Source organism: Umezawaea tangerina (assembly GCF_003002815.1).
Lineage (GTDB): Bacteria > Actinomycetota > Actinomycetes > Mycobacteriales > Pseudonocardiaceae > Umezawaea > Umezawaea tangerina.
The window spans coordinates 115,344-170,917 of the sequence record NZ_PVTF01000009.1 but is presented as its reverse complement, the minus strand read 5'-3'; the positions used below and the strand labels follow the sequence as shown (position 1 = coordinate 170,917).

Annotated in this window: 57 protein-coding genes (2 of these 57 cut by a window edge); 33 read left to right on the top strand and 24 right to left on the bottom strand. The window is 71.5% G+C overall.

The features are described from left to right. On the bottom strand, positions 1-45 hold the 5' portion of the coding sequence (locus tag CLV43_RS28930; protein ID WP_106190890.1) for an alpha/beta hydrolase. The gene continues 900 nt to the left of window position 1, outside the view; the window shows 45 of its 945 coding nt (coding positions 1-45); it begins with the start codon at positions 43-45; the stop codon falls past the left edge of the window. A 136-nt stretch (positions 46-181) separates the two neighbouring features. On the opposite strand from CLV43_RS28930, the gene CLV43_RS28925 reads away from it, so the two are divergent. From CLV43_RS28925 to CLV43_RS28910, 4 genes are all read left to right on the top strand, one after another. Next, complete coding sequence (locus CLV43_RS28925; RefSeq protein WP_106190888.1) at positions 182-1,477, top strand: NAD(P)/FAD-dependent oxidoreductase; 1,296 nt, start codon at positions 182-184, stop codon at positions 1,475-1,477. A gap of 63 nt (positions 1,478-1,540) precedes the next feature. Next, positions 1,541-1,867, top strand: coding sequence for a nuclear transport factor 2 family protein (locus CLV43_RS28920; protein ID WP_146174952.1), 327 nt, complete (start codon positions 1,541-1,543; stop codon positions 1,865-1,867). A 2-nt stretch (positions 1,868-1,869) separates the two neighbouring features. Then, positions 1,870-2,643, top strand: a complete 774-nt coding sequence (locus tag CLV43_RS28915; protein WP_106190885.1) for a MerR family transcriptional regulator — start codon at positions 1,870-1,872, stop codon at positions 2,641-2,643. A 43-nt stretch (positions 2,644-2,686) separates the two neighbouring features. Then, on the top strand, positions 2,687-3,460 hold the full coding sequence (locus CLV43_RS28910; protein ID WP_106190883.1) for a maleylpyruvate isomerase family mycothiol-dependent enzyme: 774 nt from the start codon (positions 2,687-2,689) through the stop codon (positions 3,458-3,460). Here the strand turns inward: CLV43_RS28910 and CLV43_RS28905 are convergent. From CLV43_RS28905 to CLV43_RS28880, 6 genes are all read right to left on the bottom strand, one after another. Next, on the bottom strand, positions 3,447-4,355 hold the full coding sequence (locus CLV43_RS28905; RefSeq protein ID WP_106190882.1) for an ornithine cyclodeaminase family protein: 909 nt from the start codon (positions 4,353-4,355) through the stop codon (positions 3,447-3,449). The genes CLV43_RS28910 and CLV43_RS28905 overlap by 14 nt on opposite strands. 4 nt (positions 4,356-4,359) lie before the next feature. Continuing rightward, positions 4,360-5,436 (bottom strand): DSD1 family PLP-dependent enzyme, encoded by a 1,077-nt coding sequence (locus tag CLV43_RS28900; RefSeq protein WP_106190880.1) that lies wholly within the window; start codon positions 5,434-5,436, stop codon positions 4,360-4,362. 5 nt (positions 5,437-5,441) lie between these two features. Beyond that, positions 5,442-6,062: a helix-turn-helix transcriptional regulator gene (locus CLV43_RS28895; protein ID WP_106190878.1), complete on the bottom strand. Its 621-nt coding sequence runs from the start codon at positions 6,060-6,062 to the stop codon at positions 5,442-5,444. Beyond that, positions 6,059-7,162, bottom strand: a complete 1,104-nt coding sequence (locus CLV43_RS28890) for a threonine synthase (RefSeq protein ID WP_106190877.1) — start codon at positions 7,160-7,162, stop codon at positions 6,059-6,061. Before CLV43_RS28890 ends, CLV43_RS28895 begins: the two co-directional genes overlap by 4 nt. 55 nt (positions 7,163-7,217) lie before the next feature. Then, the gene (locus tag CLV43_RS28885) at positions 7,218-7,970 is read right to left on the bottom strand and encodes an SDR family NAD(P)-dependent oxidoreductase (RefSeq protein ID WP_106190875.1); all 753 of its coding nucleotides are present in this window, start codon (positions 7,968-7,970) and stop codon (positions 7,218-7,220) included. A gap of 103 nt (positions 7,971-8,073) precedes the next feature. Continuing rightward, complete coding sequence (locus CLV43_RS28880) at positions 8,074-9,099, bottom strand: LacI family DNA-binding transcriptional regulator (protein ID WP_106190874.1); 1,026 nt, start codon at positions 9,097-9,099, stop codon at positions 8,074-8,076. Between the two features lie 375 nt (positions 9,100-9,474). On the opposite strand from CLV43_RS28880, the gene CLV43_RS28875 reads away from it, so the two are divergent. The 17 genes from CLV43_RS28875 (at position 9,475) to CLV43_RS28795 (ending at position 32,939) form a co-directional block, all read left to right on the top strand. Further along, positions 9,475-10,806 carry an ABC transporter substrate-binding protein gene (locus CLV43_RS28875; RefSeq protein WP_146174951.1) on the top strand — a complete coding sequence of 444 codons (1,332 nt, stop codon included), beginning with the start codon at positions 9,475-9,477 and terminating at the stop codon, positions 10,804-10,806. 31 nt (positions 10,807-10,837) lie between these two features. Next, complete coding sequence (locus CLV43_RS28870; RefSeq protein WP_245887067.1) at positions 10,838-11,800, top strand: carbohydrate ABC transporter permease; 963 nt, start codon at positions 10,838-10,840, stop codon at positions 11,798-11,800. Beyond that, positions 11,797-12,675: a carbohydrate ABC transporter permease gene (locus tag CLV43_RS28865; RefSeq protein WP_245887066.1), complete on the top strand. Its 879-nt coding sequence runs from the start codon at positions 11,797-11,799 to the stop codon at positions 12,673-12,675. Before CLV43_RS28870 ends, CLV43_RS28865 begins: the two co-directional genes overlap by 4 nt. Before the next feature lie 37 nt (positions 12,676-12,712). Beyond that, on the top strand, positions 12,713-14,215 hold the full coding sequence (arfA, locus tag CLV43_RS28860) for an arabinosylfuranosidase ArfA (RefSeq protein WP_106190870.1): 1,503 nt from the start codon (positions 12,713-12,715) through the stop codon (positions 14,213-14,215). Positions 14,216-14,270: 55 nt separating this feature from the next. Continuing rightward, entirely contained in the window at positions 14,271-14,855 is a 585-nt protein-coding gene (locus CLV43_RS28855) for a helix-turn-helix domain-containing protein (protein ID WP_106190869.1), read from the top strand. Between the two features lie 61 nt (positions 14,856-14,916). Continuing rightward, on the top strand, positions 14,917-16,062 hold the full coding sequence (locus CLV43_RS28850) for an NAD(P)/FAD-dependent oxidoreductase (protein WP_106190867.1): 1,146 nt from the start codon (positions 14,917-14,919) through the stop codon (positions 16,060-16,062). Beyond that, the gene (locus CLV43_RS28845) at positions 16,059-16,316 is read left to right on the top strand and encodes a (2Fe-2S)-binding protein (RefSeq protein WP_106190866.1); all 258 of its coding nucleotides are present in this window, start codon (positions 16,059-16,061) and stop codon (positions 16,314-16,316) included. The genes CLV43_RS28850 and CLV43_RS28845 overlap by 4 nt, the downstream gene beginning before the upstream one ends. Beyond that, entirely contained in the window at positions 16,313-17,617 is a 1,305-nt protein-coding gene (locus tag CLV43_RS28840; protein WP_106190864.1) for an NAD(P)/FAD-dependent oxidoreductase, read from the top strand. The genes CLV43_RS28845 and CLV43_RS28840 overlap by 4 nt, the downstream gene beginning before the upstream one ends. Beyond that, positions 17,614-18,522, top strand: a complete 909-nt coding sequence (locus CLV43_RS28835) for a dihydrodipicolinate synthase family protein (RefSeq protein WP_106190863.1) — start codon at positions 17,614-17,616, stop codon at positions 18,520-18,522. Before CLV43_RS28840 ends, CLV43_RS28835 begins: the two co-directional genes overlap by 4 nt. Position 18,523: 1 nt before the next feature. Continuing rightward, on the top strand, positions 18,524-19,525 hold the full coding sequence (locus CLV43_RS28830; protein ID WP_106190861.1) for a proline racemase family protein: 1,002 nt from the start codon (positions 18,524-18,526) through the stop codon (positions 19,523-19,525). A gap of 279 nt (positions 19,526-19,804) precedes the next feature. Then, complete coding sequence (locus tag CLV43_RS28825) at positions 19,805-21,088, top strand: ABC transporter substrate-binding protein (RefSeq protein WP_106190860.1); 1,284 nt, start codon at positions 19,805-19,807, stop codon at positions 21,086-21,088. Further along, complete coding sequence (locus CLV43_RS28820; RefSeq protein WP_106190858.1) at positions 21,085-22,038, top strand: carbohydrate ABC transporter permease; 954 nt, start codon at positions 21,085-21,087, stop codon at positions 22,036-22,038. Before CLV43_RS28825 ends, CLV43_RS28820 begins: the two co-directional genes overlap by 4 nt. Next, the gene (locus CLV43_RS28815) at positions 22,038-22,877 is read left to right on the top strand and encodes a carbohydrate ABC transporter permease (protein ID WP_106190857.1); all 840 of its coding nucleotides are present in this window, start codon (positions 22,038-22,040) and stop codon (positions 22,875-22,877) included. Before CLV43_RS28820 ends, CLV43_RS28815 begins: the two co-directional genes overlap by 1 nt. Then, positions 22,874-25,201 carry an alpha-xylosidase gene (gene yicI / locus CLV43_RS28810; RefSeq protein WP_106190855.1) on the top strand — a complete coding sequence of 776 codons (2,328 nt, stop codon included), beginning with the start codon at positions 22,874-22,876 and terminating at the stop codon, positions 25,199-25,201. Before CLV43_RS28815 ends, yicI begins: the two co-directional genes overlap by 4 nt. Continuing rightward, positions 25,198-28,164 carry a glycoside hydrolase family 3 protein gene (locus CLV43_RS28805; RefSeq protein ID WP_106190854.1) on the top strand — a complete coding sequence of 989 codons (2,967 nt, stop codon included), beginning with the start codon at positions 25,198-25,200 and terminating at the stop codon, positions 28,162-28,164. The genes yicI and CLV43_RS28805 overlap by 4 nt, the downstream gene beginning before the upstream one ends. Positions 28,165-28,183: 19 nt before the next feature. Beyond that, positions 28,184-31,042, top strand: coding sequence for a beta-galactosidase (locus CLV43_RS28800; protein ID WP_106190852.1), 2,859 nt, complete (start codon positions 28,184-28,186; stop codon positions 31,040-31,042). Between the two features lie 25 nt (positions 31,043-31,067). After that, positions 31,068-32,939: a glycoside hydrolase gene (locus CLV43_RS28795; RefSeq protein WP_146174950.1), complete on the top strand. Its 1,872-nt coding sequence runs from the start codon at positions 31,068-31,070 to the stop codon at positions 32,937-32,939. 36 nt (positions 32,940-32,975) lie between these two features. Here the strand turns inward: CLV43_RS28795 and CLV43_RS28790 are convergent, their stop codons facing one another. The 12 genes from CLV43_RS28790 to CLV43_RS28740 form a co-directional block, all read right to left on the bottom strand. After that, positions 32,976-33,185 (bottom strand): LuxR C-terminal-related transcriptional regulator, encoded by a 210-nt coding sequence (locus tag CLV43_RS28790; protein WP_106190850.1) that lies wholly within the window; start codon positions 33,183-33,185, stop codon positions 32,976-32,978. A 179-nt stretch (positions 33,186-33,364) separates the two neighbouring features. Then, positions 33,365-34,291 carry a ketopantoate reductase family protein gene (locus CLV43_RS28785; protein WP_106190849.1) on the bottom strand — a complete coding sequence of 309 codons (927 nt, stop codon included), beginning with the start codon at positions 34,289-34,291 and terminating at the stop codon, positions 33,365-33,367. Between the two features lie 467 nt (positions 34,292-34,758). Continuing rightward, complete coding sequence (locus CLV43_RS28780; protein WP_245887098.1) at positions 34,759-35,622, bottom strand: transposase; 864 nt, start codon at positions 35,620-35,622, stop codon at positions 34,759-34,761. A 345-nt stretch (positions 35,623-35,967) separates the two neighbouring features. Continuing rightward, positions 35,968-36,507, bottom strand: coding sequence for an alkaline shock response membrane anchor protein AmaP (locus tag CLV43_RS28775; RefSeq protein ID WP_106190847.1), 540 nt, complete (start codon positions 36,505-36,507; stop codon positions 35,968-35,970). Further along, positions 36,504-37,004, bottom strand: coding sequence for a DUF6286 domain-containing protein (locus CLV43_RS28770; RefSeq protein WP_106190845.1), 501 nt, complete (start codon positions 37,002-37,004; stop codon positions 36,504-36,506). Before CLV43_RS28770 ends, CLV43_RS28775 begins: the two co-directional genes overlap by 4 nt. Next, positions 37,001-37,357: an Asp23/Gls24 family envelope stress response protein gene (locus CLV43_RS28765; RefSeq protein WP_106190844.1), complete on the bottom strand. Its 357-nt coding sequence runs from the start codon at positions 37,355-37,357 to the stop codon at positions 37,001-37,003. Before CLV43_RS28765 ends, CLV43_RS28770 begins: the two co-directional genes overlap by 4 nt. Then, complete coding sequence (locus tag CLV43_RS47970) at positions 37,354-37,530, bottom strand: hypothetical protein (protein ID WP_170156057.1); 177 nt, start codon at positions 37,528-37,530, stop codon at positions 37,354-37,356. Before CLV43_RS47970 ends, CLV43_RS28765 begins: the two co-directional genes overlap by 4 nt. Before the next feature lie 30 nt (positions 37,531-37,560). Beyond that, positions 37,561-38,028, bottom strand: coding sequence for an Asp23/Gls24 family envelope stress response protein (locus CLV43_RS28760; protein ID WP_106190842.1), 468 nt, complete (start codon positions 38,026-38,028; stop codon positions 37,561-37,563). Between the two features lie 58 nt (positions 38,029-38,086). Continuing rightward, on the bottom strand, positions 38,087-38,416 hold the full coding sequence (locus CLV43_RS28755) for a hypothetical protein (RefSeq protein ID WP_106190841.1): 330 nt from the start codon (positions 38,414-38,416) through the stop codon (positions 38,087-38,089). Next, positions 38,413-38,766: an Asp23/Gls24 family envelope stress response protein gene (locus CLV43_RS28750; RefSeq protein ID WP_106190839.1), complete on the bottom strand. Its 354-nt coding sequence runs from the start codon at positions 38,764-38,766 to the stop codon at positions 38,413-38,415. Before CLV43_RS28750 ends, CLV43_RS28755 begins: the two co-directional genes overlap by 4 nt. Positions 38,767-38,779: 13 nt before the next feature. Continuing rightward, positions 38,780-39,313: an Asp23/Gls24 family envelope stress response protein gene (locus CLV43_RS28745; protein WP_342749819.1), complete on the bottom strand. Its 534-nt coding sequence runs from the start codon at positions 39,311-39,313 to the stop codon at positions 38,780-38,782. Next, positions 39,310-39,870 (bottom strand): RNA polymerase sigma factor, encoded by a 561-nt coding sequence (locus CLV43_RS28740; RefSeq protein WP_106190836.1) that lies wholly within the window; start codon positions 39,868-39,870, stop codon positions 39,310-39,312. Before CLV43_RS28740 ends, CLV43_RS28745 begins: the two co-directional genes overlap by 4 nt. A 222-nt stretch (positions 39,871-40,092) precedes the next feature. Here CLV43_RS28740 and CLV43_RS28735 point away from each other — a divergent pair, with 222 nt between their 5' ends. Continuing rightward, the gene (locus tag CLV43_RS28735; protein WP_106190834.1) at positions 40,093-40,299 is read left to right on the top strand and encodes a CsbD family protein; all 207 of its coding nucleotides are present in this window, start codon (positions 40,093-40,095) and stop codon (positions 40,297-40,299) included. A 640-nt stretch (positions 40,300-40,939) separates the two neighbouring features. On the opposite strand, the gene CLV43_RS28730 is transcribed toward CLV43_RS28735, so the two are convergent. Further along, on the bottom strand, positions 40,940-41,329 hold the full coding sequence (locus CLV43_RS28730; RefSeq protein WP_106190833.1) for a nuclear transport factor 2 family protein: 390 nt from the start codon (positions 41,327-41,329) through the stop codon (positions 40,940-40,942). A gap of 135 nt (positions 41,330-41,464) precedes the next feature. Further along, positions 41,465-41,962, bottom strand: a complete 498-nt coding sequence (locus tag CLV43_RS28725) for a CGNR zinc finger domain-containing protein (protein ID WP_342749818.1) — start codon at positions 41,960-41,962, stop codon at positions 41,465-41,467. Between the two features lie 99 nt (positions 41,963-42,061). Between CLV43_RS28725 and CLV43_RS28720 the strand changes: the two genes are divergently transcribed. After that, complete coding sequence (locus CLV43_RS28720) at positions 42,062-42,916, top strand: alpha/beta fold hydrolase (protein ID WP_106190831.1); 855 nt, start codon at positions 42,062-42,064, stop codon at positions 42,914-42,916. A gap of 77 nt (positions 42,917-42,993) precedes the next feature. On the opposite strand, the gene CLV43_RS28715 is transcribed toward CLV43_RS28720, so the two are convergent. Beyond that, positions 42,994-43,635, bottom strand: a complete 642-nt coding sequence (locus CLV43_RS28715; protein WP_106190830.1) for a TetR/AcrR family transcriptional regulator — start codon at positions 43,633-43,635, stop codon at positions 42,994-42,996. 93 nt (positions 43,636-43,728) lie between these two features. Between CLV43_RS28715 and CLV43_RS28710 the strand changes: the two genes are divergently transcribed. The 6 genes from CLV43_RS28710 to CLV43_RS28685 all read left to right on the top strand — a co-directional run bounded on the left by CLV43_RS28710 (position 43,729) and on the right by CLV43_RS28685 (position 49,476). Next, on the top strand, positions 43,729-44,475 hold the full coding sequence (locus CLV43_RS28710; protein ID WP_106190829.1) for an enoyl-CoA hydratase/isomerase family protein: 747 nt from the start codon (positions 43,729-43,731) through the stop codon (positions 44,473-44,475). Beyond that, positions 44,468-45,874, top strand: a complete 1,407-nt coding sequence (locus CLV43_RS28705; RefSeq protein ID WP_106190828.1) for an AMP-binding protein — start codon at positions 44,468-44,470, stop codon at positions 45,872-45,874. The genes CLV43_RS28710 and CLV43_RS28705 overlap by 8 nt, the downstream gene beginning before the upstream one ends. Beyond that, positions 45,871-46,275 (top strand): acyl-CoA thioesterase, encoded by a 405-nt coding sequence (locus CLV43_RS28700; RefSeq protein ID WP_170156056.1) that lies wholly within the window; start codon positions 45,871-45,873, stop codon positions 46,273-46,275. The genes CLV43_RS28705 and CLV43_RS28700 overlap by 4 nt, the downstream gene beginning before the upstream one ends. Beyond that, a complete protein-coding gene (locus CLV43_RS28695) occupies positions 46,272-47,849 on the top strand; it encodes an amidohydrolase (protein WP_342749817.1) in 1,578 nt (525 codons plus the stop codon). Before CLV43_RS28700 ends, CLV43_RS28695 begins: the two co-directional genes overlap by 4 nt. Further along, complete coding sequence (locus CLV43_RS28690; protein ID WP_106190826.1) at positions 47,846-48,448, top strand: GNAT family N-acetyltransferase; 603 nt, start codon at positions 47,846-47,848, stop codon at positions 48,446-48,448. Before CLV43_RS28695 ends, CLV43_RS28690 begins: the two co-directional genes overlap by 4 nt. A gap of 242 nt (positions 48,449-48,690) precedes the next feature. Further along, on the top strand, positions 48,691-49,476 hold the full coding sequence (locus tag CLV43_RS28685) for a DsbA family protein (RefSeq protein WP_106190825.1): 786 nt from the start codon (positions 48,691-48,693) through the stop codon (positions 49,474-49,476). A gap of 7 nt (positions 49,477-49,483) precedes the next feature. Here CLV43_RS28685 and CLV43_RS28680 read toward each other — a convergent pair whose 3' ends face one another. Then, positions 49,484-49,951, bottom strand: coding sequence for a hypothetical protein (locus tag CLV43_RS28680; RefSeq protein ID WP_106190823.1), 468 nt, complete (start codon positions 49,949-49,951; stop codon positions 49,484-49,486). Between the two features lie 91 nt (positions 49,952-50,042). Between CLV43_RS28680 and CLV43_RS28675 the strand changes: the two genes are divergently transcribed. The 4 genes from CLV43_RS28675 (at position 50,043) to CLV43_RS28660 (ending at position 55,149) form a co-directional block, all read left to right on the top strand. Beyond that, the gene (locus CLV43_RS28675; protein WP_106190821.1) at positions 50,043-50,726 is read left to right on the top strand and encodes a response regulator transcription factor; all 684 of its coding nucleotides are present in this window, start codon (positions 50,043-50,045) and stop codon (positions 50,724-50,726) included. 4 nt (positions 50,727-50,730) lie between these two features. After that, positions 50,731-51,990, top strand: a complete 1,260-nt coding sequence (locus CLV43_RS28670) for a sensor histidine kinase (protein WP_106190820.1) — start codon at positions 50,731-50,733, stop codon at positions 51,988-51,990. An 89-nt stretch (positions 51,991-52,079) separates the two neighbouring features. Then, positions 52,080-52,553 carry a PepSY domain-containing protein gene (locus CLV43_RS28665; protein WP_106190818.1) on the top strand — a complete coding sequence of 158 codons (474 nt, stop codon included), beginning with the start codon at positions 52,080-52,082 and terminating at the stop codon, positions 52,551-52,553. 475 nt (positions 52,554-53,028) lie between these two features. After that, positions 53,029-55,149 carry a putative bifunctional diguanylate cyclase/phosphodiesterase gene (locus CLV43_RS28660; RefSeq protein WP_146174949.1) on the top strand — a complete coding sequence of 707 codons (2,121 nt, stop codon included), beginning with the start codon at positions 53,029-53,031 and terminating at the stop codon, positions 55,147-55,149. A gap of 326 nt (positions 55,150-55,475) precedes the next feature. On the opposite strand, the gene CLV43_RS28655 is transcribed toward CLV43_RS28660, so the two are convergent. Continuing rightward, on the bottom strand, positions 55,476-55,574 hold the final stretch of the coding sequence (locus CLV43_RS28655) for a response regulator (protein ID WP_245887065.1). Its footprint extends 342 nt past the window's final position; 99 of the gene's 441 nt are visible here — the last part of the coding sequence; the start codon falls outside the window, past its right edge — the gene reads right to left on this strand; the stop codon is at positions 55,476-55,478.

Sequence of the window (55,574 nt, the reverse complement as noted above, 5' to 3'; positions counted from 1 at the left end):
GGCGTCGGCGAAGTCCCGTGCTGCCTGTTCCAGAACGACGGTCATCTCTGGCTCCTCAACGCTGTGCTGACCTGACACCCACGACGCTAGCGACGAGTTACCTCGTGCACAACTTAAATGTGCACAATGTGTCGGGGCTCTCGCTCTGCGGCGGCCACCGTTGTGCGACAGGGTGGAGGACATGGCCGCAGCGACTCGCGTAGTGATCGTCGGGGGTGGGTTCGCCGGGTTCCAGGCAGCCCGCTCCCTGTCCCGCACCCTGCCGCGCGACGCGCCGGTGGAGATCGTCCTGGTGAACCGCACGGACTACTTCCTCTACCTGCCCCTGCTCCCCGAGGTCGCCGCGGCCGTCGTGGACCCGCGCCGGGTGACCGTGTCGCTGTCCGCCGCGCTGCCGCGGGTCCGGCTGGCGCAGGGCGATGTCGACGGCATCTCGCTCGACGACCGCAAGGTGTCCTACACCGACCCCGAGGGCGGCTCCCACGAGCTGGCCTACGACCGGCTGGTCCTCGCGTCGGGCAGCGTGAACAAGCTGCTGCCCATCCCCGGCGTCGCCGAGCACGCGCACGGCTTCCGCGGCGTGGCCGAGGCGCTGTACCTGCGCGACCACGTCATCCGGCAGGTCGAGCTGGCCGCCGCCACCGACGATCCGGAGGAACGCGACGCGCGGTGCACGTTCGTGGTCGTCGGCGCCGGTTACACCGGTACCGAGGTCGCCGCCCAAGGGCCGTTGTTCACCAAGGCCATCGCCAAGCGGCACCGGGAGCTCCGCGGTCAGCGCATGCGCTGGATCCTGCTCGACGTGGCGCCGAAGGTCCTTCCCGAGCTCGACCCGCGGCTGTCGCGCGCCGCGGACAAGGTGCTGCGCAACCGCGGCGTCGAGGTGCGGATGGGCGACTCGGTGGGCGAGGCGACCAAGGAGGGCGTGCACCTGAAGTCCGGCGGCTTCGTCGCGACCAGGACGCTGGCCTGGTGCGTCGGCGTCCGCCCGGACCCCCTTACCGAGGGCACCGGTCTGGAGACCAAGAAGGGCAGGCTCGTCGTCGAGCCCGACCTGACCGTCGCCGGTCACCCCGAGGTGTTCTGCTGCGGCGACGCGGCCGCCGTCCCCGACCTCACCCGCCCCGGCGAGGTCACCGCCATGACCGCCCAGCACGCCGCCCGCCAGGGCACCCTCGCGGGCAAGAACGTCGCCGCCTCCCTCGGCTACGGCGACCGCCTGCGCGACTACAAGCACCACGACCTCGGCTTCGTCGTCGACCTCGGTGGCACCCAGGCCGCCGCGAACCCCTTGCACATCCCCCTTTCCGGCATCGTCGCCAAGGTCGTCACCCGCGGCTACCACCTCCTCGCCATGCCCGGCAACAGGATCCGCACCGCCACCGACTGGGTCCTCGACGCCCTCCTGCCCCGCCAGTCCGTCCAGCTCGGCCTCGTCCGCTCGAACGCCGTACCGCTGGAGACGACGAGGCCTTGACCTTCCCGCTGCGGGAAGGTCGAGCATCGCTCGGGTAGGTGGAACCGAGTGGAGGAGATAGTCATGAGCGCACCAGCCGTTGTGACCCGTTACCTCAAGGCCGCCGACGCCGGTGACGCGCGCGCCGTCGCGGAGTGCTTCAGCGAGGACGGGACGGTGGTGGACGAAGGGGTGACCTACCGGGGGCGGGCGGAGATCGCGGCGTGGCAGGAGCGGACCTCGGCGCAGTGGACGTTCACGTCCACGGTGACGGGGGAGAGGTCGTTGGGGGAGGATCGCCACCTGGTGACGACGCACGTGGAAGGGGACTTCCCCGGTGGGCAGGTCGACCTGGGGTTCGACTTCACCGTCCACGACGGACTGGTCAGCGCGCTGGTGATCGGGGAGTAGGGGTGGCCGTGGCGGTTCTGCTGTCCATCGGGGAGTTCTCCACGATGACGAGGTTGAGCAGGAAGGCGTTGCGCCACTACCACGATCTCGGCCTGCTGGAGCCCGCGCGGATCGACCCGGTGTCGGGGTACCGCTACTACGACACCGGGCAGGTCGGGGCGGCCCAGCTGATCCGCCGCTTCCGCGAGCTGGACATGCCGGTGCCCGAGGTGAAGGCGGTGCTCGAGGCGCCGGACGAGTCGGCGCGCGATGAGGTCGTGGCGGCGCACCTGCGCAGGCTGGAGTCGCAGCTGGATCGGACCCGCGACGCGATCTCGGCGTTGCGCGGACTGCTCACCTCCGGTCCTCCGGCGATCCGGGTGGAGTTCCGGGAGGTGCCCGCGGTGCGGGCGGCGGCGATCTCGGAGGTGGTCGGCATCGCAGGTGTGGACCAGTGGTACCGGGACGCGGTGGCCGAGCTCGAGGCCGTGGCCGGCGCGGGGCCGCTGCACGGGATGTACGCGACCGAGCTGTTCAGCGACGGCGTGGGCGCGGCCACGCTGTTCGTGCCGGTGGACGCGGACGTCGCGGTGTCCGGGCGGGTGCGGGTGGTGGAGGTCCCGGCGGCGCGGATGGCGGTGACCGTGCACGAGGGGACGCACGACCGGGCCGACCGGACGTACGGGGCGCTGGGCACGTACGTGGCCGAGCGGGGGATCGGTGCGGACGGGCCGGTGCGCGAGGTCTACCTCGGCGACCGGATGGAGATCGGCTGGCCGGTGACCTCGGCTTTCTAGCCGCCGCCCGGTTTTCGTCGGTGTCCGCCCCTATCTTGTGCGCATGGACTTCGACCGGCACCGCGCGGAGATCGTCGCGCAGACCGAGCTGCTGACGGCCTCGATCGTGGACGCGGACCTCACCACACCGGTTCCCTCCTGTCCAGGGTGGAACGCGGGCCAGCTGCTGCGCCACCTCGGCGGTGGGCAGCGGTGGGCCGCCGACGTGGTGCGGACGCGGGCCACCGAGCCTCCGTCGGACGAGTTCTTCCGCGACCTGTCTCCGTACGCGGAGGAGGACCCGGTGGTGGTCGGCCCGTGGCTCACCGTGGGAGCGCTCGCGCTCTCCGAGGCACTGGCCGAGGCGGGCCCCGACGCCGGGATGTGGACACCGGTGCCGGGTGGGTCGCCGCTGTTCTGGGCACGTCGGTTCGCGCACGAGACGGCGGTGCACCGGGCGGACGCGGTGCTGGCGCTGGGGCAGGAGTTCGAGCTCGACCCCGAGGTCGCGGTGGACACCGTGGACGAGTGGATGGAACTGGGTTCGCTGCCGGTGATGCTCGACCTCAAGCCCACCCAGCGCGAGCTGCTCGGACCCGGCCGGACGATCCACCTGCACGCCACCGATGTCGACGACGCCGAGTGGGTCGTCGACCTGACCGGGGAGGTCATCCGGTGGCGGCGGGCGCACGAGAAGTCCGCGGTGGCCGTTCGCGGGCCGTTGGTGGAGTTGCTGCTGGTGCTCTACGGGCGGCGGTCGGTGGACAGGGGAACGGTCGAGGTGCTGGGGGACGGAGGGCTGCTGGACTTCTTCCTGGAGCGGGTCACGTTCGGCTGAGGGCGAGCAGGGCGGTGGCGACGTAGAGGTCCTGCAACGCGATGCCCGAGCTGTCGAACACGGTGACGGTGTCGTCGTCGTGCCTGCCGGGGGCACGGCCGGCGAGGACGTCGCCCAGTGCGGTGACCGGTCGGGCGAGGGCGTGCTGGAACTCGCCGATCGTCGTGGACTGCGCGGGCAGGTCGCAGAACAGGGCGGCCGTGGCGAGGAGGGCCGGTGGGAGCTCCTGCTTGCCACGCGCGTCCGACCCCATCGACGCGAGGTGGGTGCCGGGCCGGACCCAGGCCGCGTCGAACAGCGGTGACCGGGCGGTCGTGGCGGTGACGACGATGTCCGCCGCCCGGACGGCCTCTTCCGCCGGGGTGACGGTGGCCTTGAGACCCTTGGCGGCCAGGTGCTCCACCATGTCCGCGCCGTGGGCGGGGGTGCGGGCCACGACGTGGACGGTGTCGATCGGGCGGATCCGGGCCACGGCCGTGCACTCGTAGCGCGCCTGGTGACCGGTGCCGAAGACGGTCAACGTGGTGGCGTCCTGGCGCGCCAGGGTGTCCGCGGCCACGGCGTCGGCCGCCGCGGTGCGGTAGGCGTTGACGGTCCCGGCCTCCACGACGGCGGCGATCCGGCCGGTCTCCTGGTCGATCAGCAGGATCGTGGAGTTGTGTCGGGGGATGTCGGTGTTGTCGGGCCAGTAGCTGCCGATCTTCACGCCCGCCACGTCGTGGGCCGAGGCCGACTTCATGGTGAACCTGTTGTGCGGCAGCGAACCGTGGGCGGGCAGCGCCGGGAAGGTCGTGCTGGCCGGGTCCACGGCGGCGACCAGCGCGGCGCGGACGGCGTCGTAGGCCAGCTCCTCGGTGACGAGGGCGGCGGACTCGGTCTCGGACAGGAAGCGCATCAGGTCACCAGCCGTTCACCCGCGGCCAGGCGGTGCTGGAGTCCACGAGGTCGTAGTGGTCGTGTTGGGCCGCGGTGGCGCACGCGTGGTTGGGCAGGACGCGGAGCCGGGTGCCCACCGGGAGGTCGGGGAAGGGGGCCGTGCTGCCGTCGCGCAGCGACAGGACGCCGTGCTCCTGGCTGGCACCGGTCATCAGCAGGTCCGGGATGAGCGTGCCGTCCTCGGTCATGACGAGGCCGTAGCCCTGGTCGGTCGGCTGGGCGGCGGTGCCGCGGTCGCGGGAGGTGGCCATCCACCCCGCGTCGGTGAGGATCCAGCCCTTGTCCGGCCGGTGGCCGATGACGGTCGTGACCACGGACAGGGCGAGGTCGTCCACGGTGCACACGCCGATGCCCGCCATCACCAGGTCGAAGAACACGAAGTTGCCCGCCCGCACCTCCGTGACCCCGGTCAGGTCGCGGGCGAAGTGCGCGGTCGGGGTGGAGCCGACGCTGACGACCGGTGCCGGGAAACCGGCCGCCCGCAGGTCTTCCGCCACGCCGACGGCGGTGGTGCGCTCGTGCTCGGCCGCCGCGACCAGTTCCGGCTCGGTGTAGCAGAAGTACGACTCGCCCGCGTGGGTCAGGACACCGCGCAGGTGCTCGCCCAGGACGGCGGCGATCTCCAGGACCTCGGGCGCGCCCGGTGTGACGCCACCGCGGTGGCCGTCGCAGTCGACCTCGACCAACGCGGGCACACCCGCCTCGGCGACGGCGCGCGCCTGGGCGACGCTGTCGAGCAGCACGACCAGGTCCACCCCGGCCCGGCGGAGGGCGAGCACCCGGTCCAGCTTGTGCGGGTCGATGCCGACGGCGTAGAGGACGTCGGTGAAACCGTTGGCCGCAAACGCTTCCGCCTCGCGGAGCGTGGACACGGTGATCGGCCCGGTGCCGCCGTCGAACAGCAGCCTGGTCACGTCCACGGACTTCGAGGTCTTCACGTGCGGCCGCAGGGTCGAACCGAGGCTCGCCACGTGGGTGCGGAGGCGGTCGGCGTTGCGCTCGACCTTGGCCCGGTCCAGCAGGAGGTGCGGAGTGGTCATGGTCGTCACCTCACGTAGTTGTAGACGGTGGCGCGGGAGACGCCGAGGATGTCGGTGAGCACCGGGACCGAGTGCTTCACGTCGAGGAACCCGCCTTCCTTGAGGGAGCGCAGGAGCTCCTTCCTGGCCGCCGGGCTCAGGCTGCGCGGGGTCTGGCCGCGGGCGGCGGCGAACTCCTCGACCAGGGACCGGAGCTCGTCGACGGTCCGGGCCCTGAGGTTCTCGACGAGCGGCTGCTCCTGCTCGTCGGTGCGCACCAGGTTGTGCAGGCTGCGGGCGACGGTGGCGAACAGCGACACGTCCAGGTTCAGGCACAGCGCGGCGACGTAGGTGCCCTCGCTGTTCTTGATGCCGATGGACGTGCTCTTCGCGGGCCGCCCGTCGGGGAAGGTGTTGGGGTAGTTCTGGATGACGTTCGGGTAGTCCGAGTCCTGGATCCGGGCGACGCCGAGCTCCGTCGCGGGATCGCCGATCGAACGGCCGGACAGGTTGTTCTCGATGACCCGGATGGTGTGCTCGGGGTCGCGCAGGTCGTGCAGGACGACCTCGCACAGGCCGGGGAACATCCGGCCGAGCGCGGTGGCGATCGTCCCGGCCTCGCGCAGCAGCAGTTCGTCCTCGGTCATCCGAACAGCCCGCCCATCGCCGTCGCGGCCTTGAGCCCGGACCCGGTCAGCACGACGACGGTCGTGTCGCCGGGGCGGATCGCGCCGCGCGCGGTGAACACGTCGACCGCCGCCGCGGCGGTGGCGCTGGTGGGCTCGGCGTACAGGCCCATGCCCGCCAGACCGCGCACGGCGGCGACGATGTCGGCCTCCGGGATCGCGGCGACGTCACCGCCGGAGCGGCGGATCGCGGCGAGCACCTCGGGCAGCCGGACGGGTTCGCGGATCGCGGTGCCCTCGGCGATCGTCGGGGCGAACGCGACGTCGGCGCGGCCGTGGAAGCCCGCGTCGATCGGCGCGCAGTTCGACGGCTGGGCGACCAGCAGCCGGGGGAGCCGGTCGATCCGGCCCGCCGCCAGCAGCTCGCCGAACCCGAGGTCGCAGCCCAGCACGATGCTGCCCGCGCCCGCCACCGTGACGACGTTGTCCGGCGCGGTGAACCCGAGGTCCTCCCACAGCTCGTAGGCGAGGGTCTTGGTGCCCTGCAGGAAGAACGGGTGCCAGTTGTGGCTCGCGTAGCAGGTGTCGGCCGACTCGCGCAGCGCCCGCGCGGACGTCGCCGAGCGGTCGCCCGGCACGAGCACGACCTCGGCGCCGTAGGCCTTGCTCTGCAACACCTTCGCGGGCGAGGTGCCCTCCGGCGCCAGGATCCGGGCCTTGATGCCCGCGGCGGCTGCGTAGGCCGCGACGGACGAGCCGCCGTTGCCGGAGCTGTCCTCGACCACGGCGTCGACCCCGGCCTGGGCCAGCAGCGACATCATCACGGTGGTGCCGCGGTCCTTGAAGCTGCCGGTGGGGCTGAACCACTCCAGCTTGAACCGCACGACCGTCTCGCCCCACCTCCCCTCGACCAGCGGGGTGCAGCCCTCGCCGAGCGAGACGGGCCGCCCGATCCCGCCGGGCAGCGCGGCCCGGTAGCGCCACAGCGACCGGACGCCGGTGTCGACGTCGTCCGGTCCGATGCCGGGCGACGGGGTCACCGTCAACGGCGCCCCGTCGTCCCCGCGCCACCGCCCGGCGTCGATCGGATAGGTCCTGCCGGACCTGGTGTCGAGGTACATGACCACCCTTCGCCTGGACGTTCGGTCCAACTATAGACCAAACGTCCACCGAAGGTCAGAGCAGCATGCCGCCCGAGGCCTCGATCCGCTGGCCGGTGATCCACGCGTTGTCGTCGGACAGCAGGGACGCGACCACGCCGCCGATGTCGTCGGGCACGCCGACCCGGCCGAGTGCGATCTGCGCCGCCAGGGCGGCGTTCACGTCGGCGTTGTCGCGCACGACGCCGCCCCCGAAGTCCGTCTCGACCGGTCCGGGCGCGATCACGTTCACCGTGATGCCGCGCGGCCCCAACTCCTTGGCCAGGTAGCGGGTCAGCACCTCCACGGCGCCCTTCATCGACCCGTAGGCCGCGTAGCCGGGGCCCGCGAACCGGGCCAGCCCGGAGGACACGTTGAGGATCCGGCCGCCGTCGGCGATGACCGGCAGCAGCGCCTGCGTGAGGAAGAAGACGCCCTTGAAGTGGACGGCCATCTGCTCGTCGAACACCTCCTCGGTGGTGTCGGCGAAGCTGCTGTGGATCCCGATGCCCGCGTTGTTGACCAGGAAGTCGAACGTGTCGCGGTCCCAGGTCCCCTTCAGCACGCGCCGGACGTCGTCGGTGAACCCGGCGAACCCGGCCGTCGCACCGACGTCGAGCGGCAGCGCGACGGCCGTGCGGCCGAGCGCGGCCACCTCCTGGACGACCGCGTCCGCCTCGGCGGCGTTCGAGCGGTAGGTGATGACCAGGTCGACGCCCCGGCGCGCCAGGGCGAGCGCGGCGTTGCGGCCGAGCCCGCGGTTGGCGCCGGTGACGATCGCGATCTTCATGGTGGATCCCTTTCCCGTGAACTGCTTGCCACACCAGCGTGGGCGCGGAACGGGACGGTGACCACGGCTCGTCCATCCCCGGATCGGCGATCAGGGGCTGGGCTCAGCCGCGCAGGCGGCCGACGGTGCTCTGCCGGGCGACGAGCCGGTGGGTGGCGCGCACCTCGATGCCCGGCAGCGGCTCGGTGCTGCCGATGCGCTGGAGCAGCCGGTCGACCGCGGTGGCCGCGATGGCGGTCTTGTCCGGCGAGATCGTGCTGATCGTCGGGTTGGAGTAGCGGCCCTCCTCGATGTCGTCGTACCCGATCAGCGCGATGTCCTCCGGCACGCGGAGCCCGCGTTCCAGCGCGGCGTGCAGGGCGCCGAGCGCCACCAGGTCGCTGTAGCAGAACGCCGCGTCCGGCGGGTCGTCCCGGTCCAGCAGCAGGGTCATGGCACCCGCGCCGTCGGCCCGGTTGAACCGGGGCGTGCCGATGACCAGCGACTCGTCGACGGCCAGCCCCGCGTCCTCGTGCGCCAGCCGGTAGCCGCGGGTGCGCAGCTGCGCCGCCTCGCCGGTCGGGTACGGCTGGTCGCCGATCGCCGCGATCCGCCGCCTGCCCAGGTCGAGCAGGTGCCGGGTGGCCTCCCGCGACGCCTGGACGTCGTCGATGCCGACGTGGTCGAACGTGCTCGCGGAGGTGCGTTCGCCGAGGATGACCAGCGGCAGCGACGCGTCGTGGTCGGAGAGGTCGGCCTGCGCGAGGCCGAGCGGGCTCAGGATCATGCCGTCGAACGCGAACCCGCGCGCGCCCCGGCGGATCAGCTCGCGCTCGTGCACGGGGTCGCCGTCGGTCTGGTCGATCAGCACGTTGTAGCCGCGCTCCCGCGCCCGCGGGATGATGCCCTGGAGCAGCTCGGCGAAGTACGGCGTGTCCAGGTACGGCACGACGACGGCGATCTGCCCCGACCGGCCGTTCGCGAGGTTGCGGGCCAGCACGTTGGGCCGGTAGTCGAGCTCGACGATCGCCCGCTCCACCTTCACCCTCGTGCGCTCGGTGACGCGCGCGTAGCCGTTGACCACGTTGGAGACCGTCCGGGCCGACACGCCCGCGAGCTGGGCTACGTCGCGCAGGGTGGCGTCGCGCATGGCACTCCTCGGTCCGGACCTGCACGGGCGGCGGTTCCCGTTGCAGCGCTGCAAGGGAGTGTGCCCCGCTGTCCGGCGCCGGGACAACACGACCCGCCGCCCTGAACCAATCCAGCACGGGATCTCGCTGGAATTAAGTTCAGGTGAGGTCTTGCAGCGCGGCAAAAGTCAGGCCATAGTCCTTTGCAGCGCAGCAATTCCGGTGCCGCCACGGCCAGGCCAGTCGGTCTGACCGGTCGCGGCGCGAACACCCCTTCGGGGCGTCCGGACGCCCCGAGGCGTCGCCGCACGACTTCCGCGCCCTCACCCGCCCACCGCCGCCCCGGCGGTCCCTCGGCGTGCCCTCATGACCGTCGCGACAGGAAGGTGCTGCTCATGCCCGGTGCTACCAGGGTGCGGAGGATCTTGTCGGTGCTCACCGCCGGGTGCCTGCTGGCGGTCGCGGCGTGCAGCGGCGGTGATGGCGCGAGCGAGGGAACGGGCACGGACGGCAAGCCCGCGCACGTCTCGGTGTGGGCGTGGTACCCGGAGTTCAAGGGTGTCGTGGACGCCTTCAACGCCTCGCACACCGACGTCCAGATCGACTGGACCAATGTGGGGACGGGACCCGACCAGTACGCCAAGCTGAAGACCGCGTTCACGGCCGGGACGGGCGCCCCGGACGTGGCCATGGTCGAGTTCCAGGAGATCCCCACGTTCGTCATCCTCGAAGCACTCGTCGACATGGGCCAGTACGGCGCCAACGACGACAAGGACCTCTACGCGGAGTGGGCCTGGAGCCAGGCCACCGACGGCGAGAAGGTGTACGCGATCCCGGTCGACGGCGGGCCCATGGCGCTGATGTACCGCAAGGACCTGTTCGACCGGTTCCAGATCCCGGTGCCCAGGACGTGGGCCGAGTACGCCGACGCCGCGGTGAGGATCAAGGCCGCGGATCCCGGCGCCTACATCGCGAGCTTCGGCAGCGACGGCGGCTGGATCAACGGGCTGATGTGGCAGGCCGGGTGCAGGCCCTACGGCTACTCCCGGGCCGCGGCGAAGGAGAAGGTGAAGATCAACCTGACCAGCCCGGAGTGCAAGAAGGTCTTCGACCTCCACGGCGGTCTGGTCGAGAAGGGCCTGATGGCCAAGGACCCGTTCTTCACCGCCGACGCCACCGCGGCGCTCGACTCCGGCAAGTACTGGACGTGGGCCGCGGCGGGCTGGACCCCCGGTTACGTCGCCGGGTCGCTGAAGAACACCGCGGGCAAGTGGGCCGTCGCGCCGATGCCGCAGTGGACCGCGGGCGCCGACGACCAGGGCGACTGGGGCGGCTCGACGTTCACGGTCACCAAGCAGGCCAAGAACCCCAAGGCGGCGACCGAGGTGGCCAGGGAGCTGTTCGGCTCGTCGAAGGCGGCCTGGGACGTCGGCCTCAACAAGGCCTTCCTCTACCCGCTGGTCAAGAACGTGGCCGCGGACCCGGCGTTCACCGGCAAGGCCTACGACTTCTTCGCCGGGCAGAAGGTGAACGAGATCTTCGTGCCGGTGTCGGAGAAGCTCGGAGAGTTCCAGTACACGCCCTTCCAGGACTTCGTGTTCGGCGACCTCAACGACCGCAGCGCCGAGGCGATGGCGGGCAGCAGGTCGTGGGGCTCGGTGCTGGAGGAGACGCAGAAGAACGTCGTCGCCTACGCCCAGCAGCAGGGTTTCACCGTCACCCAGTAGCCCGCACGCGGCCGACGACAGGAGGTTCCCCGTGACACGGGCACTGCCGGGAACGGCGCCGAAGGCCGGTGGCGCGCCCGGCCGCCGGACGGTCGAGCGGGTGCCGCGACGCAGGTCGCGCGGCGTCACCGCGCACTCCCTCGCCGGGATGCTGTTCGTGCTGCCGTTCTTCCTCGTCGTCGTGGCGTTCCTGGTGGTACCGCTCGGGTTCGCGCTCTACCTCAGCTTCTTCACCAAGAGCCTCGTGCTGGGGTCGCGGTTCAGCGGCCTCGACGGCTACCTGCGCGCGTTCACGGACCCGTTGCTGCTGGACGGTTTCCTGCGCGTCCTGCTGTTCGGCGTCGTGCAGATCCCGGTCATGCTGGGCATCGCGCTCGCGGGCGCCCTCGCGCTGGACGCGATCACCACCAGGTTCGCGATGCTCTACCGGCTGTTCGCGTTCATGCCCTACGCCGTCCCGGCCGTCATCGGCGCGCTCATGTGGGGTTTCCTGTACAGCAGGACGTTCGGCCCGTTCAGCGGCGTGACGAGCCTGTTCGGCGGGGACCCGGTCGACTTCTTCAGCGGTCCGCTGCTGCTGGTGTCGCTGGGCAACGTCGTCACCTGGGCGTGGACCGGCTACAACACGATCGTCATGCACTCGGCGTTGCAGGGCGTGCCGCGCGAGATGTACGAGGCGGCGGTGATCGACGGTGCCTCACCGGTGCAGATCGCCCTGCGGGTCAAGGTCCCCGCGATCCGGCAGGCCATCTCGCTGGCCGCGATCTTCACCGTCATCGGGACCATGCAGTTCTTCACCGAGCCGCAGATCATGGCCAGGTTCGCGCCGCAGATCTCGGCCGGGTACACGCCGAACCTGTACGCCTACAACCAGGCGTTCGCGTACTCGAACTTCAACTACTCCGCCACGATCTCGTTCACGCTCGGCTTCGTCGTGTTCGTCGTGGCCTACGCCTTCGTGTTCGTCAGCCGCCGCCGGGGAGCGCGCTCGTGACCGCGGCGGTCCGGGTGCGGTCGCGCCGGTTCGGCGAGCCGAACCCGCGGGTGCCGCACGTCGTGATGGCGGCGGGGATGCTCTACTTCCTCGTCCCGCTGCTGTGGGTGCTGATCGCGGCCACCAAGAGCCAGCCGGACCTGCTGTCCAGCCCCGCCCTGTGGTTCGGCCGCGGGTTCGCGCTCTTCGACAACATCGGGCAGCTGTTCCGCGAGGACGACGGAATCTACGGGCGCTGGCTGGTCAACACCGCGCTGTACTCGGGGGCGAGCGCGGTCGGGGCCACGGTGCTCGCCGCGTTCGCGGGCTACGGGCTGGCCCGCTTCTCGTTCTGGGGCAAGCGGTTCTTCGAGACCGCGCTGCTGGGCATGATCATGGTCCCGGCCACCGCGCTGGTGCTGCCGACCTACCTGATCCTGTCCCGGCTGGGGATCGTGAACACGGTGTGGGCGGTCATCCTGCCCTCGCTGCTCAGCCCGTTCGGCGCCTACCTCGTCCGGGTCTACGTCACCGAGAGCGTGCCGGTCGAGCTGATCGACGCCGCCCGCGTCGACCGGGCGTCCGAGCTGAGGATCTTCTGGCAGATCGTGGTGCCGATGATCCGACCCGCGATCGTCACGGTCTTCCTGTTCACGCTCGTGGCGACGTGGAACAACTACTTCCTGCCGCTGGTGATGCTCAGCGACGCCGACCTCTACCCGTTGACGGTCGGGCTCACCACGTGGTTCAACACCGCGCAGCAGGAGGCGGGCACGAGGGTGCTGTTCAACCTCGTGGTCACCGGGGCGCTGCTGGCGATCGTCCCGCTGGTCATCGCGTTCGTGCTGCTCCAGCGCTTCTGGCGTGGCGGCGTTGGTGCCGGTGCGCTGAAGTAGACCCTGTCCGAGAGTTCCGCGACCCCGCAGGAGAACCGTGCTCACCGCCTCCCTCGCCCTCAGCCCCGACTTCGTGATCGCGCCGGTGCGGCGCAGGCTCTTCGGGTCGTTCGTCGAGCACATGGGCCGCTGCGTCTACACGGGCATCTACGAGCCGGGCCACCCGACCGCCGACGAGGACGGGTTCCGCGGCGACGTGCTCGCGCTGACCCGCGAGCTCGGTGTCGCACTGGTCCGCTACCCCGGCGGCAACTTCGTGTCCGCCTACCGGTGGGAGGACGGCATCGGCCCGGTCGCCGACCGCCCGGCGCGCCGCGACCTCGCGTGGCGCAGCGTCGAGACCAACGAGGTGGGGATCGACGAGTTCGCCCGGTGGGCGCGCAAGGCCGACGTCGAGGTCATGTACGCGGTCAACCTCGGCACGCGGGGCGTCCAGGAGGCGCTGGACGTCCACGAGTACGTCAACCACGAGGGCGGCACGGCGCTGTCGGACCTGCGCCGCGCCAACGGGTCCGAGGCGCCGCACGGGGTGGCGCTGTGGTGCCTGGGCAACGAGCTGGACGGGCCGTGGCAGACCGGGCACAAGACCGCGCACGAGTACGGCAGGCTCGCCGCCGAGACCGCGCGGGCGCTGCGCCAGGCCGAACCGGGGCTGGAGCTCGTCGCCTGCGGGAGCTCGAGCTCGGCCATGCCGACGTTCGGCCACTGGGAGTCCACGGTCCTGGAGCTGACCTACGACCAGGTCGACCACATCTCCTGCCACGCCTACTACGAGGTGCACGACGGGGACGTCGACAGCTTCCTCGCCTCGGCGGTGGACATGGACCGCTTCATCGACAGCGTGGTCGCCACCGCGGACGCCGTCGGCGCGCGGCTCAAGAGCGCCAAGCGGATCGGGGTGTCGTTCGACGAGTGGAACGTCTGGTACCAGAAGCGCTTCCACGCCGACCCGCCCGTCCAGTGGCGGACCGCGCCCCGGCTGATCGAGGACACCTACGACGTCACCGACGCCGTCGTGGTGGGCAGCCTGCTGATCTCGTTGCTGCGGCACAGCGACCGCGTGGTCGCCGCGTGCCAGGCGCAGCTGGTCAACGTGATCGCGCCGATCCGCAGCGAGCCGGGTGGTCCGGCGTGGCGGCAGACGATCTTCCACCCGTTCGCGCTCACGTCCCGGCTGGCGCGCGGCGACGTGCTGCGGACGCAGGTCACCGCGCCGAGCCAGGAGACCGCGCGCTTCGGGGACGTCCCGGTGGTCGACGCGGTCGCCACGCACGACCGGGCGTCCGGGGACGCGGTGGTGTTCGTGGTGAACCGGCACCGGACCGAGCCGGTGGAGCTGCGGGTCCCGCTCGCGGCGTTCGGGGACGTGGAGGTCGCGGAGGTGTGGACGGTGTCCGACGAGGACACCACCGCGACCAACACCGAGCAGGACCCGGACCGGGTCGTGCCGAGGCAGGGCACCGCGGACGTCGACGACGACGGCCTGGTCGTCGTGCTCCCCCCGGTCTCCTGGACCGTCGTGCGGCTCGCCCGGAGGTAGTCACGGGTACCGTGCTCGCCGGACGGGCGGGGATGGCCGAGTGGGAGGACTCCGGGTGGTCAGGGAGCAGGCCGGGCAGGTGCTGGCGACGAACCTGCGCGCGCTGCGCGAGCACGGCGGTCTGTCGCTGTCCGAGCTGGCCCGGCGGTCGGGCATCGCGAAGGGCACGCTGTCCCAGCTGGAGTCGGGGACGGGCAACCCGACCATCGACACGGTGTTCAGTTTGTCGAACGCTCTCGGCGTGCCGGTGTCCGATCTGCTCACCGCGCCGGTCGACTCGGAGGTCGTGCTGGTGCGCGCCGCCGACCTGGACGTGCTCTCCAGCAACGCCGTCGACCTGCGCATGGTCCGCAGGCTGACCATCGGCGAGACCGTCGTCGAGGTCTACGACCAGCGCGTCCGACCGGGGCAGACCCAGTACTCGGCGGGCCACCCCGGCCGCGAGCACGTGCTGGTCACCTCCGGTGTGCTCCGGGTCGGCCCGCCGGCCGCGCCGTACGAGCTGGGACCGGGCGACTACGTCTGCTTCCCGGCCCAGACCCCGCACACCTACGAGACCGTCGGCGGCCCGGTGGAGTCGGTCCTGCTGCTGGAACATCCGGACGGTGCGCACCCCGGACGGGCCGCGCACGGGGATTGACCCCGCGCCGGACCCGCGCCTACGCTCGAAGCGTTCACTTCAATGAACGATTGGAGTGCGAGTGCGGTACCCGGACGTGGTCGTGGTCGGCTCCGGCGTCATCGGCGCGGCCTGCGCCGAGGCGTTGAGCGCCGCGGGCGCCGGGGTGACCGTGCTCGACCGGGGGCCGCTCGGCGCGGGCACGAGCGCCGCCGGTGAGGGCAACGTCCTGGTGTCCGACAAGGGACCCGGCCCCGAGCTCGACCTCGCACTGGCGTCGCTGCGCCGCTGGCCCGCGCTGCTCGACGAGCTGGGCGTGGACGTGGAGTGGGACGCCAAGGGCGGCCTGGTCGTGGCGACCGGTGACGAGGCGGCGAAGGCGTTGCTCGGGTTCGCCGCGGACCAACGACCCGAGGGCGTGGACGCGCGCGTGGTCACCCCGGACGAGGCGCACGAGCGCGAACCCCACCTGACCCCTGCGGTCGTGGCGGCCGTGCACTACCCGCAGGACGCCCAGCTGCAACCCGTGCTGGTGACGAAGGCGCTGCTCGCGGCGGTGCGCCGACGCGGCGGCACCCTGCGTCCCGGAGTGCGGGCCACCGGCCTGCGCCGCCGCGACGACCGGGTGGTCGCCGTCCGCACCGCCGGGGGAGACGTGCCCTGCGGCATCGTGGTCAACGCCTGCGGCCCGTGGTCGGGCGAGGTGTCCGCCGCGTTCGGCGCGCCGATCACCGTGCTGCCGCGCCGGGGCGTGATCCTGGTGACCGCCGCGCTGCCGCCGACCGTGCGGCACAAGGTGTACGACGCGGACTACGTGGGCGCGGTCGCCAGCGGTGACGCGGACCTGCAGATCTCCACGGTGGTCGAGTCGACGGCGGGGGGCACGGTGCTCATCGGGTCGAGCAGGCAGCGGGTCGGGTTCGACGACTCGATCCGCGTCGAGGTGCTGCGTGCCTTGGCCCGGCGGGCCGTGGGGCTGTTCCCGGTACTGGCCGACGTGCCGGTCGTGCGCGCCTACGGCGGGTTCCGCCCGTACGCGCCCGACCACCTGCCGGTCGTCGGCGCCGACCCGCGGTGCGCGGGGCTGTGGCACGCGACCGGGCACGAGGGCGCGGGCATCGGCCTGGCGGCCGCGACCGGTAGGCTGCTGACCGAGCTGGTCACCGGCGCCGAGCCGCACCTGGACCCGACACCGTTCCGAGTGGACCGACCGGGGGTGCTCGGATGAGGATCACCGTCGACGGCGAACCGCACGACGTGCCACCCGGCCGGACGATCGCCGGCGTCCTGATCGCGGCGGGCCGTTCCTCGTGGCGCACCACCAGGAACGGGGACCGCCCGCGCGGGGTGTTCTGCGGCATCGGGGTCTGCTTCGACTGCCTCGTCGTGGTCAACGGCGTGCCCGACGTCCGCGCGTGCCTGCGCTATCCCGCGGACGGCGACGTCGTCCGCACCCAGCACGGGGCGGAGCTGCCGACGTGAGGGTAGTCGTGGTCGGCGGCGGACCCGCCGGGCTGGCCGCCGCCGACGCCGCGGTCCGGGCGGGTGCGGAGGTCGTGCTCGTCGACTCCGAGCCGTGGCCGGGCGGCCAGTACCACCGGGGCACCCCGCAGCGGGTGGACTCCCGCGTGCGGCACCTGGCGAGCAGCACCGTGTGGGCGGTGGAAGGCTTGCGGTTGCACGTCCGCCGCGGTCCCGCGGACAGTCCACACCGGACTCCGCACGTGCTCGACGCCGACGCCGTCGTGCTGGCGACCGGCGCGCACGACCGCGTCGTCCCGTTCCCCGGCTGGGACCTCCCCGGCGTCTACACCGCCGGCGCCGCGCAGGCGTTGGCGAAGGGCCAGGGTGTCGCGGTCGGCACGCGGGTCGTCGTCTCCGGCACCGGCCCGTTCCTGCTGCCGGTCGCCGAGTCGCTGGTCCGGGTCGGTACGCAGGTCCTGGAAGTGCTGGAGGCCAACGCCTTCAGCACTTGGGCGCGGTATCCGCACACCCTGGCGAACGTCGGCAAGCTGGGCGAGCTGGCGCGGTACGCGGGCGTGCTCGGACGCCACCGGATCCCGGTCCGCACCCGTGCCGCGGTCGTCGCGGCGCACGGCGACGACCGGGTCACCGCGGTCACGGTCGCCAGGCTGCGGCCGGACTGGTCGGTCGTCGACGGCACCCGCCGCCGGGTCGCGGTCGACGCCGTGTGCGTCGGCCACGGCTTCACCCCGCGCCTGGAGCTGGCCGTGGGACTCGGCTGCCGCCTGGTGGACGGGTTCGTCGCGGTCGACGCCACCGGCGCGACCTCGGTCCCCGGCGTGTACGCGGCGGGGGAGGTCACCGGCATCGGCGGCGCCGACCTCGCGGCTGCCGAAGGCGCTGTCGCGGGCTCGGCGGCGGCCCGCGCACCCGAGCCGCCGATCGCGGCGATGCGCGCGGTACGTCGGGGCAGGCGGTTCGCGATGGCGTTGGTGGCCGCGCACCCGGTGGGCGGGGGACGGCACGGCTGGCTGCTGGCGGACACGGTGGTGTGCCGGTGCGAGGAGGTCACCGCGCACGACCTGGACGTGGCGCTCGACCGGGGCGCGGCCGACGTGCGCACCCTGAAGCTGGCCAGTCGGGCCGGGCTCGGGCTGTGCCAGGGCCGCGTGTGCGGCCGCGAGGTCGCCGACCTGGCCGCCGCCCGGCTCGGCCACCCGCTGCCCGACGCGGACGCCTTCCACCGCCGACCGCTCGCCACTCCGCTGCGGCTCGGCGAGCTCGCCGACACACCCCTGCTGCCCGAGGAGGACCTGTGACCGAACGTCTCGACGGCGTCATCGTGGCGACCGCCCTGCCCTACATCGAGGACCCGAGCGCGCCCGCGGGGCTGCGGCCGGACCTGGACCGCTACGCCGAGCACTGCCGGTGGGTGGTCGACAACGGCTGTCGCGGCGTCGGCCCGAACGGCTCGCTCGGCGAGTACTCCTCGCTCACCGACGCCGAACGCCGGGAGGTCGCCCGGACCGCGATCGCCGCGGTCGGCGGTGACGCGACCGTCGTGGTCGGGGTGCACGCGGCGGGCTCGCACCAGGCGCGGCGCTGGGCCGAGCTGGCCGCCGAGGACGGGGCGGACGGCGTGCTGTGCCTGCCGCCCACGCTGTACCGGGCCAACGCCCGCGAGGTCGTCGCGCACTTCACCGAGGTCGCGTCCGTCGGCCTGCCGGTGATGGTCTACAACAACCCGTTCGACACCAAGGTCGACCTCACCCCGGAGCTGCTGACCGAGATCGCCGCGATCGACAACGTGGTCGCGGTCAAGGAGTTCTCCGGTGACGTGCGGCGGGTGCTGGAGATCCGCGAACGGGCACCGGGGCTGACCGTGGTGGCGGGCGCGGACGACGTGGTGGTGGAGTCGCTGCTGATGGGCGCGACCGGCTGGTTCGCCGGGTTCCCGAACGTCTTCCCGGCCGAGTCCGCGCGGCTCTACGAGCTGGCGACCACCGGCCAGGTCGAGGAGGCGCGTGAGCTGTACGAGCCGCTGGTGGCCGCGTTCCGCTGGGACTCGCGCACCGAGTTCGTGCAGGCGATCAAGCGCGGCATGGACCAGGCCGGGCGCTTCGGCGGACCGTGCAGGCCTCCCCGCGGGCCGCTGTCCGCCGCTCAGCTCGACGTGCTCGACGCCGACCTGCGGCGCGCCTTCGACCACCTGAAGGGGGTCTGACATGCGTTCGGTCCGGACGTTGACCGCCGTCGACTCGCACACCGAGGGCATGCCGACGCGGGTGATCACCGGCGGGGTCGGCGTGGTCCCCGGCGACACCATGGCGCGGCGGCGCCTGCACTTCATCGAGAACATGGACCACCTCCGCCGGTTCCTGGTCAACGAGCCGCGCGGGCACGCCGCGATGAGCGGGGCGATCCTGCAGCCGCCGACCAGGCCGGACGCGGACTGGGGCGTGCTCTACATCGAGGTGTCCGGGTGCCTGCCGATGTGCGGGCACGGCACGATCGGCGTGGTGACCGTGCTGGTGGAGACCGGCATGGTCACCGTCACCGAACCGGAGACGGTCGTGCGCTTGGACACCCCGGCCGGGCTCGTCGAGGCGCGGGTGGTCGTGCGGGACGGGCGTGCGGAGTCCGTGACCATCGAGAACGTGCCGTCGTTCGCCATCAGGCAGGACGCCGTGGTGGACGTGCCGGGCCTCGGGCCGGTGCGCTACGACATGGCCTTCGGCGGCAACTTCTACACGATCCTGCCGATCGCGGACCTCGGCATCCCGTTCGACCGCGCCGAGAAGGACCGGATGCTGGCCGTCGGGCTGGACATCATGGCGGCCATCAACGCGACCGACCGGCCCGTGCACCCCGTCGACCCGGCGATCTCCGGCTGCAAGCACGTCCAGCTCACCGCGCCGGGCGAGGCGGGCAGCGACTCGCGCAACGCCATGGTCGTGCACCCCGGCTGGTTCGACCGCTCGCCCTGCGGCACCGGTACGTCGGCCCGGCTCGCCCAGCTGCACGCGCGCGGCGAGCTGGAGCTCGGCGTCGACCACGTGAACGAGTCGTTGCTGGGCACCAGGTTCACCGGCCGGCTGGTCCGAGCCGAGCGCGTCGGCGACGTGGACGCGGTCGTGCCCACGATCACCGGGCGGGCCTGGATCACCGGCATGGCCCAGTACCTGCTCGACCCGACCGACCCGTTCCCGGAGGGGTTCGTCCTCTAGTCCTCACCGGACCTACACCGGAACCAGGGGTCCGCCAAGAGCCGTGGCCGGTTGTGGTCACGGGCGGCCTTTTTCCGCGCCGACAACGCCACCGACCAGGTGTTATCGCTAACATCGTGGCGCGGCACCAAAGCGATTCACGCGAACGGAACGGCGGTCGACCCGACCGCCCGTTCCCCTTTTGTGGGCAACGGTTTCCGGCCACGAGAACAATTCCCGTCGACCACGGGATCGGAATCCGCCGCGCGGAACACTGCGGTCCTTCGGGAGGAATGCCTGATGTCCACACGACTGTTCGCGGCGCTGGTCGTCGCCCTGTTGGCGGTGTCGGGGTGCGGCGGCTCCTCCGGCGACTCCGACCCCAAGACGTTGAAGCTCTGGCACTACGAGGACCCGGACAGCGCGATGGGCAAGGCGTGGGCCGCGGCCATCGCGAAGTTCGAGGAGAAGCACCCCGGAGTGAAGGTCGCGTTCGAGGAGAAGGGCTTCGAGCAGATCCAGAAGACCGCCCCGATGGTGCTCAACTCCAACGAGGCGCCGGACATCCTGGAGTACAACAAGGGCAACGCGACCACCGGTCTGCTGTCCAGGCAGGGGCTGCTCGCGGACCTGAGCGAACAGGTCTCCGGCCGCGGCTGGGACAAGCTCATGGCGCCCAACCTGAAGACGACCTCGCAGTACGACGAGCGGGGTGTGATGGGGTCGGGCAAGTGGTTCGGGATCCCCAACTACGCCGAGTACGTCACGGTCTACTACAACAAGGACATGTTCGCGGCGCGCGGCGTCGCGGTGCCGAAGACGTTCGCCGAGTTCACCGCCGCGATGGACGCGTTCGTGGCGGCGGGTGTGACCCCGTTGGCCGTCGGCGGCGGCGAGTACCCGGCCCAGCAGGTCCTCTACCAGCTCGCGCTGAGCAAGGCCGACCGCGCGTGGGTGGACCGCTACCAGCGCTACACCGGTGACGTCGACTTCCACGACGCCGCCTGGACCTACGGCGCGACCACGTTCGCCGACTGGGTGGCGAAGAAGTACATCAGCCCGGAGGCCAGCGGCGTCAAGGCCGAGGACATGGGGCTGTCGTTCATCCAGGGCAAGTTCCCGATCATGGTGTCCGGCAGCTGGTGGCAGGGCCGCGTGGCCGCGGGCGCCACGGGCTTCCAGTGGGGCTCGTTCCTGTGGCCGGGCAACAAGCTGAACGCCGGGTCGAGCGGCAACCAGTGGGTCGTCCCGGCGGGGTCGAAGAACAAGGACCTGGCCTACGACTTCATCGACATCACGCTGTCCCCTGAGATCCAGGACGTGCTCCGCGAGGCCGGGGGCATCCCGATCTCCCCCGGCGGCACGCCGTCCACCGACCCCGCGGCGAAGGCGCTGAACGACGACTTCGACACCCTGGCCAAGAACGACGGGCTCGCCTACTACCCGGACTGGCCCGCGCCCGGCTACTACGACGTGATGGTGTCCGCGACGCAGAAGCTCATCACCGGCACCGCGAGCCCCTCCCAGGTGCTCGACGAACTGGCGAAGCCGTACGCGGAAAACCGCGCGAACATCGGCGGATGAGCCTCGCCCCGGCCGTCGACCGGCCGTCCCCCGCGGAGCCCACCCGGTCCGCGCCGCCATGGCGGAGCGGCGGACGCGGGGGCTACCTGGTCTTCCTGGTCCCCGGCGCGCTCCTGCTGCTCGCCGTGGTGGTCGTGCCGTTCGCGATGAACGTCGGCATCAGCCTCACCCGCTGGTCCGGCGTGGGCGATCCCGTGTGGATCGGGTTGGAGAACTACCGGAAGCTGTTCGCGGACAGCGCCTTCTGGGCCTCCTTCCGGCACAACGTCGGGTTGGTCGTCGCCATGGCGATCCTGCCGACGATCGCCGGGCTGGTCGTCGCCGCGGCGCTGTTCGACTTCGTCGGCAAGCGGTTCGGCCCGCGCACGGCCAGCGTCCTGCGGGCGTGCGTGTACCTGCCGCAGGTGCTGCCGATCGCGGTCGCGGGCATCGTGTGGAGCTGGATCCTGGCCCCGAAGGGCGGCGCGCTCAACGCGTTCCTCGACGCCGTCGGGCTCGGCTCGCTGGCGCGGGACTGGCTCGGCGACCCGGACATCGCGCTGTACAGCGTGATGGGCGTGCTGGTGTGGATCCAGCTCGGCTACCCGGTGGTCATCTTCATGGCGGGCATGCAGCGGGTCGACCCGGCGCTGCTGGAGGCGGCCGAGCTGGACGGCGCCTCGTGGTGGGGCCGGTTCTGGCACGTGACCGTGCCCGGCATCCGCCCCGAGGTGTTCGTGGTGATGCTGACGTGCTCCATCGCGGCGCTCAAGGTGTTCGGGCCGATCTACGTGCTGACCAGGGGCGGTCCGGCTGGCGCGACGAACGTGCCGTCGTACTTCTCGTTCCAGAACTTCTTCGAGCGGACCAGGGTCGGGTACGGCGCGGCGGTCGCCACCGTGCTCACCGTCCTGATCCTGCTGCTCACCGCGTTCTTCCTGCGCGTGCAGAACCGCAGGGAGGACAGCTGATGGCGACCGTGCACGCGCGCCGCGAACCGGGGCGCTACCTGGTGCTGATCGGGCTCGTCGCGCTGGCGGGCCTCATGCTGGTCCCGTTCGCGATCGTCGTGCTGAACGCGGTCAAGGCGCCCGCGGACTACGCCGCCAACGGGCCGCTGTCGCTGCCCCAGGAGGTGCGGATCCAGGGGATCGTCGACTTCTGGCAGCGCGTGGACTTCGGCCGGAAGCTGGTCAACAGCGCCCTGATCGCCGGGTCGGTCGCGGTGCTGGCGGTCGTGGTCTCGGTGCTGAACGCCTACGCGTTGGGGATCGGCCGGATCAAGGGGCGGCTCTGGGTGCTGGTGCTGTTCCTGATCGCCAACACGCTGCCGCAGGAGGCGCTGGTCTACCCGCTCTACTACCTGTTCAAGCAGGTCGACCTGTACGACACCCGGCTCGGCGTGGTCATCGTGTTCACGATCGTCCAGGCCGCGTTCGGCACCTACCTGCTGTCGTCCACCTTCGTCGCGTTCCCGCGCGAGATCCTCGAGGCGGCCCGGATCGACGGTGCGAACAAGTGGCAGGTCCTGGTCCGGATCGTGGTGCCGATCAGCAGGCCGACGCTGGGCGTGCTGTTCGTGTTCTTCTTCATCTGGACGTGGAACGAGTTCTTCATCCCGCTGGTGCTGCTCGTCTCGGCGGACAACCAGACCGTCCCGGTCGCACTCGGTGTCCTGCAGGGCCAGCGGCTGATGGACGCCACGACGACCAGCGCGTCGGCGCTGCTGGGCATCATCCCGGCCGTCGCGTTCTTCCTCATCTTCCAACGAACTCTGACACGCGGGTTGACGGCGGGAGCGGTGAAGTGAAGTTCAGCGACGGCTACTGGATGCTGCGGCCGGGAGTGCGGGCCGCCCACCCCGCCGAGGTGCACGACGTCACCACGGGCAAGGGCTCGCTCGAGGTGCACGCGCCGACGGTCCCCATCCGCCAGCGGGGGGACACGCTCAAGGGGCCGGTCGTCACGATCGGGCTGTCCTCGCCGATGCCGGACGTCATCGGCGTCGTGATCACCCACTTCGGCGGCGGGGTGCCGAGGCGGCCGGTGTTCGAGCTGGACGTGGAGGACTTCACCGCCGACGTGGCCGACGAGGACGGCACCGCGGTGCTGACCTCCGGCGAGCTGTCCGTGCGGGTCGGGCGCGAGGAGGGCTGGGGCGTCGACTTCGTCGCCGAGGGGCGGCGGCTGACCTCCAGCCGCACCAAGGCGATGGGCTTCATGACCGTCGACGGCGAGCACCACGTGCGCGACCAGCTGACGCTCGGCGTCGGCGACGTCGTGTACGGGCTGGGGGAGCGGTTCGGGCCGTTGACGCGCAACGGGCAGGTCGTCGACATCTGGAACGCCGACGGCGGCACCGGGACCGAGCAGGCGTACAAGAACGTGCCGTTCTACCTGACCAACGCGGGCTATGGCGTCTTCGTCGACCATCCGGGCAACGTGTCGTTCGAGGTCGGCTCCGAGGTCGTGTCGCGGGTGCAGTTCAGCGTGCCCGGCCAGTCCCTGGCGTACTTCGTGGTCTACGGGCCGACGCCGAAGGACGTGCTGCGCAAGTACACCGCGCTCACCGGCAGGCCCCCGCTGCCGCCCGCGTGGTCGTTCGGCCTGTGGCTGTCGACCTCGTTCACCACGTCCTACGACGAGAAGACGGTGACCGGGTTCATCGACGGGATGATCGACCGGGACATCCCCCTGAGCGTCTTCCACTTCGACTGCTTCTGGATGCGCGAGTTCCAGTGGTGCGACTTCGAGTGGGACTCGCGCGTGTTCCCCGACCCGCCCGGCATGCTGGAACGGCTGCGCTCGCGCGGTCTGCGGGTGTGCGTGTGGATCAACCCCTACATCGCGCAGCGCTCGCCGCTGTTCGCCGAGGGCGCCGCGGGCGGGTTCCTGCTGAAGCGGCCCGACGGCGACGTGTGGCAGTGGGACCTGTGGCAGCCCGGCATGGCGCTGGTGGACTTCACCAACCCGGCCGCCCGCGAGTGGTACGCGGCGAAGCTCGACGCGTTGCTGGAGCAGGGGGTCGACTGCTTCAAGACCGACTTCGGCGAGCGCGTCCCGACCGACGTCGCCTACTTCGACGGCTCCGACCCGGAGCGGATGCACAACTACTACACGCTGCTCTACAACCGCACGGTGTTCGACGTGCTGCGCGCCCGGCGCGGTGACGGCGACGCGGTCGTGTTCGCCCGCTCGGCCACGGCGGGATCGCAGAAGTACCCGGTGCACTGGGGCGGCGACTGCGAGTCGACCTACGAGTCGATGGCGGAGAGCCTGCGCGGCGGGCTGTCGCTGGGGATGTCCGGGTTCGGGTTCTGGAGCCACGACATCGGCGGGTTCGAGGGCACGCCGGACCCGGCGCTGTTCAAGCGCTGGATCGCGTTCGGGCTGCTGTCCTCGCACAGCCGGTTGCACGGCAGCGACTCCTACCGCGTGCCGTGGCTGTTCGACGAGGAGTCCGTGGACGTGCTGCGGCACTTCGCGAAGCTCAAGGCGCGCCTGATGCCGTACCTGTTCGACGCCGCCCGGCAGGCGACCGCGACGGGTGTGCCGATGATGCGGGCGATGGTGCTGGAGTTCCCGGACGACCCCGGCTGCGCCCAGCTCGAACGCCAGTACCTGCTGGGCGACTCGCTGCTGGTGGCACCGGTGTTCAGCGCCGACGGCGCGGTGTCGTACTACGTGCCGGAGGGGACGTGGACGCGCTTCGCGACCGGTGAACGGGTGCACGGCCCGCGCTGGGTGACCGACCGCTGCGACTTCACGACCATCCCGCTGCTGGTGCGGCCGGGCTCGGTGGTGCCGGTTGGCGCGGTCGACGACGGGCCGGAGTACGACTACGCCGACGGCGTGACCCTGCACGTGTACGAGCTCGCCGACGGCGCGTCGGTCACGACGACGATCACCACCGTGGACGGGGAGCCGGGCGCGCGGTTCGTGACCTCGCGCCGCGGTGACGTGGTCACCGTCGAGGCGTCGTCCGCGCCGCCGGGGTGGAAGGTGCTGCTGGTCGGCGCCGAGGTGGCCTCGGTGCACGGCGGGCGCACGACCGGACGTGACCGCGGAGTGCTCATCCAGGCCGACCGCGAGGTGCTGACCGCGGTCCTCGACGACTCGGGAGAACGACCGTGAAGCGATTGCTCGCCCTGCTGGTGACCGCGCTGCTGGTCGCGCTCGCCTCGGCCGGACCCGCGCGGGCGCAGGCGGTCTTCCCCTTCCGCGACCCCGGACTTCCCCTGGCGGCCAGGGTCGACGACCTGCTCAAGCGGCTGACCCTGGACGAGAAGGTGTCGCTGCTGCACCAGTACCAGCCCGCGATCCCGCGGCTGGGCGTGGCGGCGTTCAAGACCGGGACCGAGGCGCTGCACGGGGTCGCGTGGTCCACCGACCGGTCCGACAACGGCGCGGTGGTCACCGCCAAGGGCACGGTCTTCCCGCAGGCGGTCGGGCTGGCGTCGACCTGGGACACCGAGCTGGTCAAGCGGGTCGGCGCCGCGGTCGGCGACGAGGCCCGCGGGTTCAACGCCGAGAACCCCGGCGTGTGGGGGCTCCAGCTGTGGGCGCCCGTGGTGAACCTGCTGCGCGATCCGCGCTGGGGGCGCAACGAGGAGGGCTACTCCGAGGACACCCACCTGACCGGCGAGATCTCCACGGCGTACGGCAGTGGCCTGCAGGGCGACGACCCGCGCCACCTCAAGACCGCGCCGGTGCTGAAGCACTACCTGGCCAACAACAACGAGGTCCACCGGGACACCACGTCCTCGCAGCTGCGGCCGCGGGTCAAGCACGAGTACGACGAGGCCGCGTTCAAGCCGGCCATCGCCGCCGACGCGGCGACCGGGGTGATGACCTCGTACAACCTGGTCAACGGTCGTCCGATGACCGCGCACAGCGATGTCGACGACGTCGTGCGGACGTGGACCGACAAGGACCTGTTCACCGTCACCGACGCGGGTGCGCCGAACGGTCTGATCGGGTCGCAGAACTACTACCCCGACCTGCCCACGGCCGACGCGGCCGTGCTCAAGGCGGGCGTGGACAGCTTCACCAGCGACGACACGAACTCCACCAAGACGATCGAGGCGATCAAGACCGCGTTGGCCAGGGGGCTGATCGCGGAGTCCGATGTGGACACGGCGGTGCGGCACATCCTCGCTGTCCGGTTCCGCCTCGGCGAGTTCGACCCGGGTGGTGGACCGTACGCGAAGATCACCAAGGACGTCGTCGACAGCCCGGCGAACCGGGCGCTGGCCCGCGAGACGGCGGGCGAGGCGGTGGTGCTGCTGAAGAACGAGGGCGGCACGCTCCCGCTCGACCCGCGCAGGTCCCGCAAGGTGGCCGTGGTCGGCCCGCTGTCGGACACCCTCTACACCGACTGGTACTCCGGTGCCCTGCCCTACGCCGTCACGCCCGTCGACGGCATCCGGGCCCGGCTGGGCAGCGGCGGCACGGTTACCAGTGGCGAGGGCGTGGACCGGATCGCGTTGAAGGAGGTCGGTTCCGGCCGGTACGTCACGGCTGGGGCGGGCGAGGGTGGCGATGTCCTGCGGATCGCCGACGGCGGCGCGGGCGCGACGCAGCAGTTCGACGTGTTCGACTGGGGCCAGGGCGTGCTCACGCTGCGCAGCGCGGCCAACGACAAGTACGTCACCATCTCCGGCTCGTCGTTCGTCAACAGCGCGGTCCAGCCGTCCGGGTGGTTCGTGCAGCAGCAGTTCAAGCTGGAGGACGTCGGCGGCGGCCAGGTCGTGATCCGGTACGCCGGGTACGAGAAGGCCTACGACTGGTCCGGTCCCGAGCAGTACCTGACGGTGGCGCAGGACGGCCACCTGGTGCTCGGCGCGGTCACCGCGGCGGAGGCGGCCAGGTTCACCAAGGACGTCGTGCGCGACGGGATCGCCGACGCGGCGGCCAAGGCGCGCGCCGCGGACGTGGCGGTGGTCGTCGTGGGCAGCATGCCGTTCATCAACGGCCGCGAGGACCACGACCGCACCGACATGAACCTCGCCGACGGGCAGGAGGCCTTGGTCAGGGCCGTGCGCGCGGCGAACCCGAACACGGTGGTGGTGCTGGAGAACAGCTACCCCACGACCGTGACCTGGGAGCAGGCGAACGTGCCCGCGATGCTGTGGACCACGCACGCCGGGGCGGAGACCGGGAACGCGCTCGCCGACGTGCTGTTCGGCGACCGCAACCCCTCCGGCCACCTCACCCAGACCTGGTACCGGTCCGCGGCCGACCTGCCCGACATCCTCGACTACGACATCATCAAGAGCGACCGCACCTACCAGTACTTCGACGGGAAACCCCTGTACCCCTTCGGGTACGGGCTGTCCTACACCTCGTTCCGCTACGACGGGCTGGAGGTCGACTCACCGGTGGTGGACGCGCGTGGCCAGGTCAAGGTGAGCGTGCGGGTCACGAACACCGGCAACCGGGCCGGTGACGAGGTCGTGCAGCTCTACACCCACCAGCGGACCTCGCGCGACGAGCAGCCCGACCGGCGGCTGCGCGCGTTCGACCGGGTGCACCTCGATCCCGGCCGGACGAAGACCGTGACGCTGTCGGTGAAGGCCGCCGACCTCGCGGTGTGGGACGTGACGCGGAACAAGTGGGTCGTGGAGAGCTCGGTGCAGGACATCGCGGTGGGTGCCTCCGCCGACGACATCCGGCAGCGCGGCAGCGTGCGCGTGCGCGGCGAGACGATCCCCGCGCGCGACCTGGCGAAGGACACCCGCGCGGTCGACTTCGACGACTACGCGGGCGTGTCGCTGGTCGACGAGAGCAAGGAGCGCGGCGACGCGGTCGGCGCGGCGGCCGGGCAGTGGATCAGGTTCACCGACGCGAACCTGGGCCGCGGCCCGAGGACGTTCAGCGCCAAGGTGTCCAAGGCCTCGGCGGGCAGCGCCTCGATCGAGGTCCGGCTCGGCGATCCGGTGCACGGCAAGGTGATCGGCACGGCCCCCGTGGCGAGCACCGGTGACGTCTACGCCTACGCCACGACCACGGCGGCGTTGAGCCAGGCGCGGGGCAGGCAGGACGTCTACCTCGTGTTCACCGGTGACCTGAGAGTGGCGTCGTTCTCGCTGAAGTGACCCCGGAGGCCCCGGTCCGATGCACCGCACCCGCACGCTCCTGATCGCCCTCCTGCTCGCGCTGGTCGCAGGCGGGGTGGCCACCCCGGTGGTGGCCGCCCCGCCCGCCGGACCGCGGCACGAGGTGGGCTACGACCGCCACTCGCTCACGGTCGACGGCCGTCGGATCCTGCTGTGGACGGGGGAGTTCCACTACTTCCGGCTGCCCAGCCCCGACCTGTGGCGCGACGTGCTGGAGAAGGTCAAGGCGGCCGGGTTCAACGGCGTCTCGCTGTACTTCCACTGGGGCTACCACTCGCCGAAGCCGGGGGTGTACGACTTCACCGGCGTGCGCGACGTGGACCGGCTGCTGCGGATGACCGAGGAGCTCGGCCTGTACGTGGTCGCCCGGCCGGGGCCCTACATCAACGCCGAGACGACCGGCGGCGGACTGCCCGCCTGGCTCAAGCAGGTGCCCGGCCGGGCGCGGTCCAGCGACCCCGGCTACACCGCCGCCTACCGCGAGTGGCTGGACCACCTCGACCCGATCATCGCGCGCCACCAGGTGACCCGCGGCGGATCGGTGATCGCCTACAACGTGGAGAACGAGTACGGCGCGAACGTGGACCCGCTCTACATGGAGCAGCTGCAGGAGAAGGTGCGCGCGGACGGCATCGACGTGCCCGTCACGCACAACAACTGCTGCGGCGGCGACCTGGCGAACTGGTCGTCCGGGCAGGGCGCGGTGCAGATCCCCGGCGTGGACGACTACCCGCAGTCCTTCGACTGCCCCCACCCCGACACGACCTGGGGCCCGTGGGGCGCGGGCGTCACCCGGCGGCTGCGCGACGACGCGCCCGTGTACGCCGCCGAGTACCAGGCAGGCGCCATCGACCTGGCGGATGCCGGGTACGAGAAGTGCAGGCAGCTCACCGGACCCGACTACATGAAGGTGTTCTACAAGACGAACGTCGTGGCGAGCGGCGCGACCATGTTCGGCTACTACATGGCCTACGGCGGCACGTCGTGGGGCTGGCTGCCGCAGCCCAACGACGTCTACACCTCCTACGACTACGGCGCGGCGATCACCGAGACGCGCGGGCTCACGACGAAGTACGACGAGTTCAAGCGGCAGGGCTACTTCGCCACCACGGTCGCGCCGCTGACGAAGACGGACCCTGCCGCCGCACCCGTCCCCGCAGACCCCGCGGTGCACACGGCGGCCAGGGCGAACCCCGACACCGGCACCCAGTTCGTGCTCGTGGGGCACACCGACCGAGCGAGCGCGGCGGACGTGACCACGACGCTGGACTGGTCCACATCGGACGGTCGGTACCAGGTGCCCGTCCGCGTCGACGGGCGGGACGCGAAGATCCTGGTGGCGGGCTACGACCTCGGCGGCCAGCGGCTGGTGTGGTCGAGCTCGGAGATCCTCACCCACGCGCCGATCGGCGGCCGGGACGTGGCCGTGTTCCACGGCCGCGACGGCGAAGACGGGTCCACGGTGCTGCGCTACTCGTCGCCGCCGACCGTGCGGGTGCTGGAGGGGGCGGTGCGCTCGTCGTTCGCCTCCGGCGACCTCCGGCTCGACTACCGGCACTCCGGCCTGGCCAGGGTGTCGATCACCGGAGGCGGCAGGCCCCCGTTGCTCCTGCTGCTGGGCACCGACGAGACCGCGGCGCAGTTCTGGCGGGTGGACACCGGCGACGGCACGATCCTGGTGCGCGGCACGGAACTGGCGCGGTCGGCCCGCGTCCTCGGCGGCACCGTCCAGCTCCGCGCCGACGTGGCGGAGACCGGGGACGTCGAGGTGTTCGCACCCGACTCCGCGCGGCGGCTGGCGATCGGCGGTTCCCCGGTCCGCGTCGGGCGCACGCCGAGCGGCAGCCTGCTGGGCAAGGTCACCGGGCCGCACGCGGTGGTGCTGCCCGCGTTGACGGACTGGCGGCACCGCGTGGAGGCGCCGGAGGCCGCGCCGGGGTTCGACGACTCCCGGTGGACGAAGGCCGAGCGGACGACCACCGGGAGCCCGATCAAGCCGAGGACGCTGCCGGTGCTCTACAGCGACGACTACGGGTTCCACCACGGCAACGTCTGGTACCGAGGGCACTTCACCCCGACCGGGTCGGAGACCTCGCTCGCGCTGAACGCGATCACCGGCAAACGCGGCGTCTACCTGGTGTGGGTCAACGGCCGGTACCTCGGGTCCGCGAACGGGGGAGTGCAGGCGGACTCGGAACCGGTGAACCCCGATCCGGGGCGCGGCGACTTCGCCCTGCCGCCCGGTCTGGTCAAGCCGGGTGAGCCCGCGACCATCTCGGTGCTCGTGGAGAACATGGGGCACAACGACGACTGGACCGCCGACGACGTCCGGTTCAAGCAGCCGCGCGGGTTGTTCGGCGCTTCGCTCGCCGGGTCCGGCGCGCCGATCTCGTGGCGGGTCCAGGGCGCCGCGGGCGGTGAGGACCTGGCCGACCCGGTGCGCGGACCGCTGAACACCGGCGGTCTGTACGGCGAGCGGGCGGGCTGGCACCTGCCGGAGTACGCCGATCGCACGTGGCAGCGGGCCGACGTCCCGTCGCCGCCGGGGGTGACGTGGCACCGCACGACGTTCCGGCTCGACCTGCCGAGGGGGTACGACGTCCCGGTCGTCCTGCGCTTCCCGGCGACGGCCCGGCCGGGACAGCGCGTGCTGATCTTCCTCAACGGCTGGAACGTCGGTCAGCACCTCGGCGACCAGTCCCCGCAGCGGGACTACTCCCTACCTGGCGGAGTGCTCGCGGAGCACGGGACGAACACACTGGCGTTGGCGGTGATCGACACGGACGGCACGGCGACCGCGCCCGTCGTGAGCCTGGTGGCGGCAGGCGTGGTCCGCGGCGGTGTGCCGGTCAGGTAGCCCACCTCACCCTGGAGGACACGACATGGCCCGATCGAAGTGGGTGTGCGGCCTGGCCGCCCTGGTGCTGGCGGTGGTCGTCCCGGTGCCCGCGGCGGCGGCCGTGGCCGTGGCGCAGGTGTCGTCGTCGCCCGCGCAGACGATCGACAACATCGGCGCGTCCGGGGCGTGGTGGGTCAACGACCTGGCCCGCTTCTCCGCGACGACCCGGCAGCGGGTGGCCGACCTGCTGTTCGGCGCGGACGGCATCCGGCTGTCGGCCTACCGGTACAACATCGGCGGCGGTGGAGTCGGCGTGGCGGCGGGCGACCGCGCGCCGCAGACGCCGCTGACCTCGCCGGGCACCTACGACTGGTCACGCGATCCGGGCGGCACGGAGTTCGTCCGGCAGGCGGCCTCGCACGGCGTCCCCGACCTCGTCGGGTTCGTCAACAGCGCCCCGGCGGTCTGGAAGGACAACGCCAAGAGCTGCGGCGGCCACCTCAAGGCGGGCTCCGAGCCGGCGTTCGCCGGGTACCTGGCCGACGTGGTGGCGCACTTCCGCGCCGAGGGCGTGCGGATCAACCACCTCAGCCCGATGAACGAGCCCCGCAACTCCTTCGACGGGTCGCCGTGCGGCCAGGAGGGCATGCTCGTCGACCCGGCCCAGCGCGACGACATCGTCCGCGCGGTCGGTGCCCGTGGGCTGGGCGTGGGGATCAGCGCGGACGAGTCGAGCACCGTCGGGCAGTTCACCTCCGAGGTGCCGCAGTGGATGAACCAGGCCGGGACCGCCCAGTACGTCACCACGCTGGCCCACCACACCTACGACTTCCCGAACGACACGACGCTCGCGGGCGTCGCCGGTGTTCGACAGCAGTTCGACAAGCCGACGTGGGGCAGTGAGATCTGCTGCTTCACCGGGATCAACGGCGGCTACGGCGCCACCTACGACCCCACGATCACCGGGGCGCTCGCCATGTCGAGCATCGTCCACCGCGACCTCACCGTCGCCGGCGACTCGGCGTTCCACTGGTGGACGGCGCTGTCCAAGGTCATGGGGTGCAGCCCCGGCAGCTCGCCGGACTGCGCGACCCGGACCAACACCAGCGGGTACAACGACGGGCTGATCTACTACGACCCGGACTTCGCCTCGAACGGCAACCAGAACCTGTACCCCACCAAGCGCTTCTACGCGCTCGGCCAGTACAGCCGGTTCGTCCGGCCGGGGTCGGTCCGGTACCCGGTGACCGGGACGCCCAGCGGTGTGCAGGTCATGGCCACGTCGAACGCGGGCCAGTGGACGCTGGTGGTCAACAACCTCACCACCTCCGAGCAGCGGACCGACGTGCGGTTCACGGCGTTGGAGAACGTCTCGGCGGTCTCCGCCTACCGGACCAGCGCCACCGAGAACCTCGCGTCGATCGCCGTGCCACCGGTCTCCGGCGGCACGGCCTCGCTCACGTTGCCCGCGTTGAGCACCACCACGTACGTGCTCAGGCAGAACGGCGGCACCGCGCCCACCGCTCCCGCGACGGCGCTGGTCGGTGTGGGATCGGGGAAGTGCCTGGACGTGCCCGGTGCCTCGACCACGAACGGGACCGCCGTGAAGATCTACGGCTGCAACGGCGGTTCCAACCAGATGTGGACGCCCACCGCGGCCGGTGAGCTGCGGGTGTACGGCGGGAAGTGCCTGGAGGCCTACCAGCAGGGCACCGCGGCGGGGACCGTCGTCGACATCTACGACTGCAACGGCGGAGCGAACCAGAAGTGGACGATCGGCTCGAACGGGTCGATCACCGGCACGCAGTCGGGTCTGTGCCTGGACGTCCAAGGCGCGGGCACCGCCGACAACACGCCCGTCGTGCTCTGGACCTGCGGTGGGGCCACCAACCAGCAGTGGCGCCGCCGTGTCTAGCGCGGACCGGTCCACCTGCCCGCCGCGGTGGGGCCGTCAGATCAGGCCCCGCCGCGCGGCCCACACGATGGCCTGGACCGGGGTGCGCACGCCGAGCTGGTCGCACACGGCCCGCATCCGCCTGCGCACCGTCCGGTCCGACAGCTCCATCCGCCTGCCGACGGCCTCGACCACCATTCCGTCGGCGAGAAAGGCGAGCATCGTCAAGTCCTGTTGTCCCAGCGAGGGTTCCACGGTTTCCAGCATGCGATCACCTCGGTGGGGCGAGCAGCGTTTCCGGCAGTGGACGAATCGAAACGTAGAATACGCGTCGCGGAAACGTCAACACCCATTCACGAGCCGCGAATTCGCTATTCGACCCCTATTGTCGAATAGCTGACGCGCGGCCGTCGAACAGGTGTCGAACGCGTTCGATTACCCGTCGATTACCCGCGACCGGTCACGCGCGCCTGGTGCACCCGCAGCAGACCGGTCGTCAGGCCGAGCAGGGGAGCCGGGGCGCCCACCCGTTCCGCCACCTCGAGCAGGTCCCCGAACAGGGCCTCGACCTCGACGCTCTGGTCGGCGACCAGGTCCCGGTACAGCGACGACGTCAGCGGCGAACCGGGCGTCGTCACGGTCGACCGCGTGGACTCCACCGCGGTCTCCGAGACCGGATGCCCGGCCGCGGCCACGATCGCCGCCACCTCGTCGACCACCGCCCCCGCGAACGCCGCTCCGCCCGGCACCGCCACCACCTCGCCGACCGAGCCGCGCATCAGGCAGGTCACCGCGCCGACGGACGTGATGAACGCCCACTTCGTCCACATGTCCTCGACGATGTCGTCGGACAGCACGGCGTCGAACCCGACACCGGTGAACGCCTTCTCCACCTCGGCCACCTGGTCGGGCACCGACGTGCTCCGCGCCCCGTAGGTCAGCAGGTGCGGCCCCCCAACCCGCACGATGTCGCCCTCGTCGTTCACCGTCGTCACGACCCGCGCCGCCCCACCGAGCACCGCCTCGTCACCGAACCGCTCGGCGAGCACCTCGATGTGCCGCATTCCGTTCAGCACCGGCAGGATCACCGTGCCCGGCCCGACAGCGGGCGCGAAATCCTCGATGGCCGCGTCCAGCCCGGTCGCCTTCACCGACAGGAGAACCAGGTCGTAGGTCCCGTCGAGCCCACCGGCCTCCACCAGATTCGGCTCCACCACCGACCCACCGCCGGGCTCGACAATCCGCAACCCGCGCTTCCTCAACACCCCAGCCCGCCCCGGCCGAACCAGGAACGTCACATCCCGCCCACCCTGCACCAGCCGCGCCCCGAAATACCCACCGGTCGCACCGGCCCCCACCACAAGGATCTTCATACCGCGCGACGCTAAGCCTGCCACCGACCACCCGCAACCGACCGCGAAGACCCCCGTTGTGCAGTGGGTCAGTGGATCGCTACCTGATGACCGAACGAACGGGCGGTGCTACGGGTCACCCACACGCACACCATTCCTGTCGCTCTGAGATGAACGACGATCGGCGTCGGCCATCGGCACGTTTACCGAACGCACCACGCGCTTCACCGTCCTGCTCCACCTGCTCGCTGGCCATACCGCCTGCGAATCTTCACCCTGGACCAGGGCGGTGAGACGGGCCGTCACCACGAGTTCACCAGCGCCGCCAAGATCCGGTCTGCTTCTGCAACCGGGCAGCCCCTGGCAACGCGGGTCCAACGAGAACGTCAACCGCCTGTTACGCCACACCGCACTCGCAAAGGCCTGGGCTAACGACCTCGTGCATGGCTGGCAGTTGGGCGTCGTCGGTGCACGAGTTGTCGCGGTGGCTACCGCACCGTCGTCCGGGCGGCCTCAACGCGGTCGTGGTACTGATGGTCCGACAGCAGACCGGCCACTGCCCGGACCGTGTCGGCGAAGGTCTCACGACGACCGAGATGACGGGTCAGTGATCGCCAGTTCTTCACATGGGCGATGCCATGCTCGACGCGGATACGTCGTAAGGAATGGGCCTTGCGTTGGCGCGTATGGATCTCCTCGTACCAGGATGACGGGTTCTTACGAAACTTCCGGTAGGGCAGGGCGATCACCTGCCCGCCTGTTCGGGCTCCGAGCACCTGGTAGCCGGCATCGGCCAGGACCCGCAGACCAGTGGTGTTCTTGAGGAGGGTGACCAGTTCGGACTGGCGGGCTTGGGTGATGTCCGCGGTCGAGCCGGGTGTGGTGGCGCCGCAGAACAGCATCCGGCCGACCTCGTCGGTGACGATCATGGTCTTGACGGCGTTCTGCCTGCTGTTGCCCGACACGAACCGATCGCGACCGGCAGTGCCCGCTGCGGGGCGACGCACTCTGACCTCGGTCGCGTCGACAATGCTGTCGGTCCCGCTGCGGCCGAGGTGCTCGACCACCTCGGCGAGGGGCCGCAATCGCCGGCCGTCCTCGACCCGGCATCCGCGTTCGGCCGGCAGCGGGCGGATCTCGTTGACGGCGCGGGTGATCGTGGAGCGATCGACCCCGAACCACGCCGCCAGGACGTCATGCTTGGTGCCGTGCCGCAGGTGCACCACCGTCGCCAGCAGGCGGTCCACGAACACCAACCTGTACTTGGCCCCCGCACCCGGCGCGCGGGAGCGGGGTCGGGAGACGAGCCGAGCTTCCTGCTGGGCCTGCCACAGCGGCCCGATCTCGGCCACCAAGTCGAGATCACCACGCTCGACAAGCCTGTCACTCGACGGTTGGACAACACAGCAGTACGACCCACGCCAAGATCATCTCAGGCTGCCCGCCCAACCATGCACGACGTCGTTAGGCAACGCCAGCCCAGGCCTCGCCACAGTCATCACGTCAGCACGTTGACCAGCGGTGTCGCGACGATCTTTCGAATTCGCCCAATCATCACTGCGGCCACACCGCACTCGCAGTACCCGACACCTGCCAGCCGTGTCCTGCACCACTCTGGGCAGCACACTACGGCGGTGTCGGACGACTCCACCGTGGTGCGCCCACCAGCACGGCGTCACGCACCGGGGCAAGTCCGGTCAGGCTTTGAAGCGGAACTCGATGGTGGTGGGAAGGGTGGTGAGGTCCAAGGCTTGGCGTAGGCGGGGGAGGGCGTGGGTGGTGATGTTGGAGCGGATGTCGGTGACGTCGGCAGTGTGGTGGACGGTGACCACGAGTGCCAAGGCGGGGGCGGAGTGCGTGCCCGCCAGCGCTGCCCTGGCTGTGTGGACGCCCTCGTAGGTGGTGATGTCGTCGGTGAGCGGTGCCACGGCCACCGCTGCCGGGAGGGCGGTGGTGCCCGGGTCCGTGGTGGACTCCAGTTGCCAGGTCTGGGTTTTCGGGGAGCGGGCCAGCTGCGCGATCAACCAGCGGAGGCAGAGCAGTCCGATGACGACGCTGGCCGCCGCCGTGGCGTAGAGGACCGGAGTCGTCGGGCTGGTCGAGGGGAGCAGCGGGTCGGTTGAGGGGACCAGCCGCAGCACGTCGAAGTAGGTGGCCAACGCGAAGCCGCCCGCGGCGAGTGCGACGAGCCCCAGAAGGGCCAGCAGGGTGCGGTTGAGACGGGCCGGGCGGTTCATCGTGCGCTCCTGGTCCTGATCCGGGGCGACGGAGGCGCGGTGAGCGGGATCTGGCCCAGGCGTCGCTCGAGCGCTGCCCGCACCGCCTCGTCCAGACCGTCCGTGCTGATGCGGTTGGTGCGCACCCTGGCGATTACCTTGCCGCGCCGCACCTTCAGCTTCGTCGCGGTGACACCGTCTACGGAGTCGGCTGCCGCCTGCAGCGTGCTGCGCAGACTCCGGGTGGACGCACCCGCGTCCGACTCGTCCTCGGTCAGCGGCACGACCATCGGTTTGCCGGGCAGGATCGCCGCCAGCAGCAGGACCAGCCCCAGAACGGCCAGGCCACCCCCGGCGATGGCAACCCCCAGGTCGTTCCAGTGCGGGTTCGGCAGCGCCACGAACGGTGTGCGGCCGATGAGCTGCTGCACGGTCCACGTCGCCACGGCCGCGCAGACCGCCAGCAGCACGACCGCCGTCAGCGTGGCCGGAACGCTTCGGCGAGGCCTGCGGATCATTCGACCCTCCGATGCCGGGCGGTGGCCGTGCGCAGTTCGGTCACCGTGATGTCCACCTTGGACACGACCAGTCCCGTCAGCTCCTCGGTGCGCGCCACGAGATGGGCGCGCACCCGGCTCGTGGTCGCCGCCACCGACTCGGGGTAGACCACCGAGAGCCGCACGTCGAGCTCGGCGCGGTCTCCGGTGACCCGAGCGGTCACCTGGACCGCCTCCTGGTCGCCGACGGCGACCCCCAGCACCCGGTGGGCGGACCCGCCCACACCCGCGACCTCCGTCACCGCCCGCGCGGCCAGCCTTTCGACCACGCGGTCCGCTACGTCGGTGCGGCCCCTCTCCAGCGCGATCGTCATCCCCGGTCCCGGTTCGTGAGCTGGGACAGATCGAGCTTGCCCTCGGCCACCCGGCCCGCGATCAGGCCGATCGCGCCGAAGGCGAGGACGATGAGGAAGGCGCCGAAACCCCCGAAAGCAGCGGCGAAGCCGAGCGCGAGGCCGGACAGCAGTCCGAGTGTGGTGGAAGTCATCAGACCCGTTCTCCTTGCTGGTGGTGACGACTACTGGACGCGGGACGACTCGGGCGTCGCGTTGTCGCCGTCCTCACCGGGGATGTGCACGTCGATGACCGTGATGTTGACCTCGACGACCTCCAGGCCGGTCATCCGCTCGATCGACGTGATCACGTTGCGGCGCACCGAACGCGCCAGATCAGCGATCGGCACGCCGTACTCCACGAGGAGCTGCAGGTCGACCGCGGCCTGCTTCTCGCCGACCTCCACCGAGACACCCTGACCGGCGCTGGCCGACGCGCCGGGGATGCGCTCGCGGATCGCGCCGAACGCGCGGGACGTCCCGCTGCCGAGCGCGTGCACGCCGCCGATCTCACGAGCCGCGAGCCCCGCGATCTTCTGCACGACGGTGTCCGCGATCGTGGTGGAACCGTGCTCGGTCACCAGCTGCCCGTTGGACGTGGTCGCCACGGTCGTCTTCGGGGTGGTGGTCGTGGTTGCGGCCGGGTTGCTCATCGTCGCGCTCCTTCGGTCGAAGTTGTTGTGTTGTAAGGACACCGGGGGACGGGAATCGTCACGTGCCCGATGGTGTGGTGCCGGTCTCATCCCTGAGTGCCGCCGCGTCCAGGTCCGTCACCACGATCCGGAGCGTGGCCGCCTCGAACCCGTGCTGCCGCAGCACCTCGCTGAGCATCACGGTCGCCTTGTCCAGCAGCGGGGGCAGGGGCAGCGCGGTCGCGACCACCCTGACCTCCACGACCTGGGCGCCGAGGTCGACGGCGAGGGCGTCCCAGTCCCAGGGCACCCACGGCGACGTCGGCGCGATCACGGGCGTGGCCGCCCGCAGGCCGGGTACCTCGCGCAGTGCCGCGAGCAGCTTCTCCACGATCTCCTGGGAGCTCATGACAGCTCGATGTCCAGGATCGACACCGCCACCTCGACGACGGCCAGCCCGGTCGCGTTCGTGACCGCACGGGCGACCGCGCGCTGGACGGCCCGACCGACCGCGGCGGCCTGGTCGTCGGCCGTCGTCACGATGTCGACCTCCAGCCGCACCCCCACGTCCATGCGCACCCGCACGCCCTCGGTCGGCGCCGGGTCGAGGCCCTTGATCCGCTGCCGCGCGGTGCGCGCCACCGACCCGACCAGCCCCGCGAGGCCCGCCTCCAGTCGTGACACGCCCGCGACGCCACGGGCGGCGTGCGCGGCGACGGCCGCCACGACGGGCTTGGTGATCACGTGCTCTGCAGTCATCCCGTCCAGTCCCTCAGAGGTCGTACAGGTCTTCGACGGTGACGTCCAAGCGGTTCACCCGCATGCCGACCCGCGCGGTGGCGGCCGTGGTCACCCGTTCGCGCACCATGCTCACCACATCGGGGGCGACGACCTCGACGCTCACCGCGATCTTCAGCTCGACGTTGACCACGTCGACCGAGGCCCAGACCTGGCAGTGCCTGGCGCGCACCCCGGCGACGCTGTCCGCCGCGTACCGCAGCACGGCCGCGATGGCACGTTCGCTCGCGCTCACCGGCCCCAGGTCGCCGACGCCGAGGGGCAGCATGTCGCCGCGCCGCACCTCGGCCCGCACCGCGGACATGATCCGCCCGAACAGCGCGCGCGACGGCTCGGAGGTGTCGCGCGACATCTCCTCGGTGACCGCCCGCAACGCCCGCAGGCTCTCACGCGCGCCGAGGCAGTGCGGACACTCCAGCTCATGCGCGTCGATCTCGTCGAGCCGGTCCCACACCGCCTCGACATCACGACCGCAGGGCAGCAGGTAGCCCTGATCGGTCTCGTTCATCGCCATGGCGCCATCACCTCCGCGAGTTGCACTCTTGCGCGCGCGATCCGGCCGCGCACCGCCGTCACGTTGGCCCCGACGGACTTCGCGATCTCGTCGTAGGACCTGCCGTGCACCTCGCGCAGCAACCAGCACGCCCGCTGCTCGGGGGTCAGCTTCTGCAACGCGGCGGCCAGCGCCGCCATCTGCTCGCCGATCTCGACCGACCGCTCAGGGAGGACACCGGTCGCCTCGTGCTCCTCCGGCTCCACCTCGGCCAGTGGCCGCCGCGACCGGATCACGTTGAGGCAGCGGTTCGTCGTCGTGCGGTAGAGCCACGACATGAACGCCACGTCCTCCTGCAGTTGGCCAAGCCTGCGCCACGCGGTCAGGAACACCTCCTGCACCACGTCCTCGGCATCCGTCCTGCTCGCGAGCATGCGCACCGCGAACCTGTACATCGGCCCCTGGTACCGGAGCACCAGTTGCTCGTAAGCGTGCACGTCGCCCTCCCTCGCACGGGCGACCAGAGTCACGTCGTCCAGCGCTTCGGATCCGACCTCGGTGTGCGACGTCATTCACGACCCCCGACTGCGCACGGCATCGGCGAGTCCCCCTTCCAACGGCTTCCGGTAGGACACGGCCGGGAGCGGAAACGTCACGGCCTCCACCAGCATCGGTGTTGGTGATCGTCGTCACCCGATGGAGACCCGATCGTGGGCGTGACGAATGCGGTGCCGGCCGTGTCCTCCTTGCGAGAAGGCACTCGACCGGGTGCCGCCAGGCGGAGGAGAAGCGCGATGTCGTTGGGTGACAAGATCAGCAACAAGGCCGAGGAGCTCGGCGGCAAGGCCAAGGAGACCGCGGGCGACGCCACGGGCAACGAGGACCTGAAGGCCGAAGGTCAGGCCGACCAGGCGTCGGCGGGCCTGAAGAACGTCGTGGAGGACGTGAAGGACGCCGTGGGCGACGGTATCGACAAGATCAAGAACGTCTTCTCGAAGTAGGCCTCGGGTCGGCAGGTCTGTCGGGGGCCTGCCGACCGGGTGGTGCCGGGATGACGGTGGGACGGCGGTGGGGAGGCGGCGAGTGCCTGTCCACCGGCTGATGTGGGCGGTGGTACCGGTCCCGGCCATGGTTGGTGGTCACTCGTGGGTGTCGGTGCCGCTGGGGTGACGGCGTTGGTCCGAAGAGGACGCTGCGGGTGGTGTCAGGCCCGTGGGTACCGGTGGTCTGCTCGTGCTCGGTGAGGGTGTCGGCAACCCGCGCTGGGCCCCAGGCGCCTGGGGCTCGGTGGGGTGTCGGTGCCTGACCTGGGTGTACTGACCACAGAGGGTGGGAACCGGGCGACACGGGATCTAATGATCTTGGAATAGGTGAGGGCCTCTGGGGTCGGTATGGATTGCGACGTCTGCACCGGCCAAACGGAGGCCTTCACGCCCCACGCTGATGCACCCTTGACCAAGCTCGGCAGACTCCGCCCGACCTGTCACCGCATGGCGCGGCCGCCCACGTGGGCTAGGCAGCTAGCAGGCCGATCCGTCGTTGTGAACTCCCGCTCCCGGCGACTTGGCCCACGTCGACATCAAGTAGCTGGAGGTGTCGCCTGGTGGCGGGAGGGGGCGGGCCGTTGGCTCGCCTGAGGGGTTAGTTGAGGGTGGAGGGGGCGAAGTAGTCGCGTAGGAGGGTGATCTTGCCGTCGCGGACGCGGTAGATCTGGACCAGGGAGACGGGGGCGGCGTTTTCGAAGGCGGCGTCGAGTTCGACGATGAAGACGTCGGGGTTGGCAGTGGTGTGGAGGACGGAGCGGGAGTTGGCGACGTCGATCTTGCGCTGGTCGTCCTTGACCAGCCGGTGCATCGCGGCGAAGCCGGCGCGGAGGGCGTCGTGGCCTTCGAGTCGGTGTGGGGTGGTGCTGTCCTCGGGTTCCAGGGGTGCCTCGTAGACGCCGTCCTCGGCGTAGAGGTTCGCCTGTGCGTCGGCGTTGGAGGTCATGCCTGCGATGACGTGGCGTTCGTAGATTTCCTGCGGTGTCATGGTGTCCCCCTGGGCGTGTGGATCTCTTGATCCATTGTTTCGCATCCGGGGGTGGGTGGGGGTCGGGTTGGCGTACGCCGGTGTACCGGGAGTGGGTCTGGGTGCTTTTTGGGGGATTGGAGGTTTCGTGGAGAGCTAAGAGGTCGGGTCGCCGGACTTGGTGCGGTTGTGGTGTCGGCGGGCCTTGAGGCGGTTGCCGCAGGTGGCCATGGAGCACCAGCGGGCCTGGTTGGCGCGGCTGCGGTCGAAGAGGAAGAGGCGGCACTCGTCGTTGCCGCAGGGGCGCAGGCGGCCGGGGTGGGTTTGCTGCAGTCGGGCCCATTCGAGGGTGATGCGGGCGGGGAGGTCGGCGTTCACGAGGGTCCAGGTGACGCCCGTGGGGGTCAGTTCGGGGATCTGGTGGACGCCGTGGATCGCGGTGGCCAGTGCCGAGGTGTCGGTGGAGCCGCGCACGAGGTCCTGGAGGTGGTCGCGGACCTGGCGGAGGTGGTCGACCTCCGGGTGGGATCCGGTGCCGCCGTGGGCTTTCGCCCAGCGGCCGGCGGCCACGTCGTCGGCGAGGGTGTCGGTCGGCGTGCCGTCGACGATCGGGCTGCTGTTGAGCAGCGCGAGAAGGGTGTCCAGGTCGTCCACGACCTCATCTAACCATACTGGAGCGTTTGACAGGTTAGGAAGTGGTGTGCTCCGATGTGGGCATCACCTAACCGTATTGACCGCTTGAAGGGGTTAGACATGACGTCGATCCACTACCGCACGGCGATCGTCGACGGGCACTCGCTCTTCTACCGGGAGGCGGGGGACCAGGACGCGCCGACGGTTGTGCTGCTGCACGGCTTCCCGACGAGCTCGTACATGTTCCGCGACCTGATCCCGCTGCTGGGCGACCGCTACCACGTGATCGCGCCGGACATGCTGGGCTTCGGCCACTCCGACGCGCCGTCGGTGGAGGAGTTCGAGTACGGCTTCGACGCGTTGGCCGACCTCACCGACGGGCTGCTGGAGCAGTTGGGTGTGGAGCGGGCCGCGTTGTACGTGCAGGACTACGGCGCGCCGGTCGGGTGGCGGCTCGCGGTGCGCGGGCCGGAGCGGGTGACGGCGATCATCACCCAGAACGGCAACGCCTACGCCGAAGGGCTCGTGCCCGAGTTCTGGGCGCCGGTCCGGGCGTACTGGGCCGATCCGAACCCGGAGACCGCCGCGCCGGTGCGGGCGGCGCTGAGCCTGGAGGCGATCCGTTGGCAGTACACGCACGGCGTGCCGGACGTCAGCCTGGTCAGCCCGGACACGTGGGCGCACGACCACGCGCTGGTGTCGCGGCCGGGCAACGACGAGGTGCAGATGCGGTTGTTCCTCGACTACCGGACCAATGTGGAGCTGTACCCGAAGTTCCACGAGTACTTCCGCACGAGCCAGGTGCCGCTGCTCGCGGTGTGGGGTGCGAACGACGAGATCTTCGGGCCCGACGGGGCTCGGGCGTTCCTGCGGGACCTGCCGAACGCCGAGGTGCACCTGCTCGACGGTGGTCACTTCCTGCTGGAGAGCCACGTGGACGAGGTGGCGGCCCGCATCCGCGGGTTCCTCGGCTAGGGCGTGCATCGAATTCCGTGTTCGCGGTAGCCGGGCCTCAGGTGCGACTCCCGTCGAACGAGACTTGGATGCACGCCCTAGTCGGGGAGCCAGATCTCGTCGACGAGGGCCATGGTGCGGCGGACCGAGTCGACGGCGAGCTCCGGGGGTGGGCCCGCGGCGCCGAGCACGCCCAGTGCCATCTCGGCGTAGCGCAGTGCCAGCTGCTCCAACGGGATGGGGCCGTCCGGGGTGTACCAGCGGGCGATGCCGCCGCACATCTCCAGCAGGGCGAGCCGGGCCACCCGCGGGGCGCGGACGTGGAAGGCGCCGGTCGCGCAGCCGGTGTCGATGGCGTCCTGCCAGAGGTGCTCGTAGCGGTCGCGCAGTGCCACGACGGTCGCGCGGTGGTCGGGGGACAGGGAGCGCATCTCGTCGTCGACGACCCTGGTCTCCAGCCTGCGGACGGCGTGGGTGAGGACGTGCAGCTCGACCAGGGCGGTGATCCTGGCCAGCGGGTCGCCGTCGGCGGTGAGGCGCTCGCCCGCCGTGAGCAGGCGCCCCAGGCTCGTGGTCATGATCGAGACGAGCAGGTCCTCCTTGGTGCCCATGTAGTGGTAGAGCGTCGCGGAGGACAGGCCCGCGCGTTCGGCCAGGTCGCGGATGCCGGTGCCGTGGAAGCCCCGTTCGGCGAACAGCTCGATCGCGGCGTCGCGGACCCTCGACCCGGTCGGACTCATCACGCACCTCTTGACCACTTCGGCTGACCCGACCTACGGTCGCCATCATGCCCGATCGATCGATCGATCGGGAACCGGCTACGAGGAGCGCGCGTGGTTGTCGAGTACGAGTGCCGCGACGGGGTGGCGCTGATCCACCTCAACCGGTCGGAACGGCTCAACGCCGTGGTGCCCGCGCTCACCGACGGGCTCGTCGTGGCGCTGACCCGTGCGGGCGAGGACGGCGCGGGCGTCGTCGTGCTGGCGGGGCGCGGTCGGGCGTTCTGCGCGGGCCACGACCTGAAGGAGCCCGAACCCGTCGAGACGGTGCTGGAGACCCGTGCCCGGCTGGAACGGATCCAGGACGTCACGCGGCTGATCCGCCGGTTCCCCGGCGTGGTCGTGGCGGCGGTCCACGGGTACGCGCTCGGCGCCGGGTGCGAGTTCGCGCTGGCGTGCGACCTGGTCGTGGCCGACGAGGGGGCGCAGTTCGGGTTCCCCGAGGTCAGCGTGGGGCTCAGCGTGACCGGCGGGATCTCCCGGCTGCTGCCGCACCTGGTCGGGTTGGCGAAGGCCAAGGAGTTGCTGCTGCTCGGCGAACGGGTGCCCGCTGCGGAGGCGCTGGCGATCGGCCTGATCAGCCGGGTGGCGCCCGCGGGCGAGCACGAGAAGGTCGCCCTCGACCTGGCCACGAGGGTGAACGCCCGCCCGAAGGTGGCGGTGAGCCTGGCCAAGCGGGTGCTGGACCTCGGCCTCGACGCGACCCTGGAGGAGGCGTTGGCCACCGAGGTCGACCACGCCCTGCTGACCAGCCTGTCCGGGGAAGGGGACGCGCCGCGTGAGGAGTTCGGACGTGACTGACCTCGTCGCCGCCGTCCGCCGGGCCGGGGAGCTGTGGGCGGACCGGGTGGCGTGGACGTTCGACCCCGGTGTCCGCCTGACGTTCGGCGACGTGGACCGGCTGACCGCCGGGTACTCGCAGGCGCTGCGGTCGCGCGGCATCGGCGCGGGGGACCGAGTCGCGGTGCTGCTGCGCAACCAGCCCGAGTTCCCGCTGTTCTGGCTGGCGCTGGCGCGCCTGGGCGCGGCGATGGTCCCGGTCAACGTGAAGTACCGGTCGGTCGACGCCGAGCACCTGCTCCGCGACTCGTCGGCGGCGGCCGTGGTGACGACCGCGGAGTTCCGGCCGCTGGTGGCCGAGCTGTCGGCGGTGCCGGTGTTCCTGGTCGAGGACCTCGCGCCGGAGGACGGGTTCGAGCAGCAGGACGTCGACCCCGGCGCGGCGGTGAACATCCAGTACACGTCCGGCACGACCGGCGCCCCCAAGGGCTGCGTGCTGTCGCACACCTACTGGACGACCCTGGGCGGCAGCCTGGTCGAGGAGTTCCCGAACCTGTCTGCCGACGACGTGATGCTGACGGCGCAGCCGTTCCACTACATCGACCCGCAGTGGAACGTGGTCGCCGCGCTGCTCGCCGGGGCCGAGCTCGTGGTGCTGGACGGCTTCCACCCGTCGTCCTTCTGGGACAGGGTGCGCGAGCACGGGGTCACCTACTTCTACTGCCTCGGCGCGATGCCGACGTTGCTGCTGCGCATGCCGGAGTCCCCGCTGGACCGCGAGCACAAGGTGCGCGCCGTGCAGTGCTCGGCGATCCCGCCCTCGTCGCACGCCGCCCTGGAGGAACGCTGGGGCGTCGGCTGGTACGAGGCGTTCGGCATGACCGAGACGGGCGCGGACATCCGGGTCGGTGCCCAGGACCACGACGAGCTGGTCGGCACCGGCTGCCTCGGACGGCCCGCCGCGCACCGCGAGGCGCGGGTCGTGGACGGCGAGCTGCAGCTGCGCGGTCCGGGGATGATGGACGGCTACCTGGGGCTGCCCAGCGTGCTGCGGGACGGCTGGTTCCCGACCGGCGACCTGGCCCGGATCGACGAGCACGGCCGCGTCTACCACCTCGGCCGGATCAAGGACATGATCCGGCGCAGCGGCGAGAACATCGCCGCCTACGAGGTGGAGGAGGTGCTGCTCAGCCACCCCGCGGTGACGCTGGCCGCGGTGGTCGGGGTGCCGGACGAGATCCGCGGCGAGGAGGTCAAGGCGTTCGTCGTGGGGGCGGTGAGCGCCGAGGACCTGGCCGCCTACTGCGCCGAGCGGCTGGCGTCGTTCAAGGTGCCGCGCTACTGGGAGTTCCGCGACGACCTGCCGCGCACCCCGTCCGAACGGGTCGCGAAGCAGCTGCTGGACCGGAGCGCCCCGTGACCTTCTCCTGGGACAGCCCGGTGTTCTTCGACGAGTTGGACCTCAACGGCACGCTGCACAACTCGCGGTTCGCGGTGCACGTCGAACGCGCCCAGTCGGCGCTGTTCGAGTCGTTGGGCAAGGGGTGGGCGCGGTTCGGCGACCGCGACCCGGACCTGCACTACGTGGTCCGGGAGCTGCACGTGGAGTTCCTGGCCGCGGTGACCGCGCCCGGCCCGCTGCGGGTCGAGCTGACGTTCGACAGGATCGGCACGACCAGCGCCGTGTACGGGTTCCGCTGCGGCGACGAGGTCACCTATGCGAAGGGGTACCGGGTGATCGTGAAGACCGATCCCGTCACGGGCAGGCCGTCGCCGTGGAGCGACTGGTACCGCGAGACCTTCCGGGAGAACCAGTCGTGATCGAGGCCGACCTGCTGCTGACCAACGCCGACGTGGTGACCCTGGACGGGCCCGACGTCCGGTCTGTCGCGATCCTCGGCGACCGGGTCGTGGCGCTGGAGGACGTGCCCGCCAAGGAGGTCGTCGACCTCGACGGCGCGACCGTGGTCCCCGGTTTCCACGACGCGCACAACCACATGGCCTGGTTCGGGCTGACGCTGTCCGAAGTGGACCTGCGGGTGTCGGACCTGGACGCGCTGTACCGGGCGGTGCAGGAGAAGGCCGCCACCGTCGCGCCCGGCGAGTGGCTGGTGGGCGCCGGGTACGACCAGAACAAGATCGGCGGCCACCCGACCCGCGCCGAGCTGGACCGGGTGGCGCCGGGGCGCAAGGTGTGGCTCAAGCACACCTCCGGGCACATGTGCGTGGTCAACACGCCCGTGCTGGAGGAGCTGGGGATCGCCTCCGGGCCGGTCGAGGTGGTCGGCGGGGTGGTCGACACGGCGACCGGCATGCTCCAGGAGCAGGCGCAGCAGCTGGTCAACTCGCTGGTGCTGCCCTACTCCGTCGACACCCTGGTCGACGCGATCGACCGCGCCGGACGGCAGTACCTGGCCGAGGGGATCACGAGCTGCGTCGAGGCCGGGATCGGCGGAGGGTGGATCGGGAAGTCACCGGTCGAGGTCGCCGCGTACCAGGCCGCCCGCGACCGCGGCCTGCTGCACGTCCGCGTCGAGCTGATGGTGGCCGTGGACGCGCTGCGCGAGCTGTCCGCGCACCCCGACGACGGGTTGTCGCTGGGGCTCGACCTGGGCATCCGCACCGGCTTCGGGGACGACTGGCTGCGGATCGGGCCGGTCAAGGTGTTCTCCGACGGGTCGCTGATCGGGCACACGTCCGCGATGTGCCAGGACTTCGCCGACACGCCCGGTGAGCGCGGGTACCTCCAGGGCGAGGCGGCGGACCTGACGGAGACGATCATCGCCGCGCACCGGTCCGGCTGGCGGGTGGCCACGCACGCCATCGGCGACGCGGCCATCGACCTCGTGCTCGACGCCTACGAGACCGCGGCGCGCGACCACCCGAGGCCTTCGCCGCGGCACCGGATCGAGCACTTCGGCGTCGCCCGTCCCGACCAGGTGCGCCGGGCCGCCGAGCTGGGGGTGGTGCCGGTGCCGCAGGGCCGGTTCGTGAACGAGATCGGCGACGGCATGGTCACCGCGCTCGGGCCGGAACGGGTGAAGTGGGCCTACCGGCACCGGACGCTGCTCGACGCCGGGCTGGTGGTGCCCGGCAGCTCGGACCGGCCGGTCGTGCGGGGCGCGCCGCTGCTCGGGATGCACGACATGGTGAACCAGCTGACGTCGTCGGGCGCGTCGTTCAACCCGGACGAGGCGGTCACCGGGCGGGAGGCGCTGCGCGCTTACACGCTCGGGTCGGCCCACGCGTCGCACCAGGAGCACCTGAAGGGCACGATCACGCCCGGCAAGCTGGCCGACCTGGTGGTGCTGTCGGCCAACCCGACCACGGTGGACCCCGGTCGGATCAAGGACGTCGAGGTGCTGCGCACGATGATCGGTGGGGAGTTCCGGTGAAGCTGGTCGACGCGGGGGAGCTGGCCCCGGAGGTGCTGGAACGGGCGCGGGCGATCTACGAGGCCGGGTTCCCGCCGCACCTGCGGTCGTCGTTCGACAACCTGCTGCGCGACCACACCGCGGTGCTGGTCGACGGCGAGCCGATCGCCGTCGCGGTGCTCCGGCCGCTGGCCGACACCGGGTGGGTGTTCCTGCGCTACTTCGTCGCCGGGTCGCGCGGGCAGGGCGTCGGCACGCTGCTGTGGCAGCACGTCACGCGGGCCATGGGCGAGGCCGGGCACACGCGGATGGTCTACGACGTGGAGGACCCCGCCGAACGCAGTGTGGACCCGGACGAGGTGTCGGTCCGGAAGCGGCGGATCGGCTTCTACCTGCGGCAAGGGGCGCGACTGCTGCCCGTGCGGGAGTTCGTGCCGCCGCAGGGCGAGGTCGTCCAGCCGATGCTGCTGATGGCGGTCGACCTCGGCGGCGGCCCGACCGCGCCGATCGTCGACGCGGACCTGCGCGCGGTCGTCGAGGCGGTCTACGAGCACCGGTACGGGCTGGTCGCGGACGACCCGGTCGTGTGGCGGACGATCGAGGTCAGCGGGCTCGCCTAGGACCGGTCGCGCCGAGTGTGCGGCGCCAGGACCTGGTGCGGGTCCTCGTGACACCCGTTCGGGTGGAACCCCGTCCGTGTCCTGTCCGTTGGGCATGACGGCGGCCTGCGGGGCAGTGCGGCCGGACGGTCCTGGTCCACCTGTTCGCGCGGTTCCGGAAGGCGCGGGGTGCCCGTGGGAACTCCGGGCGCCGTCGGACCGACCGGTGGGGGAAGACGAGACAGGGAGAGCGGGACCAGCGGATGAGCAACAAGAACGCCGCGCGCAAGCGCGGCAGCAAGGCCGTGGCGCAGGCCAGGAACACCGGGGGGAACCGGGTCGCGATCATCGCGGGTGTGGTGGTCGTGCTGGTGCTGGCCGTCGTCGTGGTCGGCGCGGTGGTCATCGCGGGCAAGAACCGCGACACCACCGCCGAGAACGGCAACATCCCCGTCGTCACGTCGGGCGCGTCCGCCGTGCCGGTGGCGTTGGAGGAGCAGAGCGGCACGGTCGTGGTGGGCAAGGACGGAGCGAAGGCGACGATCGACGTCTACGAGGACTTCCTCTGCCCGGTGTGCGGCCAGTTCGAGGCCACCTACGGCAAGAAGATCGAGGCGGCGCTGACCGCGGGCACGCTGAAGGTGCGCTACCACGTGGTGAACCTGCTCGACGCGAAGTCGACCCCGCCGGGGTACTCGCTGCTGTCGGCCAACGCGGCGCTGTCCGTGGCGAAGAACAACCCGGCGAAGTTCGCCGACTTCCACGACAGCCTGTTCGGCGCGCAGCCCCGCGAGGGCGGGCCGGGCTACACCGCCGACCAGATCGTCGCCCTCGGCAAGGAACTGCAGGTCGGCGGCACCTACGAGCAGGACGTCCGCAACGGCGCGTTCGACGCGACGGTGAAGGCCGCCTACCAGAAGGCGGGCTCCGACCCGGCGTTGCAGCAGACGCAGGGCGGCCAGTCCTACTTCGGCACGCCGACCGTGGCCTCCGGCGGCAAGGTGGTCGACCTCAACGACCCGAACTGGCTGGCCGCGCTGACCGGCTGACTCCCGGTCAGCCGTTCTTGATCTCCGGCTGGATCCGGCCGTCCACGCACCGGAGCCGGACCTCGACGCGCGCCCGGCCGGTCGTGAACCGGATCCTCGGGTGGTCGGCCTCGGACTCCGTGGACGCCTGGTAGCCCTGGCCGGGGTTGGTGGAGACGATCTGCACCTCGGTGCCCGAGCAGCGGGCGATCACGGTGCCGCCCTTGCTCGAGATGACCTCGGCGGCCGCGGTCGTCGTCGTTGTGGTGGTCGTCGTGGTCGGCGGGACGGTCGTGGTGGTGGACGGGGTGGACCGGGCCGCCGACAGCCGGGCGTCCACTTCGGACTGGCTGAGCGGCTGCCCGCCCGCCCCCACGATGCCGCTGCCGATCGCGCCGACGGCGGTCATGCCGACGAGCGTCGCGGCCACCAGCGCGCCCAGCCAGGCGAGCGCGGCGGTGACCGCTCGGGTGCGGCCCGACCAGGGACGGGACATGCGGCAAGTATGCCGTCGGACACCGTTAACGCGCCCCTAACGGACTCCTAAGCCCGGCGCCACCGGCCCGCGTGTGGCTTACGGTTCGACCATGGCCCAGGTGCTGCTGATCGAGGACGACCCGCGGATCCGCACGGCGTTGATCCGCGGGCTGGCCGACCGCGGCCACGCCGTGACCTGGGCACCCACCGCCCTGGCAGGCCTGGAGATGGCGGTCGGCGACCGGCCGGACCTGGTCGTGCTCGACCTCGGCCTGCCCGACCTCGACGGCGTCACGATGCTGAGGATGCTGCGCGGGGTCAGCCGGGTCCCGGTCGTGGTGGCCACCGCCCGCGACGGCGAGGCGGAGATCGTGACCGTGCTCGACGCGGGTGCCGACGACTACCTGGTCAAGCCCTTCGGGGCGGCGCAGCTGGACGCGCGGATCAGGGCGGTGCTGCGCCGCGGCGGTGAGCACACCGAGGACGCGGCGGTCGTGGTCGGCGGGCTGCGGGTCGACCCGAAGTCCCGCCGGGCGAGCCTGGACGGCCTGGCGCTGGACCTCACGCCGCGCGAGTTCGACCTGCTGCACTACCTGGCCTGCCGGGCGGGTGAGGTGGTCGGCAAGCGGGAGCTGCTGACGGAGGTGTGGCGGCTGCCCTACGGCGGTCCGGACAAGACGGTCGACGTCCACCTGTCCTGGTTGCGCCGCAAGCTCGGCGAGACCGCCCAGGAGGCCCGGTACCTGCACGCGGTGCGCGGGGTCGGGGTCCGGCTCAGCGCGCCGGGGGAGTGACCGCGTGCGTCGGCGGGTGCTGCTGCTGGTCGGGGCGACCACGTCCCTGGTGCTGATCGCGTTCCTGCTGCCGTTGGCGCTGCTCATCCGGGACGTCGCTGCGGACCGGGCCGTGCAGGCGGCCACCGTGCGGGCGCAGTCGCTCAGCGCGCTGGTCGCGACCACGGACGGGGAGGCGCGGGCGCTGAGCGTGGCGCAGGTCGACCCGACCGCCACGGTGTTCCTGGCGGACGGGACCCGGCTGGGGGTGCCCGCCGAGCGGACCTCGCTGGTGGAGCTGGCGTTCCGGGGCGCGAGCGAGTCCAGCGACGTGCCGGGTGGCCGCGAGATCGTGTTCGCGGTCGGCGGCCCGACCGGGACCATCGCGGTGATCCGCGCGTTCGTGCCCGACGCCCGGCTGTCGGACGGGGTCGGCCGGGCGTGGCTGCTGCTGGCCGGGCTCGGTGTGGTGCTGCTCGGGGTCAGCCTGGTGGTCGCCGACCGGCTGGCCCGGTCGCTGGTGCGGGCCACGATCTCGCTCGCCGCCGTGTCGCACCGGCTGGCCCGCGGTGAGCTGGACGCCAGGGCGGACCCGGCCGCGCCGGGTGAGATCGGGGTGGTCGCGACCGCCCTCAACGGCCTCGCGGCCCGCATCGCCGACCTGCTGCGCGAGGAGCGCGAGACCATCGCCGACCTGTCGCACCGGGTGCGCACCCCGCTGATGGCCCTGCGGCTGGACGCGGAGGCGCTGGACCGGCCCGACGACGCCGAGCGGATCGGCACCGGGGTCGACGCCGTGCAGCGGGCCGTGACGCTGGTGATCGAGCAGGCCCGCCGCCGCGGCGACGATCCGGCGGGCGACAGCGACGCCGCCGAGGTCGTCCGCGAGCGGGTCGCGTTCTGGCTGGTCCTCGCCGAGGACACCGACCGCGAGGTCGGCGTGGACGTGCCCGGCGGGCCGCTCCCGGTGGCGGTGCCCAGGGCCGACCTGGAGGCGGGCGTGGACGCGCTCCTGGGCAACGTGTTCGCGCACACGCCCGACGGCACCGGCTTCCGGGTCGCGCTGGAGGCCCGTCCGGAGGGCGGTGCCCGGCTCGTGGTGGCCGACGCGGGACCGGGGATGGACGCCGCCGCGGTCCGCCGGGGCAGCAGCGGGTCCGGGTCCAGCGGGCTCGGTCTGGACATCGCGCGGCGGATGGCCGAGGCGTCCGGCGGCGGGCTGCGGATCGGCGCGTCCGAGCACGGCGGCCTGCTGGTGACCGTGGACCTCGGGTCTCGCGCTTAGGCCGCCGTTAACCCTGCGACAGCGTGGCGCTAGGCCCCCGAGCGACATCGTCGGTACCGGCTCGACCACAGCGACGAAAGGGGCCGGACATGTCCAATCGGAGGAACGCGATCCTGGTGGGTGGCGCGCTCGTGCTGCTGGTGACGGCGGGTACCGCGAGTGCCCTCACCGGCGCGGACGACAGCCCGACGGCCGCGGGCGGCACGTCCGCGACCCCGTCCTCGACCACCTCCGGCACCGTGCCGGGGCAGTCGACGATCAGCGTGCGCCCGTCCACGCCGTCGTCCTCCGCGCCGACGACGGTCGACACGCCTGCCGCCGGGGTGACCGCGCAGGAGGCCGAGCGGATCGCAGTCGGCCTGGTCGGCGGCCGGGTGGTGCGGACCGAGCGGGAGTCGGAGCACGGCGGGTGGGAGTGGCACGTGCGGGTCGACGCGGCCGGTGTGCGCCACGACGTGCGGGTGGACGCGACGACCGGGGCGGTCCGCGGGAGCGACGACGACGGCGGGCACGGCGGTGACGACAACGGTGGGCACCGGGGTCGCGGCGGTGACGACCACTAGGACCCGTGCGGAAGGGCCTGGTCGCCGTGGGCCTTTCCGCACAACGCGGTAGGCGCTTTCCCACGACCGGGCGGCCGGTCGGGTGACAATTCCACCCGACCAGGCCCCCGATTGGTCCGAGACTTTCCGCGAAGCGCCTTCGGGCGGTAACCCCCTGTGGTTGAATGGACAGGTCGGTGCGATCATCGGACAAGTGTCCACTGTGGACCTGAATGGTGCTCTTCCTGGTGTGCAAGCGATTCGATCCCGCCTGTGACGTGCGCGGACGGTTGCCCGCGGTAACCGGCGCACGCTTTCGGGTCACGTGTCCACAAAGGACTCAATCGGTTCGTTCACCTGCGAGAGATCACATCACTCTGTTGGCGGTTGCCGTCGGCGTGCGACCATTGGATATTGCGAGCCTTCCCCACTACAGGGAGTCGGTCGCGTCACTGCCCGTGAACGCGAGGGGGCGGCCGTTGAGCCGGTGGACGAGGTGACGACAGCGCACGGCAAGGTCGAGCTGCGTGGAGTGCGAAGGCTCACCAGTGCATTCGCCTGGATGGGCGGCCTCGCCGTCCTCGCGGCGCTCGTCGGGTCCGGTCAGGGCCCGCTGCACTACCCCGTGTCGGCGCTCGCGGTCGTGGTGCTCGCGACCTGGGTCGTGTGGCCGGACAGCGACAGCTGGTGGATCGCGGCGGCCGAGGGCGTGATCGCGGTCAGCGCGTTCGTCGTGCTGCCGGGTCCGCAGCCGGTGATCGGCTTCCTGTTCGGCGTCACGGTCCGGCGGTCCATGCGGGGCGGCACGGCCAGGTTCCCGGTCAAGGCCACGCCCGCGCTGGTCGGCTACCTGGCGGGCTTCGGGGCCGCGTTCGCGTTCGACCTGCACGGCAAACCGGTCGGCATCGACTCGATCGTGGGCTCCACGATGCCGCTGGTGGGGCTGGTGATCGGGTCGATGGCGCTGTACCTGACGGTGCGGGCCTCCCAGATCGCCGACGCCGCGCACCGGACCCTCGCCGCCGTGGTGCACGCCAGTCCCGTCGGGCTGGTCCTGCTCGACGACGAGGGCGTGCCGCGGATGCACAACGAGCGCGCGTCGACGCTGCTCGACTGGGATGAGCCGGGCCCCGTCCCGTGCCCGCACGGGTACGACATCACCCGGTGCGTGCAGGGCTGTCGCACCGCCGGTCAGGAGCCGGTCGAGGTGCGGATCGACCACACCGACGGCACGTCCTCCGTGGTGGCGCTGCACCAGACCCCCGTCGAGCCGGACGAGACGCTGGTCGCCGCGGTCGACGTGAGCAGCCGGACGCTGCGCGAGGACGTGCTGCGGACCCGCAGCGAGCGCGACGAGCTGACCGGGCTGGCGGGCCGGGCGCACTTCCTGCACCTCGTGGAGCGGGCGCTGCCGGACGGCGGCGGCTCGGTCGGGCTGCTGGTCATCGACCTCGACCAGTTCAAGGAGATCAACGACACCGAGGGCCACGAGGCGGGCGACCTCTACCTGATGACGGCCGCGGACCGGATCCGCGCGTCGGTCGGACCGCGCGCGACCGCCGCGCGCATCGGTGGCGACGAGTTCGCCGTGCTCGCCCCCGCCCACACCGCCGACGACTGCCTCGCGCTCGCCCAGCGCCTGCTCGACGCGCTCGCCGAACCGTCGTCCCCGTTCGGCTACGAGCTGGTGATCCGGGCCAGCGTGGGCGTCGCGGTGTCCACCGGCGGCGCGGCGACCGCCGACCTGCTGCGCGACGCGGACACCGCCATGTACGTCGCCAAGCGCGAGGGCGGTGCGCGGTTCCGGCTGTTCCAGCCGGAGATGGGGGAGCAGGTGCTCGCCCGGCAGCGCGACAAGACCGACCTGCGCGCCGCCATCGACGACGGCCAGTTGGTTCTGCACTACCAGCCGATCGTCGACCTGGCCACGTCGCGCGTCACCGGCGCCGAAGCTCTGGTCCGCTGGCAGCGGCCCGGCCACGGCCTGCTCGGCCCGATGGACTTCATCGGGCTGGCCGAGGAGACCGGCCTGATCGTGCCGCTCGGCGGCCGGGTGCTCGCCGACGCGTGCGAGCAGGCCGTCCGGTGGCAGGAGCAGGGCCGCACGGTCGGCGTGACCGTCAACGTCTCCACCCGGCAGCTGTCCACCTCGGGGTTCCTCGACACGCTCGACCACGTGCTCGACAACACCGGCCTGCGGCCGTCCGGGCTGACCATCGAGGTGACCGAGTCGGTGTGGGCCGACGAGGTCGCCATGCAGGCGCTGATGCAGATCCGCGAGACCGGCGTGCGCGTCGCCCTCGACGACTTCGGCACCGGCTACTCCTCCCTGAGCTACCTCCAGCGCTACCCGTTCGACATCGTCAAGATCGACAAGTCCTTCACCGCCGAGCTCGGCGAGTCCGGCCGCACGGCGGGCGTCGTCCGCTGCATCATCGACCTGACCGAGGTCCTCGGCGCCAACGCCGTCGCCGAGGGCATCGAGACCCCCGCCCAGGCCGACTGGCTGCGCCGCGCGGGCTGCGGCTTCGCCCAGGGGTACCTGTTCGGCAAGCCGGACGTCGCCGAGAACTGGGACGAGCAGCCTTCGGTGGTGTGGGCGGCGAAGCGCGGCTGACGTGGTGGGGCTCGGGTGCACTCGCACTGGGGCTGGACAGTCGAATCCGGACGTGTGGCGGCTCACGTACCGGATTCGCATTGTGCGGAAAGCGTGACACGCGGGTCGACGGTTGTTCGAAAAAGGGTTCGGGGTTCGCGTGTGTGAAAAGGTCGGAGATGTGAAATGGGGAGATCCGGACCGCTCGGTTTACCCATGATCGTTGATTCGAACCGGTCGAAGAACCTGTTCCTGGTGGAACATGACCGATCCTCACCTGCGGTTTCGTCGACAGCCAACGGCATTGCCGCCCATTCATCCCGCGGAGGCGGGGTTCGGGAAAGCGGTCAGCTGGGCCGGGCGACGACCGTGATGAAGAAGTCGTCGATCTGCCGGATGGCGGTGACGAACGCGTCGAAGTCGACGGGTTTGGTCACGTAGGCGTT

Excerpts from the sequence above, each read along its gene's own strand:
- CLV43_RS28845 (WP_106190866.1), top strand. The coding sequence starts at position 16,059 with ATGAGGATCACCGTCGACGGCGAACCGCACGACGTGCCACCCGGCCGG.
- CLV43_RS28730 (WP_106190833.1), bottom strand. The coding sequence starts at position 41,329 with ATGACACCGCAGGAAATCTACGAACGCCACGTCATCGCAGGCATGACC.
- CLV43_RS28820 (WP_106190858.1), top strand. The coding sequence starts at position 21,085 with ATGAGCCTCGCCCCGGCCGTCGACCGGCCGTCCCCCGCGGAGCCCACC.
- CLV43_RS28740 (WP_106190836.1), bottom strand. The coding sequence starts at position 39,870 with ATGACGTCGCACACCGAGGTCGGATCCGAAGCGCTGGACGACGTGACT.
- CLV43_RS28750 (WP_106190839.1), bottom strand. The coding sequence starts at position 38,766 with ATGACTGCAGAGCACGTGATCACCAAGCCCGTCGTGGCGGCCGTCGCC.
- CLV43_RS28895 (WP_106190878.1), bottom strand. The coding sequence starts at position 6,062 with ATGACCGAGGACGAACTGCTGCTGCGCGAGGCCGGGACGATCGCCACC.
- CLV43_RS28905 (WP_106190882.1), bottom strand. The coding sequence starts at position 4,355 with ATGCGCTTCCTGTCCGAGACCGAGTCCGCCGCCCTCGTCACCGAGGAG.
- CLV43_RS28715 (WP_106190830.1), bottom strand. The coding sequence starts at position 43,635 with ATGAGTCCGACCGGGTCGAGGGTCCGCGACGCCGCGATCGAGCTGTTC.
- CLV43_RS28830 (WP_106190861.1), top strand. The coding sequence starts at position 18,524 with ATGCGTTCGGTCCGGACGTTGACCGCCGTCGACTCGCACACCGAGGGC.
- CLV43_RS28665 (WP_106190818.1), top strand. The coding sequence starts at position 52,080 with ATGTCCAATCGGAGGAACGCGATCCTGGTGGGTGGCGCGCTCGTGCTG.
- CLV43_RS28800 (WP_106190852.1), top strand. The coding sequence starts at position 28,184 with ATGCACCGCACCCGCACGCTCCTGATCGCCCTCCTGCTCGCGCTGGTC.
- CLV43_RS28680 (WP_106190823.1), bottom strand. The coding sequence starts at position 49,951 with ATGTCCCGTCCCTGGTCGGGCCGCACCCGAGCGGTCACCGCCGCGCTC.
- CLV43_RS28745 (WP_342749819.1), bottom strand. The coding sequence starts at position 39,313 with ATGAACGAGACCGATCAGGGCTACCTGCTGCCCTGCGGTCGTGATGTC.
- CLV43_RS28675 (WP_106190821.1), top strand. The coding sequence starts at position 50,043 with ATGGCCCAGGTGCTGCTGATCGAGGACGACCCGCGGATCCGCACGGCG.
- CLV43_RS28770 (WP_106190845.1), bottom strand. The coding sequence starts at position 37,004 with ATGATCCGCAGGCCTCGCCGAAGCGTTCCGGCCACGCTGACGGCGGTC.
- CLV43_RS28885 (WP_106190875.1), bottom strand. The coding sequence starts at position 7,970 with ATGAAGATCGCGATCGTCACCGGCGCCAACCGCGGGCTCGGCCGCAAC.
- CLV43_RS28825 (WP_106190860.1), top strand. The coding sequence starts at position 19,805 with ATGTCCACACGACTGTTCGCGGCGCTGGTCGTCGCCCTGTTGGCGGTG.
- CLV43_RS28790 (WP_106190850.1), bottom strand. The coding sequence starts at position 33,185 with ATGCTGGAAACCGTGGAACCCTCGCTGGGACAACAGGACTTGACGATG.
- CLV43_RS28760 (WP_106190842.1), bottom strand. The coding sequence starts at position 38,028 with ATGAGCAACCCGGCCGCAACCACGACCACCACCCCGAAGACGACCGTG.
- CLV43_RS28920 (WP_146174952.1), top strand. The coding sequence starts at position 1,541 with ATGAGCGCACCAGCCGTTGTGACCCGTTACCTCAAGGCCGCCGACGCC.
- CLV43_RS28900 (WP_106190880.1), bottom strand. The coding sequence starts at position 5,436 with ATGACCACTCCGCACCTCCTGCTGGACCGGGCCAAGGTCGAGCGCAAC.
- CLV43_RS47970 (WP_170156057.1), bottom strand. The coding sequence starts at position 37,530 with ATGACTTCCACCACACTCGGACTGCTGTCCGGCCTCGCGCTCGGCTTC.
- CLV43_RS28925 (WP_106190888.1), top strand. The coding sequence starts at position 182 with ATGGCCGCAGCGACTCGCGTAGTGATCGTCGGGGGTGGGTTCGCCGGG.
- CLV43_RS28875 (WP_146174951.1), top strand. The coding sequence starts at position 9,475 with ATGCCCGGTGCTACCAGGGTGCGGAGGATCTTGTCGGTGCTCACCGCC.
- CLV43_RS28755 (WP_106190841.1), bottom strand. The coding sequence starts at position 38,416 with ATGAGCTCCCAGGAGATCGTGGAGAAGCTGCTCGCGGCACTGCGCGAG.
- CLV43_RS28795 (WP_146174950.1), top strand. The coding sequence starts at position 31,068 with ATGGCCCGATCGAAGTGGGTGTGCGGCCTGGCCGCCCTGGTGCTGGCG.
- CLV43_RS28735 (WP_106190834.1), top strand. The coding sequence starts at position 40,093 with ATGTCGTTGGGTGACAAGATCAGCAACAAGGCCGAGGAGCTCGGCGGC.
- CLV43_RS28765 (WP_106190844.1), bottom strand. The coding sequence starts at position 37,357 with ATGACGATCGCGCTGGAGAGGGGCCGCACCGACGTAGCGGACCGCGTG.
- CLV43_RS28890 (WP_106190877.1), bottom strand. The coding sequence starts at position 7,162 with ATGTACCTCGACACCAGGTCCGGCAGGACCTATCCGATCGACGCCGGG.
- CLV43_RS28910 (WP_106190883.1), top strand. The coding sequence starts at position 2,687 with ATGGACTTCGACCGGCACCGCGCGGAGATCGTCGCGCAGACCGAGCTG.
- CLV43_RS28880 (WP_106190874.1), bottom strand. The coding sequence starts at position 9,099 with ATGCGCGACGCCACCCTGCGCGACGTAGCCCAGCTCGCGGGCGTGTCG.
- CLV43_RS28720 (WP_106190831.1), top strand. The coding sequence starts at position 42,062 with ATGACGTCGATCCACTACCGCACGGCGATCGTCGACGGGCACTCGCTC.
- CLV43_RS28685 (WP_106190825.1), top strand. The coding sequence starts at position 48,691 with ATGAGCAACAAGAACGCCGCGCGCAAGCGCGGCAGCAAGGCCGTGGCG.
- CLV43_RS28785 (WP_106190849.1), bottom strand. The coding sequence starts at position 34,291 with ATGAAGATCCTTGTGGTGGGGGCCGGTGCGACCGGTGGGTATTTCGGG.
- CLV43_RS28815 (WP_106190857.1), top strand. The coding sequence starts at position 22,038 with ATGGCGACCGTGCACGCGCGCCGCGAACCGGGGCGCTACCTGGTGCTG.
- CLV43_RS28775 (WP_106190847.1), bottom strand. The coding sequence starts at position 36,507 with ATGAACCGCCCGGCCCGTCTCAACCGCACCCTGCTGGCCCTTCTGGGG.